44 protein-coding genes, 1 tRNA gene, 1 pseudogene and 1 other annotated feature (1 of these 47 running past the window's edge) are annotated in these 57671 nt (G+C 42.2%); of the genes and pseudogenes, 39 read left to right on the top strand and 7 right to left on the bottom strand.

Annotation, left to right across the window (positions count from 1 at the left end; genetic code table 11):
- Together DXB54_RS00235 and DXB54_RS00230 are read left to right on the top strand one after the other, a co-directional pair.
- Positions 1-333: the 3' end of a LysR family transcriptional regulator gene (locus tag DXB54_RS00235; RefSeq protein ID WP_118693911.1), read on the top strand. The gene continues 567 nt to the left of window position 1, outside the view; 333 of the gene's 900 nt are visible here — the last part of the coding sequence; its start codon lies beyond the left edge, outside the window; its stop codon occupies positions 331-333.
- A 30-nt stretch (positions 334-363) separates the two neighbouring features.
- Positions 364-1293 carry an MATE family efflux transporter gene (locus tag DXB54_RS00230; protein ID WP_118693910.1) on the top strand — a complete coding sequence of 310 codons (930 nt, stop codon included), beginning with the start codon at positions 364-366 and terminating at the stop codon, positions 1291-1293.
- On the opposite strand, the gene DXB54_RS00225 is transcribed toward DXB54_RS00230, so the two are convergent.
- Positions 1240-2559 carry an MATE family efflux transporter gene (locus tag DXB54_RS00225; protein ID WP_118693909.1) on the bottom strand — a complete coding sequence of 440 codons (1320 nt, stop codon included), beginning with the start codon at positions 2557-2559 and terminating at the stop codon, positions 1240-1242. The genes DXB54_RS00230 and DXB54_RS00225 overlap by 54 nt on opposite strands.
- Before the next feature lie 518 nt (positions 2560-3077).
- Between DXB54_RS00225 and DXB54_RS00220 the strand changes: the two genes are divergently transcribed.
- The 15 genes and pseudogenes from DXB54_RS00220 to DXB54_RS00150 all read left to right on the top strand — a co-directional run bounded on the left by DXB54_RS00220 (position 3078) and on the right by DXB54_RS00150 (position 22789).
- On the top strand, positions 3078-3962 hold the full coding sequence (locus DXB54_RS00220) for a ribokinase (RefSeq protein ID WP_118694469.1): 885 nt from the start codon (positions 3078-3080) through the stop codon (positions 3960-3962).
- A 167-nt stretch (positions 3963-4129) separates the two neighbouring features.
- The gene (gene fsa / locus DXB54_RS00215) at positions 4130-4783 is read left to right on the top strand and encodes a fructose-6-phosphate aldolase (RefSeq protein WP_118694468.1); all 654 of its coding nucleotides are present in this window, start codon (positions 4130-4132) and stop codon (positions 4781-4783) included.
- 36 nt (positions 4784-4819) lie between these two features.
- Positions 4820-5125 (top strand): annotated as a pseudogene (locus DXB54_RS00210) (transketolase C-terminal domain-containing protein); the annotation flags it as partial.
- 235 nt (positions 5126-5360) lie between these two features.
- Positions 5361-5615 carry a type II toxin-antitoxin system Phd/YefM family antitoxin gene (locus tag DXB54_RS00205; RefSeq protein ID WP_118693908.1) on the top strand — a complete coding sequence of 85 codons (255 nt, stop codon included), beginning with the start codon at positions 5361-5363 and terminating at the stop codon, positions 5613-5615.
- Positions 5615-5875: a Txe/YoeB family addiction module toxin gene (locus tag DXB54_RS00200; protein ID WP_118693907.1), complete on the top strand. Its 261-nt coding sequence runs from the start codon at positions 5615-5617 to the stop codon at positions 5873-5875. Before DXB54_RS00205 ends, DXB54_RS00200 begins: the two co-directional genes overlap by 1 nt.
- Positions 5876-6183: 308 nt before the next feature.
- Positions 6184-6391, top strand: a binding site (T-box leader).
- Positions 6392-6540: 149 nt separating this feature from the next.
- On the top strand, positions 6541-8316 hold the full coding sequence (thrS, locus tag DXB54_RS00195; protein ID WP_021938077.1) for a threonine--tRNA ligase: 1776 nt from the start codon (positions 6541-6543) through the stop codon (positions 8314-8316).
- A gap of 57 nt (positions 8317-8373) precedes the next feature.
- Entirely contained in the window at positions 8374-9414 is a 1041-nt protein-coding gene (locus DXB54_RS00190) for a TAXI family TRAP transporter solute-binding subunit (protein WP_118693906.1), read from the top strand.
- An 11-nt stretch (positions 9415-9425) separates the two neighbouring features.
- Positions 9426-11465: a TRAP transporter permease gene (locus DXB54_RS00185; RefSeq protein WP_021938075.1), complete on the top strand. Its 2040-nt coding sequence runs from the start codon at positions 9426-9428 to the stop codon at positions 11463-11465.
- Positions 11466-11915: 450 nt separating this feature from the next.
- A complete protein-coding gene (locus DXB54_RS00180) occupies positions 11916-12566 on the top strand; it encodes a response regulator transcription factor (protein ID WP_021938704.1) in 651 nt (216 codons plus the stop codon).
- Between the two features lie 248 nt (positions 12567-12814).
- Positions 12815-14251, top strand: a complete 1437-nt coding sequence (locus DXB54_RS00175; protein ID WP_118693905.1) for a sensor histidine kinase — start codon at positions 12815-12817, stop codon at positions 14249-14251.
- The gene (locus DXB54_RS00170) at positions 14244-15266 is read left to right on the top strand and encodes a hypothetical protein (protein ID WP_118693904.1); all 1023 of its coding nucleotides are present in this window, start codon (positions 14244-14246) and stop codon (positions 15264-15266) included. Before DXB54_RS00175 ends, DXB54_RS00170 begins: the two co-directional genes overlap by 8 nt.
- Positions 15267-15511: 245 nt before the next feature.
- Positions 15512-16798, top strand: a complete 1287-nt coding sequence (locus tag DXB54_RS00165; RefSeq protein WP_118693903.1) for a C39 family peptidase — start codon at positions 15512-15514, stop codon at positions 16796-16798.
- Between the two features lie 61 nt (positions 16799-16859).
- On the top strand, positions 16860-17447 hold the full coding sequence (locus DXB54_RS00160; RefSeq protein ID WP_118693902.1) for an HD domain-containing protein: 588 nt from the start codon (positions 16860-16862) through the stop codon (positions 17445-17447).
- A 116-nt stretch (positions 17448-17563) separates the two neighbouring features.
- Complete coding sequence (locus DXB54_RS00155) at positions 17564-20272, top strand: GH36-type glycosyl hydrolase domain-containing protein (protein ID WP_118693901.1); 2709 nt, start codon at positions 17564-17566, stop codon at positions 20270-20272.
- Positions 20273-20374: 102 nt separating this feature from the next.
- Positions 20375-22789, top strand: a complete 2415-nt coding sequence (locus tag DXB54_RS00150; RefSeq protein ID WP_118693900.1) for a GH36-type glycosyl hydrolase domain-containing protein — start codon at positions 20375-20377, stop codon at positions 22787-22789.
- Between the two features lie 206 nt (positions 22790-22995).
- Here the strand turns inward: DXB54_RS00150 and DXB54_RS00145 are convergent, their stop codons facing one another.
- On the bottom strand, positions 22996-24339 hold the full coding sequence (locus DXB54_RS00145; protein WP_118693899.1) for an MATE family efflux transporter: 1344 nt from the start codon (positions 24337-24339) through the stop codon (positions 22996-22998).
- A 174-nt stretch (positions 24340-24513) separates the two neighbouring features.
- On the opposite strand from DXB54_RS00145, the gene DXB54_RS00140 reads away from it, so the two are divergent.
- The 14 genes from DXB54_RS00140 to DXB54_RS00070 all read left to right on the top strand — a co-directional run bounded on the left by DXB54_RS00140 (position 24514) and on the right by DXB54_RS00070 (position 45172).
- On the top strand, positions 24514-25158 hold the full coding sequence (locus DXB54_RS00140) for an HAD family hydrolase (protein WP_118693898.1): 645 nt from the start codon (positions 24514-24516) through the stop codon (positions 25156-25158).
- A 405-nt stretch (positions 25159-25563) separates the two neighbouring features.
- On the top strand, positions 25564-26838 hold the full coding sequence (locus DXB54_RS00135) for a substrate-binding domain-containing protein (RefSeq protein ID WP_118693897.1): 1275 nt from the start codon (positions 25564-25566) through the stop codon (positions 26836-26838).
- A 90-nt stretch (positions 26839-26928) separates the two neighbouring features.
- Positions 26929-28437, top strand: coding sequence for a sugar ABC transporter ATP-binding protein (locus tag DXB54_RS00130; protein ID WP_021938694.1), 1509 nt, complete (start codon positions 26929-26931; stop codon positions 28435-28437).
- Positions 28438-28455: 18 nt separating this feature from the next.
- Positions 28456-30108, top strand: coding sequence for a galactose/methyl galactoside ABC transporter permease MglC (locus DXB54_RS00125; RefSeq protein ID WP_118693896.1), 1653 nt, complete (start codon positions 28456-28458; stop codon positions 30106-30108).
- Between the two features lie 640 nt (positions 30109-30748).
- Positions 30749-32353, top strand: coding sequence for a response regulator (locus DXB54_RS00120; RefSeq protein ID WP_118693895.1), 1605 nt, complete (start codon positions 30749-30751; stop codon positions 32351-32353).
- A gap of 81 nt (positions 32354-32434) precedes the next feature.
- Positions 32435-34276 (top strand): sensor histidine kinase, encoded by a 1842-nt coding sequence (locus tag DXB54_RS00115; RefSeq protein ID WP_118694466.1) that lies wholly within the window; start codon positions 32435-32437, stop codon positions 34274-34276.
- Positions 34263-35261, top strand: a complete 999-nt coding sequence (locus tag DXB54_RS00110; RefSeq protein WP_118693894.1) for a sugar ABC transporter substrate-binding protein — start codon at positions 34263-34265, stop codon at positions 35259-35261. Before DXB54_RS00115 ends, DXB54_RS00110 begins: the two co-directional genes overlap by 14 nt.
- Complete coding sequence (locus DXB54_RS00105; RefSeq protein ID WP_118693893.1) at positions 35254-36300, top strand: galactose ABC transporter substrate-binding protein; 1047 nt, start codon at positions 35254-35256, stop codon at positions 36298-36300. The genes DXB54_RS00110 and DXB54_RS00105 overlap by 8 nt, the downstream gene beginning before the upstream one ends.
- A gap of 59 nt (positions 36301-36359) precedes the next feature.
- A complete protein-coding gene (locus tag DXB54_RS00100; RefSeq protein WP_021938688.1) occupies positions 36360-36929 on the top strand; it encodes a DUF6553 family protein in 570 nt (189 codons plus the stop codon).
- A 379-nt stretch (positions 36930-37308) separates the two neighbouring features.
- Positions 37309-38013 carry an ABC transporter ATP-binding protein gene (locus tag DXB54_RS00090; protein WP_021938687.1) on the top strand — a complete coding sequence of 235 codons (705 nt, stop codon included), beginning with the start codon at positions 37309-37311 and terminating at the stop codon, positions 38011-38013.
- A 7-nt stretch (positions 38014-38020) separates the two neighbouring features.
- Positions 38021-40507 carry an ABC transporter permease gene (locus DXB54_RS00085; protein ID WP_199708714.1) on the top strand — a complete coding sequence of 829 codons (2487 nt, stop codon included), beginning with the start codon at positions 38021-38023 and terminating at the stop codon, positions 40505-40507.
- 176 nt (positions 40508-40683) lie between these two features.
- Positions 40684-41265, top strand: coding sequence for a xanthine phosphoribosyltransferase (locus tag DXB54_RS00080; RefSeq protein ID WP_118693890.1), 582 nt, complete (start codon positions 40684-40686; stop codon positions 41263-41265).
- 108 nt (positions 41266-41373) lie between these two features.
- Complete coding sequence (feoB, locus tag DXB54_RS00075) at positions 41374-43722, top strand: ferrous iron transport protein B (RefSeq protein ID WP_118693889.1); 2349 nt, start codon at positions 41374-41376, stop codon at positions 43720-43722.
- A 94-nt stretch (positions 43723-43816) separates the two neighbouring features.
- Positions 43817-45172: a uracil-xanthine permease family protein gene (locus tag DXB54_RS00070; RefSeq protein WP_243104715.1), complete on the top strand. Its 1356-nt coding sequence runs from the start codon at positions 43817-43819 to the stop codon at positions 45170-45172.
- Positions 45173-45346: 174 nt separating this feature from the next.
- Here DXB54_RS00070 and DXB54_RS00065 read toward each other — a convergent pair.
- Positions 45347-45420, bottom strand: a tRNA-Pro gene (locus DXB54_RS00065).
- A 98-nt stretch (positions 45421-45518) separates the two neighbouring features.
- Positions 45519-46145: a PH domain-containing protein gene (locus DXB54_RS00060; RefSeq protein WP_118693887.1), complete on the bottom strand. Its 627-nt coding sequence runs from the start codon at positions 46143-46145 to the stop codon at positions 45519-45521.
- 356 nt (positions 46146-46501) lie between these two features.
- Between DXB54_RS00060 and DXB54_RS00055 the strand changes: the two genes are divergently transcribed.
- Positions 46502-46810, top strand: coding sequence for a hypothetical protein (locus DXB54_RS00055; protein ID WP_199708713.1), 309 nt, complete (start codon positions 46502-46504; stop codon positions 46808-46810).
- Between the two features lie 170 nt (positions 46811-46980).
- Here DXB54_RS00055 and DXB54_RS00050 read toward each other — a convergent pair whose 3' ends face one another.
- From DXB54_RS00050 to DXB54_RS00040, 3 genes are all read right to left on the bottom strand, one after another.
- The gene (locus DXB54_RS00050) at positions 46981-47979 is read right to left on the bottom strand and encodes a hypothetical protein (RefSeq protein WP_118693885.1); all 999 of its coding nucleotides are present in this window, start codon (positions 47977-47979) and stop codon (positions 46981-46983) included.
- A gap of 657 nt (positions 47980-48636) precedes the next feature.
- Entirely contained in the window at positions 48637-49515 is an 879-nt protein-coding gene (locus DXB54_RS00045) for a YitT family protein (RefSeq protein ID WP_118693884.1), read from the bottom strand.
- A gap of 167 nt (positions 49516-49682) precedes the next feature.
- Positions 49683-50714 (bottom strand): glycoside hydrolase family 5 protein, encoded by a 1032-nt coding sequence (locus DXB54_RS00040; protein ID WP_118693883.1) that lies wholly within the window; start codon positions 50712-50714, stop codon positions 49683-49685.
- Positions 50715-50977: 263 nt separating this feature from the next.
- Here DXB54_RS00040 and DXB54_RS00035 point away from each other — a divergent pair, with 263 nt between their 5' ends.
- From DXB54_RS00035 to rlmD, 7 genes are all read left to right on the top strand, one after another.
- The gene (locus tag DXB54_RS00035) at positions 50978-51739 is read left to right on the top strand and encodes a helix-turn-helix transcriptional regulator (protein WP_118693882.1); all 762 of its coding nucleotides are present in this window, start codon (positions 50978-50980) and stop codon (positions 51737-51739) included.
- A gap of 109 nt (positions 51740-51848) precedes the next feature.
- Positions 51849-52958: a DUF6688 domain-containing protein gene (locus DXB54_RS00030; protein WP_118693881.1), complete on the top strand. Its 1110-nt coding sequence runs from the start codon at positions 51849-51851 to the stop codon at positions 52956-52958.
- A gap of 48 nt (positions 52959-53006) precedes the next feature.
- Positions 53007-53495 carry a low molecular weight protein-tyrosine-phosphatase gene (locus tag DXB54_RS00025; protein WP_118693880.1) on the top strand — a complete coding sequence of 163 codons (489 nt, stop codon included), beginning with the start codon at positions 53007-53009 and terminating at the stop codon, positions 53493-53495.
- A gap of 199 nt (positions 53496-53694) precedes the next feature.
- The gene (locus DXB54_RS00020; RefSeq protein ID WP_158578127.1) at positions 53695-54687 is read left to right on the top strand and encodes an SGNH/GDSL hydrolase family protein; all 993 of its coding nucleotides are present in this window, start codon (positions 53695-53697) and stop codon (positions 54685-54687) included.
- 289 nt (positions 54688-54976) lie between these two features.
- Entirely contained in the window at positions 54977-55522 is a 546-nt protein-coding gene (locus DXB54_RS00015) for a prolyl-tRNA synthetase associated domain-containing protein (protein WP_021938673.1), read from the top strand.
- A 15-nt stretch (positions 55523-55537) separates the two neighbouring features.
- Positions 55538-56101, top strand: a complete 564-nt coding sequence (locus tag DXB54_RS00010; RefSeq protein WP_118693878.1) for a S24/S26 family peptidase — start codon at positions 55538-55540, stop codon at positions 56099-56101.
- 245 nt (positions 56102-56346) lie between these two features.
- The gene (rlmD, locus tag DXB54_RS00005) at positions 56347-57654 is read left to right on the top strand and encodes a 23S rRNA (uracil(1939)-C(5))-methyltransferase RlmD (protein WP_118693877.1); all 1308 of its coding nucleotides are present in this window, start codon (positions 56347-56349) and stop codon (positions 57652-57654) included.
- Positions 57655-57671 lie beyond the last annotated feature (17 nt).

Here is a 57671-nt window from a genome sequence, read left to right as displayed (position 1 = left end):
GAGAAATATCCGTTTATAAGTCTTGGAGAGCAGACCACCACGTATAAGTTCTATCATCAGCTATTTTCAGCTCAGGGTGTTACCATGAGACCGGATATGGAGGTTGCCACCACAGGGCAGATCCTTTCACTGGTGAAGAGCGAGCTGGGACTGGCATTTGTCCCCGGGGAGATGGCAGAGGCGGCACTAAGGCAGCAGGAGATAGTTCAGATACACCTTGCAGATGAGATACCGGAGCGGTATGTGTGCATGATATATGACGCAAGAAGACCTATGAGCGTGGCAGCCCAGAAGCTTAAGAAGATACTTCAGGAGACTGTAAATTATATATAACCCACAGAAAGGGCAGGCACCATATTCGTTATGCTGGCACAGGGACTTAACCCATTTATCCAGACCCAGGGATATTCCTTTATAGCCATGGGTTCGGTGCTTCTTGGAGCAGTGATAAATATAGTTCTTGACCCAATATTCATATTCACCCTTAATATGGGAGTAAGCGGTTCAAGCCTTGCAACAGTTATCTCACAGTTCTGTTCCTGTGTATGTATAATATTGTTCTTCTTCACGGAAAAGAGTCTGTTCCACTTCCGGGTGGAGGACATGAGATTGAAGATCGAAAGAATAATTGACATAGTGTCCCTTGGATTTACACCCTTTGTAATGACCATCACCGAATGTGCCATACAGATAGTGTTCAACATCAACCTTAATCGTGCCACAGGGGGAAATAAAGATTACACGGCGGCTCTCACGGTTATGCTCAGTGCCCTGCAGCTTATCTCACTGCCCTTAAACGGACTGGGAAACGGTATGCAGCCATTTGTCAGTTATAATTATGGAAGGGGAAATGCCGAGAGACTTACAAAGGGTATAAGATATGTGACTATAATCGCGTTCATATTCGCATTGTCTGTGTGGTCCTTATCATTGGCAGTGCCGGAGATGTATGCCCATCTGTTCTCCGCCAGTGAAAGCGTGACCGCTATTGTGAAGCATTACTGCCCTATGTTCCTTATGGGGTCTATTATGTTCTTCGTGCAGATGACTCTGCAGAATATAAATGTTGCCCTGGGGCAGGCAAGATCAGCTCTGATACTGGCTGTTACAAGAAAGGTTATAATCCTCATCCCTCTGTGCTTCGCCCTCACCCATTTCCTGGGCTTTAAGGGCGTGTATCTCTCAGAGGGCATTGCGGATCTTGTGGCGGGAGTCATTACCACCATAGTGATATTTACATCATTTCCGAGGATCTTCAAGCGGCGTGCGGAGGAAGTACAGGCAAAGGCATAATACAATGACCTCGACCACCGGCATTACGAACCACAGGCTGTTCGCCCCTGCAAATAACGGAAATATCAGGATACACACACTGCTTAATATGATATTCCTGAGCAGTGATATGCAAAGGCTCTTTCCTGAGCTTAATATTGCCTGGAGATAGTAGGAGGTAAGCAGGTTAATGCCAAATGGCAGGAACGTGAAGAAATATCCTCTTACGCCATATCCGGCAATGGCTGAAAGGGTTGGATCCATCTTTATGAATATCCTACATACAGTAACCGGGAAGAGTATACCGCTTAAGGAGAATACAGCTCCCATTATGATCACCGTGATATAAGCCATCCTTTTGATGGCTTTTATTCGTTCTGTATTTCCTGCCCCGTAGTTAGTGGAGATTATAGGCTGCACCGACTGCCCTACACCAGTGAACAGAGAGTTGAACAGTATTACACAGTTGGAAATGACACTGTATATGGACAGGGCATTTTCTCCACAGTACTTAAGTAGCTGTATGTTAAAGAGCATGACTATAAATCCATTTGCAAATTCATTAAAGAAGCTTGGGATACCGCTTATCATAATATTCTTAATGCCGGTAAGCCACTTTTCCGGTCTGGCAGGCTTAAGGCCGTTCTTCTTTGAGAGGAAATGAGTTCCGCCCACAATAACCTGTATGGCCATACCGATAACCGAAGCGAGAGCTGCACCACCTATACCCATCTGAAGAGGGAATACCATGACTATATCCAGAACGATATTAACAACTCCACCGGCAAGAACCCCTGCCATGGCACGATTCGGATCGCCGTCTGCCCTGATGAAGATGGCTATGAAGTTGGAGAATACAGCCACCGGAAGGAATATATTGATGTAGTGCATGTAGGACATGGCATATGGGAACAGGGTTTCATTTGCACCCATTAAATGTAACAGTCCTGACATACCGGTTCCGTACAGAAGCCACAATATCAATGTAATGCAGGAGATGAGTATCAGGGACAGGGTGAAGCTCTGATTTGCCCTAACGTTGTTGCCACTTCCCCTGTGGACACTCATCTGCACCGATCCGCCCACGCCAAACAGGATACCTGTTGACATGAGGATACACAGCAGCGGCGTTGTTATGCTGAGTGCCGCCAGTGCGTCAGATCCTACGCCTTTTCCTATGACTATGGCGTCCGTCAGTGTATATATAGACATGACCATAGCGCTTCCCAATGATGGAATAAGAAAACGGAAATATAGTTTTTTCAGGTTGTCTTTTAGTAAATCCATAAGTATGTCTCCTTTAAAATAAAAAAGAGCCGGATAAGAAACATCTTATCTGGCTCATGAATATTCACGTCCATCCGGGAATCCTGAGATCCCTCAGAACACCTTGCAAGGTATACAAATATTGGTATACCGTCCGACTTTCGACATTATACCAATACTGTCTGAAATGTCAATAGGAGGATAGGAAAAACCGTCTGTGGAACATAAATCTACGGGTGGTTTTGTGTATAATGCCTAAAGAAACTTATAGTTTATGCTGAAAAAGTATCAAAAAAACCGAAAAGCAACGAAAAAGAAATTAACATATATTAGTTAAATGTTATAATGAATACATAAATGAAATGGGTTTCACACCAAATGAAGTTGCACGATCCTTATTCAGGAAATCAGCACTTTCAATGTTGGCGTCAATGAACGTAACACTTATAACAATCGACAACGCTGAATAAAAAGGGTATAGTGAAATAGGGCATAGGCCGGGAGACCGGCTTATGGACCCGAAGGAGGTAAGCAAAGGTATGAAGGTTTTAAATATAGGTTCTATGAATTTAGACTATGTATACAATGTAGATCATATCATAAAACCCGGTGAGACCCAGGCAACCACAGGAATGAACATATTCCTCGGAGGAAAGGGCATGAACCAGTCAATAGCTCTTGCCAAGGCAGGTGCAGAAGTTTATCACGGTGGTATGATCGGCAAGGACGGACAGCCATTTATTGAGGCTTGTAAGGAGTATGGCGTAAACTACGACCATATAAAGAAGGTAGAAGGTAAGACAGGACACACCATAATACAGATCGACAAGAACGCCCAGAACTGCATACTTTTATTTGCAGGGGCAAATGACAAGCTTACGGAGGCGTATGTTGACGAGGTGCTTGAAAATTTTGAAGCCGGAGATATCCTGCTTCTCCAGAATGAGGTGAATATGATTCCTTACATTGTGGACAAGGCTTATGAGAAGGGTATGCAGATAGCATTAAATCCATCACCTTTTAACGAGAAGCTTGACGCAGTGGACATGAGCAAGATCAGCTATTTCCTGATGAATGAGGTTGAAGGCGAGCAGATAACAGGCTACACAGATCCGGGGCAAATAATAGATAAGGTGGTTGAGATTTATCCGGAAGCTAAGATCGTGCTTACCCTGGGCGGTGACGGTGCTATATATGCAGACAAGGATGAGAGATATCATCAGCCGATCTTCAAGGTTAAGGCAGTAGATACAACCGCAGCGGGAGATACATTTACAGGTTATTTCCTTGCAGGTATCATAGACGGAATGAAAATTCCAGACATCTTAAGGATGAGTGCCAAGGCTTCGTCCATTGCAGTAACAAGAGAGGGTGCAGTTCCATCTATTCCATACAGAAAAGAAGTTGAGGAAGCCCTCGCATAAAAGACAAATGATCAAAGACAATAAGATAGGGACAAGAGATCATAGATAACCGATCAAAGGTAAATGAATAGAAGCAAATAATAATTATGGTCAGATATGAGCCTTATACAAGGCCATTCAAATATAGATACAAAAATACAAATACAGTAGAAAGGAAGGGAAGTACTATGAAGTTTTTTATTGATACAGCTAATGTAGAGGATATCAGAAAGGCAAATGACATGGGAGTTATATGTGGAGTGACCACAAATCCATCCCTTATTGCCAAGGAAGGAAGAGATTTCAACGAGGTTATCAAGGAGATAACAACTATCGTTGACGGACCTATAAGCGGCGAGGTTAAGGCTACAACTGTTGACGCAGAGGGCATGATCAGGGAAGGAAGAGAGATCGCAGCGATCCATCCTAACATGGTAGTTAAGATCCCTATGACAGTTGAAGGACTTAAGGCTGTCAAGGTACTTTCATCAGAGGGTATCAAGACAAATGTAACTCTTATCTTCACAGCTAACCAGGCTCTTCTTGCAGCAAGAGCAGGTGCAACATATGTTTCACCATTCCTTGGAAGACTTGACGATATCAGCACAACAGGTGTGAACCTTATCCGGGATATCGTAACAATATTTAAAAATTATGCACTTGATACAGAGATCATCTGTGCGTCAGTTCGTAACCCTATTCATGTTACAGATTGTGCTCTTGCAGGTGCAGACATTGCAACAGTTCCATACTCAGTTATTGAACAGATGACAAAACATCCTTTAACTGATCAGGGTATTGAGAAGTTCCAGAGGGATTACAAGGCAGTATTCGGTGAGTGATCGGTGATTACTGAACAATCATAAAAATGGGGCGGAGAACAGAAAGCAGCAGATGGAATAGATGCGAAGCTCATCAACATTCATACCATTAAGCCAATAGATGAGGAGCTGGTCATCAAGGCAGCATCAGCTACAGGAAGAGTATTCACCGTTGAGGAACATTCCATTATCGGAGGCCTCGGCAGTGCAGTAGCAGAAGTCCTTGCAGAAAAATGCCCTACCAGGATGACAAAGATCGGCGTAAGAGATACCTTCGGCGAGTCAGGTCCTGCAAAGGAGCTTCTCAAGAAGTATAAGCTTGACGCTGACGGAATATATGAGCAGATAAAGGCAGCTCTTTAAACACGCAAATGCATTTTATATACTTAATCTAAAGAGTGATCACTTCGGTGGTCACTCTTTTTCTCTTTTATAGAAAATTTCTCAAACAGTAAATATAATTAAACCTGTTTATAATTGTTAAAAATACACTTTTAATATTTTCCAGTATAAGATCAGTTGACAAGGAAATAATAATGACATATAATAAAAGTACGAAAAAACATACGATTTTTTGCACGGAAATGAGGTGTTAAATATGTTAGTAGTAAAGAGCATGGATGTAAGAGAAAATTTTAAAGCGTTATGTGATAAGGTTTTCAGAGGGGAAACATTGATTGTTTCAAGACCAAAGAATGAAAACATAGTGATGATGTCGGAAGCTGAATACAATGAGATTATGAAAGCTAAGAGAAATGCCGAATATCTTGCTATGCTGGATAAATCTATGGCTGAAGCTGAAGCCGGTGGATTTATCACAAAGACGATAGATGAATTAGGAGAATACGAATAATGAATGTAGTATTTACTCCGACTGCATGGCAGCAGTACACGGACTGGCAGAAGGAAGATAAAAAGATTGTAAAGCGGATCAACGAGCTTATAAAGAGCATAGACCGTGATGGACTATTAGAGGGAATTGGTAAGCCTGAACCGTTAAAGCATAGGAAAGTATGTAGTAGACGGATAACGGACGAACACAGACTTACATATAACTTTGATAGTAACCAAAATCTCATAATATATTCTTGTAAATTTCACTATGAAGATTAGCACCATATTAGGTGCTTTTCTTTTGCACGTGGATGATTTTACAAATGTTGTTATAGGAATGGAACCAACCGGACATTAACAGTCAAACAAAATCAGATATAAAGAATACGATTATTGCTGTTTTGGATGAATATTTTCCTGAGTTTGAAAGCGTATTGAAATGCATTTTACGGGCAAGACAACAAATAGGGGGGAGCGTGTGGCTTGCACATGCTCTCCCTATTATGTTATGGCACAGGTGCTCAAAATAGACGGATTTTTTACAAAATTTTCTTCTTGACACAGTAAGTTTTTTGAAATAAACTTTAGACAATGCGTTGAAGAGAAAAGTACCTGTCACAGGCTTCTCCAGAGAGGGACACATATGCTGGAAGTGCCCCAGAAGCAAGGCAAGGGAAGACCATCTCCGAGCGGTCCCAATCAGACCCGGTGATACCGTTATAATCGTAAAGAAAGTGTTTCCATTTGGAAGAAAAAGGGTGGAACCGCGGATAGTTAAGTATATTCGTCCCTTATACATACTTTGTTGTATGTATAGGGGATTTTTTATTGTAAGGATGTCATTGATATCGTTACATAGCAGCAGCCTTGCCAAAGGTAACTTTTAATAGCTGCTGTTCCCGTATTTTTTTCAGTAGATAAAACATAAAAAAGGAGATAAAGAAATGGTAGATTTTAAAGCAGATGAGAGACTGAATACTCTTAATCATTCATGTGCCCATGTTATGGCACAGGCAGTAAAGCATTTATATCCAAATGCTAAGTTCTGGGTAGGCCCTGTAGTAAAGGAAGGCTTTTACTATGACATTGACCTCGGTGATGCGGTTATAAATGATGACGCTATTGCAGCCATCGAGAAGGAAATGAAGAAGGTCTGCAAGGAAGGCAAGAAGATATACAGAAGAGAGATCTCAAAGGCCGAGGCTCTTGAATTATTTGCTGATGATGAATATAAGCTTGACCTTATAAGCGGTCTTGAGGATGGAAATATAACAGTTTACGATCAGGGTGATTTCACAGATCTCTGTCGTGGACCACATGTAGACAATACAAAGCTCTGTAAGAATTTCAAGCTTGTTAAGTATTCAGGCGTTTATTGGAAGGGCGATGCAAATAACCATATAATGCAGAGAATATATGGTGTGTGCTTCCCAACAGCAGAGGAGCTTGAAGAGCACCTTAAGCTTCTTGAGGAGGCTAAGGAGCGTGACCACAGAAAGATCGGCAAGGAGATGAAGCTCTTCATGTCAGATGATCTTGTAGGACGTGGACTTCCTATGTTCCTTCCAAAGGGATATACAATCTGGCAGGAGCTTGAGAACTATATTAAGGCAAAGGAGAGAAAACTTGGCTACCTCCATGTAATGACACCTTGCGTAGGCACAGTTAATCTCTACAAGACATCAGGTCACTGGGATCACTACAAGGATAACATGTTCCCTGCAATGGATGTTGAGGGTGAGTCATTCGTACTTCGCCCTATGAACTGCCCACACCACATGATGATATATGCTAACAGAATGCATTCATATAAGGATCTTCCTATCCGTATAGGTGAGATCGCCCACGACTTCAGATTTGAGGCAAGTGGTACACTTAAGGGAATAGAGCGAGGCAGACATTTCTGCCAGAACGACGCCCACATATTCGTAACACCTGAGCAGATCGAGGATGAATTTGCAAAGGTTGTATCACTTATATTTGACACCTACAAGGACTTCAATATTACAGATTACCGTTGCGTACTGTCACTTAGAGATCCTGAGGACAAGGTTAAGTATCACCAGGATGATGAGATGTGGAACAAAGCAGAGGACGCTTTAAGAAAGGTTCTTAACGATATCGGAATCGAGTACACAGAGGAAATCGGTGAGGCCGCATTCTACGGACCTAAGCTTGATGTAAATGTTAAGCCGGCTATCGGAAATGAATATACACTTTCAACATGCCAGCTTGACTTCTGTCTCCCTGCCAAATTCAACCTTACTTACATTGATAAGGACGGAACAAAGAAGACACCTGTAGTTCTTCACAGAGCTATCCTTGGTTCATTAGACAGATTTATGGCATACATCCTTGAAGAGACAAAGGGAAATCTTCCTCTTTGGCTTTCACCTGTACAGGCTAAGATATTACCTGTCAAGAACGAGGACGAGGAGTTAAATGCATACGCACACGGTCTCTATGATTACCTTGATGACAATGGCATCAGAGTTGAGATCGACGAGCGTGCAGAGAAGCTTGGCTATCGTATAAGAGAGGCTCAGATGGAGAAGGTTCCTTACCTTGTTGTTCTTGGTAAGAACGAGGCGGCAGACGGAACAGTTTCATACAGACTTCACGGTGAGCAGAAGTCAACAACAGTTTCCAAGGAAGAGTTTGTTGAGATGTTAAAGAATGACATTGCTACCAAGAAGATCAATCCTGCCAGCTTAAAGTAGTATGGCGGACAACATACATTTGCAAATGTATGGTTTGGAAGCTTATAGGAGGAATAGATGAAGAAATCGGTTCTTAAGAAGATCACTGTATTTGTTGCAGTGATGACCATGGTTGTAACCTGTCTGTCAGGTTGTGGCGGTGGAAAGAAAAGAATGATGTTTGGAACCGGTGGAACAGCAGGAACTTACTATGCTTACGGCGGCGTACTTGCTCAATATATGAGGAATTACGCCGGTGTTCGCGTAACCGCTGTATCTACAGGTGGTTCCAAGGTTAATATACAGAGTGTGCAGGATGGAGATTACCAGCTTGGGTTTGCCCAATCTGACGTAATGACATATGCATGGAACGGAACAAGATCCTTTGAGGAAGATGGTGCCACTCATGATTTCAGGGTGCTTGGTTCTCTGTACAATGAGACAGTGCAGCTATTCACAATGGATCCCGATATCAAGACGGTAAGTGATCTTAAGGGTAAGGATGTATCTATCGGTGCCAGTGGCTCCGGTGTATATTTTAATGCTCTTGATGTTTTAGAGGGAGCGGGGCTTGGTATAAATGATATCAATCCACAGTACCAGTCATTTGAAGATTCAAAGGAAGCTCTTAAGGATGGAAGGATAGATGCGGCATTCATAGTTGCCGGAGCACCTACCTCTGCCATAACAGAGCTTGCAACTACAAACGGAGTATATCTGGTAAATATAAACGGCGAGGTCAGAGACAGGATAATGGAGGAGTGTTCATACTATGAACCTCTTACTATACCTGCGGGAACCTATCCGGGACAGGATGAGGATGTAGAGACTATCACCGTAAAAGCTGTGCTTATCGTGTCGGCAGATGCAGATGAGGATACAGTATACAGGCTTACAGCTGCTTTATTTGATCACGCAGACGAGATTACCCAGGAAAATGCCAAGGGCTCAGAGCTTTCTGTGGAGAATGCCACCAGCGTACAGACATTGCCATTCCATAAGGGGGCAGCAAGATACTATGCAGAGCATGGTATAACTGTGAATACTGATGAGAGTTCTGCCAAAACAGAGCCGGGAAATACTTTTAGTGAAGCTTCTGACAGCTCAGAGAATAATTAGGAGGTGAAGCTGTGGGCGGCAAGACAAGAAAAGAATTAGAAAAAGACCTTCAAAATCAGGAGCTCCAGTTTGATCTTGAAGAAGAAAGTAAATTAAATGACTACGATGCATTTGTGGATGAGAAGGACAATTCCATCCATGAGAATATCGACACAGTCATGAGAAAGTACGACAGAGAGTCCAACACCAGAGTATGGGTGGGCAAGCCTAAGACGGTTATATCTGTTATACTTGCAGCATTTTCTCTGTGGTGTATATATGTAACATTATTTGCAACCTTTCTTGAGGAGATAAGACTTACATCTTTTATGGGAATGATAATCCTTATGGGATTTCTTATCTACCCGGCGAAGAAGGGAACTCAGAAGGTAAATTATATGCCATGGTACGACATAGTTATGATGGTGGTTGGATCAGCGGCATTCTTTTACTTCACATTTAACGCAGAAACAATCGTAAATCAGGGTACAAGATTTGAGTGGTATCAGATCGCCATAGGTGTTGTGGGAATACTTGCTCTTATAGAGGTTACAAGACGTTGCGTTGGTATGCCTATCCTTATTGTGGCAGGCTTCTTCATACTTTACGCAATGATATACGGACTTACCAATCCGGACTTTTTCTTAAGGCTCAGATACTTTATCCGTAACCTGTTCTATACCAAGGAGGGTATATTCTCCACACCGGTAAACGTGTGCTCCAAGTATATAGTGGTGTTCATAATATTCGGTGCGTTCCTTGAGAGAACAGGAATATCAAACTTCTTCATAGAACTTGCCAACTGCGTTGCAGGAAGATTTGCAGGCGGACCTGCCAAGGTTGCCGTAATATCATCAGCTCTCTGCGGTATGGTTTCAGGCTCATCTGTTGGAAATACGGTTACAACAGGATCTGTTACTATCCCAATGATGAAGAAGACCGGCTACGATCCTGAATTTGCCGGAGCAGTTGAGGCCGCCTCATCAACCGGTGGACAGATAATGCCGCCTATCATGGGTGCAGCAGCATTCCTTATGGCAGACTTTGTGGGTGTGCCCTATTCAAGCATAATCGGAAGGGCGATACTTCCTGCCATACTTTATTTCACAGGAATTTTTATATCGGTACATCTTGAGGCCAAGAGACTTAACTTAAGTGGTATTCCAAAGGAGAAGCTGCCTAAGATGAGTCACCTTCTTAAGAAGATATATCTTCTTCTGCCGCTTGTTATGCTGGTCGTATGGGTATCAGGAAATTATATGACAATGCAGAAGGCTGCCAGCTATGCCATTGTATTGTCTATCGTGGTGAGTTTATTCGACAAGGAGAACAGGATCACACCACACAAGGTATTGGATGCACTGGTTGCAGGTGGTAAGAGTACCATTACTGTAGGTGCTGCCTGCGGTGTTGCCGGTATAATCGCCGGAACCATCACCATGACAGGTCTTGCGAATGATCTTATCAATGCCATTGTGGGAATTGCAGGTGACAAGCTTATAATTGCCCTTATTCTTACAATGCTTTGCTGCATAGTTCTTGGTATGGGTGTTCCTACAACCGCAAATTACTGTATCATGGCTGCTACAACAGCTCCTATCCTTATCAGAATGGGTGTTCCTACAATGGCAGCACATTTCTTCGTATTTTACTTTGGTATTGTGGCAGATATTACTCCACCGGTTGCCCTTGCAGCTTATGCAGGCTCTGCTATTGCCAAGAGTAAGCCTATGAAGACAGCATTCAATGCATCTAAGCTTGCTATTGCTGTATTTATAGTTCCTTATATGTTCTGCTACACACCGGCAATGCTGCTGATAGATACAACACCGCTTCGGGTTGTGCAGATTGCCATAACAGCTTTCATAGGTGTATTTGCTGTAGCATCAGCTCTTGAGGGCTACTGCTTCGCAAGAATGCACATGATTACCCGTATTGTTATTGCGGCAGGCGGACTTATGCTTATTCATCCTGCACTTCTCACTGATGTAATAGGAATTGCAGTAGTTGTGGCAATTCTTGTATTCAACAGGGTTGTGGAGAAGAAGAAGTACGCAGCAACGGCGGTATAAGGTAAAAGATTTGGTTGGACTTTTGCTCCGGCTGACGAAATAGATAAATAGAAATCCCCGACCTGGACATTTGATTTTGTCTTCGCTGGGGATTTTTATATAGTTTTCTTTTTTTGAGATTGCCACATTCACATAACATATATAGTCCGATTACGCTTATTTTTCTATTCGTTTTGATCGCTTATTAACCAGCAGTCGCCCAATGTAAACATATTGCATTTGTTCTGTTGCAATAACAATAAAAAACGCACCGATCCCATGGGAGTCTATGCGTCATTGTACATTTGCTATTTAGATGGGGTCAGTATATTACAGAGGTGAGGATTTTACAACTTTGACACAAAACTGTGATATAATAAACCTCAAATTGGAGTGCTATGCCATCAGATAAAGGGATGGTGCCATCGGATTTCAAATGGGCTGATGTTCTGAGATTGTAAGGAGAATTTTATGAAAAAGATATTGATAGTTGAGGATGATGAGGCTATTAATAATTTAATTGCAAATACCTTAAGGCAGGAAATGTATGACTGTTACTCTGCCTCCACCGGCAAGGAAGGAGCGGACATGTTCGAGCAGAGACAGTATGATCTGGTGCTTCTTGATCTTATGCTTCCGGAGATAAACGGATATGAGCTTCTGGAATTTATCAAGCCTACGGATACGCCGGTCATTATTATCTCTGCCATGGGGCAGGTGCAGGACAGAATAAAGGGACTTCGTATGGGAGCCGACGATTACCTGGCAAAGCCCTTCCAGATCGGTGAGCTTCTTGCCAGAGTGGAGAGTGTGTTGAGACGTGCCGGAAGACAGACTGACGAGTACACATATAAGGATATCGTAGTAAATACTTCATCAAGGACAGTTCTTCTTAAGGGCGTGCCGGTGGAACTGACCATGAAGGAATTTGATCTTCTGGTGGTGCTGCTGCAGCATAAGAATGTGGCTCTTTCCCGGTGTTATCTGTATGAGTCCGTATGGGAGGAGGAGTACACCGGCGAGACCAGAACCTTGGACAATCACATTCAGAGACTTAGGAGGAAACTGGATCTGAACGACAACATACAGACAGTATTCAGAATCGGATACAGGCTAAAATAAGACAAAACATTTTTGAATGTGGAATGTATTGAGATCAATATTGATTGTGTCAAGTTTTATATGAAAACTTGACATGCAGCGTCAGCCCTTTGCCAGAGATTGTGCCCATGCGTTGAAAACGCATATTTGAATGGCACAATCGACTTGCCGCCGAGTGTAAACGAGGGGGCGTTACCCATAATGGGAGGGGGCGTTACCCATAAAGGCAAATTTTAAATGGGCTGATGTTCAATTGAAGGATAAAAAAGATGAGATTTTTCACCAAATTGTTTCTGTGGATCGTGCTGATTTTGACGATTTCCCTTTCGGCAGCACAGTATTACACAGTATCAAGGACATTTGACAACAGCATAAAGAGGCAGATAGATGAGTCCCTAAAGAACCACCAGACTGTTAAGTATGCGGTGCAGTCCAACATTATCTCATCCGGCGAGGACGCCAGCCTCACTCCACGGGACATTGAAAATGTAGCCAGAAAGACCGGCAGCAGCCTTAATGTGGACATAGATATTAAGGAGGCTGAGCAGGCTGTTGACACCAGAGATATCCAGTATGTCATCGAAAAAAATGATAGTGGTAAAAGTATCGTGAGAGTGTGGAGTAACTTTACTACAGGGGATTACACCTGGGTCATGACCACCAGATATGATGTTAGCCAGGTGTTTGGCGAGGTGGACGATCTCCAGAAGACCAGTAGGAATATATTTGTCATTGTGCTGGTTTTTGGAGCGGTATTCAGTCTGGTGCTTGCCTTTGGCATAACACGACCTATAAAGAAGCTTAACGAGACCAGTATTAGATTTGCTGACGGAGATTACGATGCAAGGCTTGAACCCGGCACGAAGGATGAGATTGGTGAGCTTACAGCTAATTATAATGATATGGCAGACTCTATCAAGAATAAGATATATGAGCTCGAGCTTGCCGTAACCCAGAGAGAAGATTTCAATGCCAGCTTCGCCCATGAGCTTAAGACTCCAATGACCAGTATAATAGGCTATGCGGATATGCTGTATCAGAAGGATATGCCTACAGAACAGGTGCACGAGGCGGCAGGATATATACTTAACGAGGGCTTAAGACTTGAGGCTCTTTCCTTTAAGCTTATGGAGCTTATCACCCTGAACAAGAACGATTTTATACTTGAGGAGACTGATATTTCAGAACTTCTGGATGATGTATATAAGACAAGCTGTAAGAAAGCTGAAGACAGGGGGATTGGGCTTACGCTGGAGAATGCAGCATGTGGCGTCTATGTGAGAGTTGAAAATGACCTCTTTAAGACCCTTATGTTAAATCTCGTGGATAATGCAGTTAAGTCCGGGGGAGATAAAGTCACCATCCAGGCAGAGGAAGTTTCAGATAGTGATGAAAGCAGAGGAAAAGACAGAGCCTATGGAACTGACAGAGATCATGAAAATGACGAAGTTAATGAAGTCTCGGGAAAACTGAGGATCAGTGTGAGGGATAATGGAAGAGGAATACCTGAAAATGAGCTTGACAGGATAACCGAAGCCTTTTACATGGTAGACAAGTCCAGATCCAGAAAGGAACACGGAGCAGGTCTTGGCCTGGCATTGTGCGACAAGATCGCCAAGCTTCACGGAACCGAATTGACATTTGCCTCTACGATGGGACTTGGAACCGAAGTATCATTTGAATTAGAGTATACAAGCTATGAATGATTTGAAGAAAAATTTAAAGAAAAGTAAGATTGAAAAAAAATCAATAACAGAGAAGACCGGTAAAGAAAAAAAAGGCAAAGATAAAACTGGGCATGGCAGGAAAGATAACTCTGTAAATGTCTTAAAGCCAGACAGGTCAGATACAACAAGACACTGGGGACACTGGCTGCGGTTTGCCGGATGTATGCTTGTGACAGCAGCTATCGTGGCAGCAGGTATGATCATTCCGGACAGGCTGCTGTCGGTGAAAAGGGCAATGCTGTATAACAATCAGGAGGCGGTTGCAGCCGGTGACATTGAACCCTTTGGAGAAGCCTATAACAGCACCAAGAACAGGCTGCTGTCGGTGATTCGTTTTCAGAATGAGAGGGACAGTCATGACATTGATGTTGTGTGTGTGGACAGGAACTACAAAAGCAATGGAATAGATGGGACGGCACTTTATCAGAATGGCATAGAAAAGCTGTCCAGGTTCTTTGATAAGATAGACGGGGTGAGCTTCAATGAGGACAATATAGAATTTGTTACTGTGATCAAGGCTGACAATAGGGATATTTATGAGATGGAGATCGATATGTACGGAGGCAGTGATGAGCGTGGAGATGATGTCAGCATATATGATGGCATGTATGCTGCCTCCGACATGTACATTGCCTCTGATGTGGATTCCGGATTACCTATTACATGTACAATATTTTTTACCCAGTATATGGATCTTGCAGAACTGTGGAAAGCGGTGCTTTCCGCATACCGGGATACCATGGGGATAGACTGGACGGATGTTACGGATTACACGGCAGCAGGATATGATGACGGTTTTATAGGATATAAGGGGAATGACTCCGGAGGATATTATGGCAATGTAGGCGGAATGACCTCAGCCGGATATGACAGCAAAGAATTTTATTCATTTAAGGCAATAAGCACAGATGGTGTATTTATGTTAATGGGGCAGATAGAAGGCCCGGGGGATGGAAGCTATAGCTTCGCCTTCCGGTTGACGGAGAGGTATTAATATAAAAAGACATTGATACCCATAGATGCCGATATATGAAATATTGATATTTAAAGAAGGTATAATCTGAAGAATGTAACGGAATTTGCAACTTAGACACATCTGGAAAACAAGTAGTTTACTTCATACTGATATCATCTGTATAGGAAAATACAGAAAGGATGTCAGCACCTTGACCGAGGAAGCAGCAAGTGGCGGAGACGCATTTTTAATGGCTGATGTTCAAAGACGAGGAGTGAAGAAATATGGATTACCAACAGAGAAATACCAACACAGGCACATACATACAAAGAAACACAGAGATGGGGGTGCTTAGGGTTCCGGATATAAGAAGTGCAAATGACAGAAGAACTTCATATACAAGCAGAAGTGGGAATGAAAAAAGAGTTTCAAACGTAAAAAGGATTGCAAATGAAAAGAGAGCTTCGAACATGAACAGAAGAGTAAATGCAGATAAAAGTGTAAAAAGAAATCCCAATATGAATAGAGGCACAGACTCAGGCAGAAAAGCAAATGTGGACAGAAACAGGCAGGATAACAGATATGGCGGCGCAGGCAGACATACAGAGCAGGACAGGGCAGGAAGACCGGAAGTAAGCGGCAGGGCTGCATATTATATGAGAAGGCTTGGGATAAATTCCGGGGTGATTATTGCCATAGTAGTACTTACATGTATTATCATCGGCTGCAGCATAGGAATATTCTATAAGAATAAAGATAATGCCGCAGGGACAGATGGTACTTATGGAACATTTGCAGGTACACCGGCAGGAGCCGAGGCAACCAATGTTCCTACGGAAGCAGACTATGAGGCTGTGGATGAGACTGTTTATGAGACTCTGGAGGACTATGACCTCTGGAAGAACTATACAGCGGAGGATAAGGAGAAGGTCAGATATGTGCTTCTTAATAAGAGCAAATACAATGATGACCTTATAGAGAAGATAAAGACAAATGAGGAATTGGTTGACTATGTGTACAATTATCCCGAGGAGTACGGCAAGACTCATGCCATAGATGTATCCGGTGAGGTTAAGGAAGGACAGGTGCCGCTGTTTCTTCAGTGGGACAAGAGATGGGGTTACATACCTTATGGCTCAGGCCTTATAGGCTACACTGCCTGTGGACCTACATGTATATCAATGGTTTCCGTATACTATACCGGTAATACTGAAAACACTCCCGACGTGGTGGCCGCATATGCTGAGAATAGCGGGTACTATGTAGACGGAAAGGGAACCGCCTGGTCCTTTATGACCCAGGGCTGTGAGAACTTTGGTATAAAAGGCAGGGAAATCAGCCTCAATGAGGATGTGATGAAGTCTGAGCTTGAGCAGGGAAGACCAATCATCTGCATAATGGACAAGGGTATATTCACCACTTCAGGACATTTCATTGTCCTTACCGGTTACAAGGATGGTGGATTTGTGGTAAATGACCCTAACAGCCCGGAGAAGAGTGCCAGAACCTGGACCTATGATGAGATACATGACCAGATAAGCAATCTCTGGAGCTATGAGAAGTTAGATTAGAATTGGAGTGACCCAGTCATGTGTGATATGATATATATTACAGTATAAGGGAGAGCGTGACATGGACGACAGATTAAAGAAGCAGTTAGAATTTGTTCTTGAGATAGACAAGGAAAAGAATATATTCAGACAGACCCACATAAGCGGCCACGGAAGGAATGAAAATGACGCGGAGCATGCCTGGCATATGGCTATAATGGCATATCTTCTCAGAGAATATTCCAACGAACACATTGATATAACCAGGGTAATGCTTATGTGTCTGGTCCACGATGTGGTAGAGATAGATGCAGGCGATACATACGCTTACGATACGGAGGGGAAGAAAACCCAGAAAGCCCGTGAGGAGGCGGCAAAGGAGCGATTGTATTCCATGCTGCCCGATGATCAGAAGGAAGAGCTTATGGCAATATTCGAGGAGTTCGAGGCGGGGGAGACACCGGAAGCGAAATTTGCCAGAGCCATGGACAACCTCCAGCCCTTATTGCTTAACAACAGCAATGGCGGAGGCGACTGGAGGAGCCATGAAGTATCAGCTGATCAGGTATACGGTAGACAGATTGGCACGAAGGCAGGCTCTGAGAAATTATATGAAGTGACTGATAATATAATCAGAGAAAATATTAAAAACGGAAATATCAAAGAATAAAAGCATAAATGACAGGCAAGTATAAATTACCATAAAAATGTAAAAACCCCAACATAAATATTATCAGTAATCTGATATAAATGGATCATAAGAAATTCATGAGGAGGCAGATAATTATGGGTATGATCAATTTTTTAGACGAAGACGGAACATTTACATTGCATAGACCGGAAAACTACAGTGGACTTTATTTTCCCGTAGCACAGAATATGGGAATAAAGAGCGCGGTAACTCCTAATCTCGGAGGAGACGCAAAGGTGGATCAGAATACATTCCTTCTTGAGCCGGTAAGTATTGAAAATCTTAACAACAATCGTGGGGTCAGAAATTTCTGGTGTAAGATAGATAATGCAGGAGTATGGTCAGCAGTCGGTGCGTCAGCATTACAGGAATCAGTAAAATTCACATCTAAGCAGGATGACAGCAATATTGAAGCAGGTTTTATGTGGCACAAGATGACAAGAACATCCACAGAGCATGAGATCATGTCTGAGGTTATATCATTTGCCCCGGTAGATTGTCCTGTAGAGATAATGTATGTTACCATCACAAATAGATCAGATGTTGCAAAGGAAATAATTCCAACAGCGGCAATCCCTATATATGGAAGAAGTGCTGATAATATCAGAGATCACAGACATGTCACATCACTTCTTCACAGAATTAAAACAAATGATTTTGGCGTGTGCGTCAAGCCTACATTGTCATTTGATGAGCGTGGTCACAGAAAGAATAAGCTTACATATTTTGTATGTGGCGTAGACGAAGATGGAAATGCACCTGAGGACTTCTATCCCGTGCTTGATACTTTTATGGGTGAGGGCGGAAGTCTTACATCACCAAGAACAATAATAGATAATACACCGGGGGTTCCTTCCGGAACATCATTCGCAGGTAAGGAGGCAATGGGTGGGCTTCACTTTTCATCTAAGATTCTTGTACCCGGTGAGTCTATGGGATATACCATAATTATGGGTGTGTTGGAAGATGATACAAAGCTTCCACAGACAGTAGCTCTCTTTGACAGTGGGGATAAGGTTATGGCTCATCTTCAGAAGACAAAGGATTTCTGGAAGAGCCAGGTGAATGTAAGCTACAAAACAGGAAATGATGAGTTTGACGGCTTTATGAAATGGGTAAGCTTCCAGCCATTCTTAAGAAGGATATTCGGCTGTTCATTCCTCCCTCACCATGATTATGGCAGAGGCGGAAGAGGTTGGAGAGATCTGTGGCAGGATTGCCTTTCTCTGCTTATCATGGATCCGAGCGGTGTGAGACAGATGATACTTGATAATTACTGTGGTGTTCGTATTGATGGAACAAATGCTACGATAATCGGAGAGAAACAGGGAGAATTTGTTGCGGACAGAAATGGTATTGCCAGAGTATGGATGGATCACGGCATGTGGCCGTTTCTCACCACAAAGTTGTATATAAACCAGACCGGTGATGTAGATGTGTTAAAGGAAAAGGCAACATATTTCAAGGATGAACAGAAGGAACGTGGAACAGCTCTTGACCGGGAATGGACTCCTGAATATGGAGTAAGGCTCAGAAAGGCAGATGGGGAGATATACGAAGGCACAATACTTGAACATATTCTTCTTGAACAGCTTTGCTCTTTTTATGAGGTTGGTGCCCATAACCATATGAGACTTCGCGGTGCTGACTGGAATGATGCCCTTGATATGGCAGCGGAAAATGGTGAGAGTGTAGCATTTACAGCAGCATATGCAGGAAATCTTGAGGAAATTTCGAGGCTTCTCATAACACTGGCTGACAAGTATGGCTGGGAGGATATCGAACTTCTTGAGGAGATAAATGATCTCTTAAATTCCGATAGCCGGATGTATGATAGTATTGATGAGAAGAAGGCGGTACTGGCAGGATACCTTTCAAAGTGTGGACATGTGGTAAGTGGTAACATGGTAAGAGTCGATATCCGTGAGCTTGCAGACAATCTTAAGCATAAGGCTGACTGGATAAAGAACCATATCAGAAGCACAGAGTGGATTGACAGCGAAGGTGCTGATGATAATAAGGGATGGTACAACAGCTACTATGATGACAACTGTGACAGAGTTGAAGGTTACTTCCCGGCAGGAGTCAGAATGATGCTTACAGGTCAGGTGTTTACGATCATGAGTAACACTGCCACAGATGAGCAGGTGAAGGCAATCTGTGAAAGCGCGGATAAATACCTTTACAAGAGAGAGGCAGGAGGGTATCGTCTTAATACAGACTTCAATGAGGTTAAGTTAAATCTTGGCAGAATGTTTGGATTTGCATATGGAGAAAAGGAAAATGGTGCGGTATTCTCACATATGACGGTGATGTATGCAAATGCACTGTATCAGAGGGGATTCGTAAGAGAGGGCTACAAGGCATTAAGTACATTAAGCGAACATGCCATGGATTTTAACACAAGCAAGATATATCCTGGTATTCCCGAGTATTTTGACGCTGACGGAAGAGGACTATACCATTATCTTACAGGTGCAGCCAGCTGGTATATGCTTACATTTATTACAGAGGTGTTTGGTGTAAAGGGTGTATATGGTGATCTTGCAGTGTCACCTAAGCTTGTGGTTGAACAGTTTGATGAGTCAGGCAATTCAACAATGACCCTTAAATTCGCAGGTAAGGAGTTCAAGGTCGTTGTAAGTAATCCTGAAATGCTTGACTATGGTCAGTACAGGATAGTGGGTGCGGAGTGTGATGGCAGACCGCTTGATATTACCGATGGAGCCGCAATGCTCAGGAGAAGTGACATAGAGACTTTTAACAATAGGAAGCACACTGTAAAGGTTATCCTTGGCAGGTAAATATATTGGAGTTAGATGACAGAATGTGTAGTGTCAGCGATGAACAATACCAAATAGGTAAATGTTCAATGGGCAGATTTAAATAATATGAGGTGAATAGATATGAAATATGGTTATTTTGATGATACAAACAGAGAATATGTAATTACAAACCCATGTACACCGGCACCGTGGGCCAACTATCTTGGCTCCCCTGAGTATGGCGCAGTTATTTCAAATAATGCAGGGGGATACAGCTTCGCCCAGTCAGGTGCAAACGGAAGAATTTTAAGATATGTGTTCAATAATTTTGATCAACCGGGAAGGTATATATACTTAAGAGATAATGACAGTAAGGATTTCTGGTCAGCGTCATGGCAGCCGGTGGCAAAGCCACTTGATGTTTATAAGAATGAATGCCATCACGGAACAGGATATACAAGAATTGTTGCTGATTACAGTAATATCCATTCAGAGGCACTTTACTATGTACCCATTAATAAGGCATATGAGGTATGGAATTTTAAGGTTACAAACAATGATCTGGTGACAAGAAATCTTACAGTTACGGGATATGCAGAATTTACAAATAACAGCAATTATGAGCAGGATCAGGTAAATCTCCAGTATTCATTGTTCATCGGAAGAACAAAATTTGAAGATAATAAGATACGCCATATTGTTCACGGAAATCTTGATACTCTTCCTGAAGGAGAGTATGTAGACCACAAGCGAGCAACAGAAAGATTTTTTGGACTTGCGGGAGCTTCCGTTTCATCATACTGTGGTGATAAGAAGGAATTCCTTGGGGCTTTTAATACATACAATAATCCTAAGGGCGTGTCAGAAGGTAATCTGGGAAATGTAGACAGTTACAATGAGAATTCATGTGGTGCTCTTTCAACGATCATAACACTTACTCCCGGAGAGACAAAGGAAATCGCTTTTATCCTTGGTATGAAGGAAAAGGATGAATCAAAGGCAATACTTGCGTCCTACGCAGATGTTACAAGTGTATGTAAGGCTGAGTATGAAGAGGTTGTTGCCGACTGGCATGGAAGATTTGAGAACTTCCAGGTTAAGACACCGTCAGAGGAGTTCAATACCATGATCAATACATGGAATGCATATAACTGTTTCATGACATTTATCTGGTCGAGGGCAGCGTCATTTATCTATTGCGGACTGAGGAACGGATACGGATACAGAGATACGGTTCAGGATATTCAGGGTGTGATCCACCTGGCACCGGAAATGGCTGTAGAGAAGATAAGGTTCATGCTTTCAGCCCAGGTGGATAACGGTGGCGGACTTCCACTGGTATTATTTGATTTTGTACCGGGGGATTCAGGCACACCTGATGATCCTGAGTGGGTTAAGGAAACAGGACATCCTGCATACAGGGCAGACGACGCCTTGTGGCTGTTCCCAACAGTATATAAATATATTTCAGAATCGGGAAATCTTGCATTTATAGATGAAGTGATCCCATTTGCAAATAATCATGCAGAGGGAACTGTATATGAGCATTTAAAGAGGGCTATTGATTTTTCAATGAATCATCTTGGAATCCATAACATGCCTGCCGGTCTTTATGCTGACTGGAATGACTGCCTTAGACTTGGAGCACAGGGTGAGTCATCATTCGTTGCTCTTCAGTTCTACTATGCTATGACAATATTAAGAAAATTTGCTGAGTACAAAAAGGATAAAGAGTATATCAAGTATCTTGATGAGAAGCAGAAGGAACTTGGCGAAACGATAGAGAAACTTTGCTGGAATGAAGACAGATTTATCCGTGGCTTCACTGAGAAGGGGGAAGTGATCGGACACAGAGACGACCCGGAGGCAAATATGTGGTTAAACCCACAGAGTTGGGCTGTTATTTCGGGCTATGCCTCAGATGAGCAGGCTGATCTGGCACTTGATAATGTATATAAGCAGCTTAACACTGAGTATGGCGCGATACTTATGGATCCTCCATATCATGAACATGCATTTGACGGAGCTCTTGCAGTTATCTACAATCAGGGTGTTAAAGAAAATGCAGGTATATTCTCCCAGTCACAGGGCTGGATAATCCTTGCCGAGGCACTTCGCGGACATGGAGAAAGAGCATTTACATATTTCAAGGAGAATGCTCCTGCAGCACAGAATGACAGAGCAGAGATCCGTGAGCTCGAGCCATACTGTTATGGACAGTTCACCGAGGGAAAGGCAAGCCCGCATTTTGGGCGTTCCCATGTGCATTGGCTTACAGGTACAGCTTCAACAGTGATGGTTGGATGTGTTGAGGGAATACTTGGTATGAGACCTGACTTATATGGGCTTAAGGTTGCTCCTTCAATTCCTGCAGAATGGGATGGCCTTGAGATCCATAAGGTATTCCGTGGAAAGAGGCTTCACATTGTAGTGAAAAATCCTGATCACAAAGAGAGTGGATGTGCTGAGCTTACAGTAAATGGCAGGAAGATGGAAGATAATTACATTCCTGAGAGTGTAATGGTCGAGGAGAATGAGGTAGTGCTTGTAATGTGATCAACCAGGTGGGTATGTAATGGTAGACAATATATTTATTAATTGTATATAAAAATATATAAAATGAGGAAGACATGTCATCGTGGTGGTGGCATGTCTTTACTTCTATATGAAGAACCGTTAGAAGAATATCACACACTTGCATATGGCGAAGCCGTTTAACCGCGAAACATTAAAGAAGATGTTGGTGGAACATATAAGATAAGTCAATATCCCTGTTCAAAAATTTCCCTGTTCAAAAGCCTTGCCGTGAAGAACACGGAGATACAGGTGGATACACACCAGCCCACAGGCCATGCACACCATATTCCCGTGTAGCCAAGGAATGTGGCAGACAACAATGCTGCCAGCACAACTCTGAGGATCAGGTCAGTGAAGGTCGATACCATGAACTGCTTCATTTGTCCCATACCACGAAGTATTCCGTCAGCCACCAGCTTCATTGACACAATAAAGTAGAATGGTGATACGATACGCATGAACAGTCTTCCTGAGTTAAGAGCGTCTGCTGACGGAGCGTCGATAAAGAAGCGGAGCAGAGGCTCAGGGAATATAACGTACAGGAGAAAGAGAGGCAGTGACAGGCACCACACCATCTTTATTCCTGCCTTGAAGCCTGCCTTTATACGATCTAAAGCTTTTGCCCCAAGGTTCTGTGAGGCGAAGTTTGATATTCCGTTTCCAAGGGTTGTAAATGAGGTGACTACAAGGTTGTTAAGCTTGATGGCAGCAGAATAGCCTGCCATGACACCTTCACCGAAGCTGTTGATGATACTCTGGATTATGATATTTCCCACAGAGATGAAGCTCTGCTGCAGGATACTTGGGACAGCGATCACCACGAACTGCTTAAAGATCTTGCCGGAGAACAGCTTAGGTCTTTCCGTGAGTTTTATCTTCCTAAGTCTTACTGTTACTACTATAAGGCTTAGTATGCAGCTTACGCCCTGACATATAAAGGTTGCCCAGGCAACGCCCGCAACACCCATGTTAAGTGAATGTACGAAGAATATATCTACGGCTATGTTGGAGAGGGACGAAGCCACCAGGAAGTTGAAGGGTGTCTTGGAGTCTCCCAGTGCCGAGAATATTCCGGTTGTAATATTATAGAAGAAAACAAACGGAAGTCCCAGTATGTAGATATCCAGATACAGCTTGGAATCTGAGAAAAGCTTTGCCGGAGTATTTATCATATTTAACAGGGCACCTCCTGCCAGAAGCCCGAAGAGCATAAGGACCATGCAGGTTACGGCACTGGCTATCATGGCTGTGGATATGGATGACTTCATATCCGTGTAATTCTTTGCTCCGAAATATCTTGAGGTGATGACGGAACAGCCTATGTTGCAGCCAAAGGCAAATGCAATGAATATAAGGGTTATCTCGTAGCTGTTGCCCACCGCCGCCAGGGCATTTTCTCCTATGTATTTTCCTGCCACCCACGAGTCGGCAATATTGTATAGCTGTTGAAATATAATGCTTCCGAATAACGGAAGGCAAAAACGCCATAATACCTTCTGGGGATTTCCCACAGTCAGATCTTTGTTCATTTCTCTTTCACTTCCTAATGAATTTTAAAAATAGTCATAGCGTGGCATTTGTACATTTAAAGTTAAAAACACCACGTCAACATATGAAATTATAGTTACTGCATATGCAAATGTAAATATTGTAAAAAATAAAAATGTGAGGTAATATACCAGTGACGTAAGGAGATGAAGATTATGAAATATAAACTTGCAGTATTTGACATGGACGGAACCATACTTAACACTCTGGAGGATCTTACAGACAGCACTAATTACGCACTGGGACAGTATGACATGCCTGAGCGTACTATAGATGAGGTGAGACACTTTGTGGGAAACGGTATCAGAAAGCTTATAGAGCGTGCGGTTCCTAAGGGAACCCCTGTAGAGGTTGTGGATGAAGTGTTCAAGACCTTCCATGGTTATTACAAGGATCACTGTGCCATCAAGACCAGACCTTATGATGGAATAAAAGAAGTAATATTAAAGCTTAAGGACATGGGAGTGCATACTGCCGTAGTTTCCAATAAAGCCGACTACGCAGTGAAGGAGCTGTGCGACGATTATTTCCCGGGACTTTTTGAGTTCTCAGTGGGAGATAAGGAAGGACAGAGGAGAAAGCCGTATCCTGACAGTGTTATAGCGGTCCTTGACAGATTTGGAACAGACAAAAAGGACGCAGTATATATAGGAGACTCAGAGGTGGACCTCCAGACCGCGAGAAATTCAGAGATGGATGTGATCATGGTAGGCTGGGGCTTCCGTAAGGAAGAGTACATCATGAGCCTTGGAGCACCGTTTGTGATACATTCCCCTGAGGAAATACTGGAGCACTTCTGATATCAGAAGCCTTATAATGATGTAAGCATGTATAAAAATATTCAATATACTGTGTGCAGAAGATAGCAGAGTAGATCCTGCTGAAATACAGTGTATGTATGAAATGTCCAATATATAGGCAAAAAAGCCCATATATTGGACATTTTTGCACATATAATAACTATTGTAGTGTAAAAATCTTGAAAAAACATTGAAAAAATACATATAAAATTCTTAATAAATAGTAAAATTTCGATAATCTATCCAAAAATATTCTATTTTTTTTCGCCCCCTTAGAAACTATAATGAATTTAGTCGTTGAGGCAAAACAAAAAAACCTAAACAAAACGGGAACGGTCGAAAGAATCCCGAAACTCACAAAAAAAACAAAACCGACAATTTTTTAGAAACAGGAGGAAATGTCAAATGAGAAAAAAGAGAGCATTAGCTGTTATAGCAGCAGCAACACTTGCAATGTCAATGGTAGGATGTGGATCAACCGGTAATGGTGGAAGCGGAAGCGGAAGCAGCAGCAGTTCAAAGAACAGTGAGAAGCCACTTTGCTGGTTCAACCGTCAGCCATCAAACAGTTCAACAGGAGAGCTTGATAAGGACGCTCTTAACTACAACAAGGATACCTATTATGTAGGTTTCGATGCTAATCAGGGTGCTGAGCTCCAGGGCGAGATGGTTCTTGATTACATCAAGGCAAATGCAGCAACAATGGATCGTAACGGTGATGGCGTAATCGGTTATGTACTTGCAATCGGTGATATCGGACACAACGATTCAATCGCTCGTACAAGAGGTGTTCGTTCAGCACTGGGCACAGGCGTTGAGACAGATGGAAATGTAGATTCATCACCAGCAGGAACAAATGTTGATGGTGCATCAAAGGTTGTTCAGGACTCAACAATCGAGGTTGGTGGTAAGACTTACACAATCCGTGAGCTTGCTTCACAGGAGATGAAGAATTCGGCAGGAGCTACATGGGATGCAGCTACAGCCGGTAACGCTATTGGAACATGGACAGCTTCATTCGGTGATCAGATCGATGTAGTTGTTTCAAATAATGATGGTATGGGAATGTCAATGTTCAATGCTTGGGCAAAGGACGCTAAGGTTCCTACATTCGGATACGATGCAAACAGTGATGCAGTTGCAGCTATAGCAGAAGGCTACGGCGGAACAATTTCACAGCATGCAGACGTACAGGCATATCTTACACTCAGAGTACTTCGTAACGCACTTGACGGTGTAGATGTTGATACAGGTATCGGTACACCTGATGAAGCAGGTAACTGCTTAACAGAGGGTGAAGATTACAGATACAGCGAGGAAGAGAGATCATACTACGCATTAAATGTAGCTGTAACAGCTGATAATTACCAGGATTTCACAGATTCAACAAAGGTTTATGACAAGGTTTCAAAGCAGCTTGACTCAAGCAAGAGCCCTAAGAAGAAGGTATGGCTTGATATCTACAATGCTTCAGATAACTTCTTAAGCTCAACATACCAGCCACTTCTTCAGAACTACGATGATCTTCTTAACCTTGACGTAGATTACATCGGTGGTGATGGTCAGACAGAGTCAAATATCACAAACCGTCTTGGAAATCCAAGCGAGTATGACGCATTCGCAATTAACATGGTTAAGACAGACAATGCTGCTTCATACACATCAATTCTTAATCAGTAAGATATTGATCTAAAGGCAAAATGATTTAACTCAGAAGGGTGTCAGAAAAAAATTGATACCCTTCTTTTACTAAGAAAAGGAAGTAGAACTATGGCAGATGATAAGAATAAATACATCTTATCGATTAACGGCATGAGCAAATCATTCGGTAGAAACAAGGTTCTTAATCATATCAATTTGAATGTTAAGCCTGGATCAATAATGGGTCTTATGGGTGAGAATGGTGCCGGAAAATCGACAATGATGAAATGTCTCTTCGGAACCTATCAGAAGGACGAAGGAACTATAATATTAGATGGTAAAGAAGTAAACTTTACAGGTCCCAAGGATGCACTTGAAAATGGTGTCGCAATGGTTCATCAGGAGCTTAACCAGTGTCTTGAGAGAAGCGTTGTAGATAACCTCTTCCTTGGACGATACCCTAGGAACTCAATGGGTATAATTGATGAAGGCAGAATGAGAAAGGAAGCTTCTGATCTGTTCAGAAAGCTTGGAATAACTGTTAACCTCACACAGCCTATGAAGAGAATGTCCGTATCACAGAGACAGATGTGCGAGATTGCCAAGGCTATATCATACAACTCAAAGGTTATCGTACTTGATGAGCCTACATCATCACTTACAGCACCTGAGGTTGCCAAGTTGTTCAAGATGATGAGACAGTTAAAGGAGCAGGGTATTTCCCTTATCTATATTTCACATAAGATGGATGAGATCTTCGAGATCTGTGACCAGGTTTCAGTACTTCGAGACGGTAGTCTTGTTATGACAAAGGACAGCAAGGATACAGATATGAATGAGCTTATATCAGCGATGGTTGGCCGTTCTCTGGACAACAGATTCCCACCGGTTGACAATAAGCCGGGTGAAACCGTTCTCTCAATACAGGGACTTTCTACAAAATATGCTCCGAAGTTACAGAACATCACCTTCGATGTAAAGAAGGGTGAGATCTTCGGACTTTATGGTTTGGTTGGTGCCGGCCGTACAGAGCTTCTTGAAACCATATTTGGTATTCGAACAAGAGCAGCAGGAAATGTAGTATACAATGGAAAAATGATGAACTTCTCCTCACCAAGGGATGCTATGGATCATGGATTTGCCCTTATAACAGAGGAAAGAAAGGCAAACGGTCTCTTCCTTAAAGGAGATCTTACATTTAACACAACCATTGCAAATATGAACCACTACAAGAGAGGTCTTGCATTATCAAATGACGACATGGTACGTGCAACAGCAGAGGAGATCAAGGTCATGCATACAAAGTGTATGGGACCTGATGATATGATCTCAAGCCTGTCAGGTGGTAATCAGCAGAAGGTCATCTTCGGCAGATGGCTTGAGCGTTCACCTAACGTATTCATGATGGACGATCCTACAAGAGGTATCGATGTAGGTGCCAAGTATGAGATCTACGAATTGATCATCAACATGGCAAAGCAGGGCAAGACAATTATAGTTGTTTCCTCAGAGATGCCTGAGATACTTGGTATCACAAACCGTATAGGCGTTATGTCTAACGGACATCTTGCAGGTATCGTAAACACAAAGGAAACAAACCAGGAAGAATTATTAAGACTCAGTGCTAAATATTTGTAAAAGAGAGGAGTATTGGATATGGCAGACAATAGTAAGATACTTTCGGCTGAGGACGAGGCAAAACTCTTAAAGCCGATTGATGAATATGTTGGAAAAATACAGAGTCAGATCGACGCACTTCGTGTTGACGGAGCTGACAAGGTTCAGAGCTTAAAGAACCATATAGCCCTCACAAAGGAGGACAAGAACTTATCAAAGGACGAGATCCAGAGGATTGTTGCTAAGGATAAGGTGGATTTAGAGAAGGCTAAGGCTGTTGAGGCAGCAAATAAGTCAAAGGTTTCAGCTCTCATCGCAGACGCTGAAGGATACCTTAAGAAGCATTACAAGACAGAGTATTACCAGAAGGTAGAAGCAAGCTGCGAATTAGAAAAGGCAGCAGAGAATGAAGCTTACGACAAGAAGAAAGCAACATTAAAGGTTGAGCATGAGCAGGCACTTAAGCAGATTACAGACTCAGGCGAGATCAAGGATGAGAAGTATGTATATAAGAACAGACTCTTCGATATCCAGATGGCTCACGACTCAAAACTCCAGGAGATCAAGGACAGAAAGCATGACGCATTCTTACATCAGTATCACTTAATCGATCTTCTCCGTATGTCAAAGTACACATTCGGACAGAAGAGAGCACAGGGCTTTGAGAATTACAAATACAACTTCAATACATCACAGTTCCTTTACAAGAATGGTCTGTATATTGTAATCATCCTTATCTTCATAGCACTTTGTATTATTACACCTATCGTTAAGAATACACAGCTGCTTACACTTACAAACATACTTAATATCTTACAGCAGGCTTCACCTCGAATGTTCCTTGCACTTGGTGTTGCCGGATTGATCCTCTTAACAGGTACCGATCTTTCCGTAGGACGTATGGTAGGTATGGGTATGGTTACTGCCACAATCATTATGCACAATGGTATTAATACAGGTGGTGTATTCGGACATATATTTGACTTTACAAATATTCCTGTAGCAGGCAGAGCTATCTTCGCTCTTGTTGCATGTATCATTCTTACAACAGTATTTGCAATGATAGCAGGTTTCTTCATGGCGAAGTTTAAGATGCATCCATTCATTTCAACAATGGCTAACATGCTTATTATCTTCGGTCTCGTAACATACGCAACAAAGGGTGTATCATTTGGTGCTATTGATTCAGCAATTCCAAATATGTTCATCCCTAGACTTGGTAACTTCCCAACAATTATTATTTGGGCAGTTGTAGCAATCATCGTAGTATGGTTCATCTGGAACAAGACTACATTTGGTAAGAATCTCTACGCTGTAGGTGGTAATCCTGAGGCAGCAGCAGTTTCAGGTATCTCAGTATTTAAAGTAACTCTTGGAGCATTCATCCTTGCAGGTATCCTTTACGGATTTGGTTCATGGCTTGAGTGTAACAGAATGGTTGGTTCAGGATCGGCAGCTTATGGACAGGGCTGGGATATGGACGCAATCGCAGCCTGCGTAGTTGGTGGTGTATCATTCACAGGTGGTATCGGTAAGATCTCAGGTGTTGTAACAGGTGTACTTATCTTCACATCACTTACATACTCTCTTACAATACTTGGTATTGATACAAACCTTCAGTTCATCTTCGAAGGTATCATCATTCTTGCAGCCGTAACACTTGACTGTCTCAAGTATGTACAGAAGAAGTAATCACAGACAGATAAATGTTGTGTGACTTGCAATATCACAGATAAATTTAATAAAACGACAGTGTCGTAGACGTAAAGCCGCCTTGGTTATCTAAAGGATGATCGGGCGGCTTTATGTGTATATCAAGATATAATCTTATAGGTCATATGTTTATTTTACAGAGTCGGATGCATATATCCACAATTCACATATAGTATAAATGTCCAGACCATAGCGCAGGTTTTCGTAATGAGGTTTGACCTTGCTACCGGCACAAAGCCCATGTTTGAGGAGGAGTAATGAAAATCACAAACAACGTGCGTGATTTTCATGGCTCCGACGAGTTTGGGCGACTGGCGGTTAATAAGCTGGTCGAACCGAATAGAAAAACAAGCGTGACTGGCATTATACTATATGTGAATGTGGATGATCACTCCCAATATATACGTATTTAGAAATGTGAAAAATTTAAAGATGTGCATATATGAAGTTTCAGTAAAATGATTTATGTAATCGACAATATCTGATATAATGAAAATAGTGTGAAAGAAAATGTGAAAGCAGATTTGCCGTGCTTTGTAAAAGAAATCGGCAGGAAATATCAACTCTCTGAGACCTATGGGGTTACATGGGATAATGTTTAGTATCGGAGGAAAAACTGATGGATAAATATAAAGTACTTCTTGTGGATGATGAAGAAGAGGTAATTGACGTAATAGAACATAAGATACACTGGGATATGCTGGGCTTCGAAGTGGTGGGCAGTGCCAACAACGGAGTAAAAGCCTTGGAGCTTTCAGAGAGGCTTCAGCCGGATGTGGTTATCACAGATATAAAAATGCCTTACATGGACGGACTTGAATTGTCCAGAAGGCTGAATAACGAATATCCCAATATACACATAATAATATTTACAGGCTTTGATGAGTTTGAATATGCCAAGGAGGCAGTACATCTCGAGATAGAAGAATACATGCTTAAGCCTATCAATGCACTGGAGCTGTCAGACTGTCTCAAGAGACTTAAGAATACACTGGACATTGAGAGAGAAGAGAAGCTTAACGTGAAGAAGCTAGAGAACTATTTCAATGATTCCCTTCCTATGCTTCAGATGAACTTGTTCATATCTCTTATTGAAGGACGTGTGAAGGAGTCGGACTATGAGAAATTCCTTTCCGCATACCAGATAAATATGAGGGGACCATATTATTGCTGTGCCATATTCCACACATCAGAACATCATGTGCCGGAGGGCATGAACCCCCTGCTGTTGTCCATGTCAGTGGAAAGAGAAATTAAGGACAGGATACTTTCAGAGTGGAACAGTCAGATATTTACTTATCTCGGCAACACGGTATTGATAGTAGAGCTTGCCTCAGAGGATACTGTAGCTCAGCTTACGGATACCTGCGACAGGTTCTGCAGATGGGCATACAGAGTTATGGGAGCCGTGGTTACAGCAGGTATCGGAAGATGCCTGGATAACCTTTTTAATATAAATAATTCCTATGATGGCGCCAGAGAGGCTTTGTCCTACAGAGTCCTCTACGGAACCGGGCGGGCTATAAATATCGGTGAGATAGCACCAAAAGAGCAGGAGATCGCCATCCAGTCAGAGGATACAAAAATGCATGATCTGTTTAAGAATATACATCTCGGCTCCGTTGATGCAATAAAGAAATCGGCAGCAAAGGAGATCGAAAAGCTTCACAGGAATGCCAAGACTGTAAGTCAGTACAACCTCGCCACCATGGAGATGGTGGGAGCTTTCTATAGATTTTGTGCAAATAATTTTATTGACTTTAACGAGTTCTGCTGTGGTGTGGAAAATCCATATGAAAAGGTACCGGAGATGGATGAGAGTACCTTGACCTCGTGGATAACAGAAACAGCCACAGCCATTGCCGAGGAACTTAAGAATGCCCGAAACAGCACTTCAAGAAGACTGGTTACAGATGCACAGAATATAGTAAGGGATAGATATATGGAGCCTAATCTGTCGTTGGATACGGTGTGTTCAGATCTGGGAGTATCTAACTCATACTTTTCTTCGGTATTTAAGAAGGAGACAGGAAAGTCATTTGTTTCCTATCTTACGGATTACAGAATGGAACATGCGGCGTCACTCATACTCGAGACAAATGAGAAGAGCTATAAGATTGCAGAAAAGGTGGGGTATCTTGATGCAAACTATTTCAGCTATGTGTTTAAGAAGAGCTTTGGGGTATCACCCTCAAAGTACAGAACAGAGCATCTGAACGGCTGATGATCAAACAGAAATGGAAGAACACTTATTATGGGTAAAAAAAAGGGATATGGACAGCAGAAGGATAAACATTCTCTTAAGATGAGAATAAGGGGCTGGTTTCACAGAGGAAGATTTATAGGATTTGATATACAATCCATAATCATGGCAGTACTTACTACACTCACGATAGTTACAACCGTCGTTATGGGGCTGCTTATCTATAACAGATTTACGCGGGCTATAAAGCAGACTGCTATATCTAATGCAGAGAGCCTTATAAACAGCACTGTTGAAAAGATAGATTCAGATCTTCTTAATGTGAGACAGATTTCCAATGCCTTGAATTATAACATAATCCAGGAAGGCGATGTAAATGATCAGGAATTTGCCAGACAGTTCAGTCTGCTTTATGAGGTAAATAATGACAAAGTCCAGAGCCTTGCGTTATTTGATAATGAGGGGAAACTGGTGGCGGCAGAGCCTGTCATGGAGCAGAAGGATAACGTGAATGTGAAATCCCAGAAATGGTATACAGATGCATTAAGGGACATTGAGAATATACATTTTTCTACACCGCACATACAGAATTTATTCGCAGATGAGTCGTATAAGTATTACTGGGTAATATCTTTAAGCCGATCGGTGGATATCAACAACGGAAAGACGCCCGTAAGTGGTGTGCTCCTTGTGGATATGAAGAGTTCAGTTATATCCGATACCATGAAAGCTATAAATGAGGATTCCAACGAAGTATACTACTACTTGTGCAACAGAGAAGGCAAGATAATCTATCATCCTAGGAGGACAGAGATAGACAGAGGTCTTATATCAGAGGATGTAGGAAAGGTTGCCATGCTGGAGGACGGAACCTATGAACTGAAATTAAACGGAAAAAGCGGAAATGTGGTTGTTGGAAGTATTGCATATACCGGTTGGAAGATAATTGGTGTGGTCCCGGATACGGTTCAGACTATAAATATTAAGAAATTCAGATATTATATAATCACAACAGCCATAGTTCTTCTCATGATGATCCTTGAGGTAAACAGGATAATCACAAAAAAAATCTCAAGACCTATACTTAAGCTTAATGAGTCAGTTAAGGCATATGAGGCAGGAGAGAAACCGGATATATACGTGGGCGGATCTTCGGAGATAAGACACCTGGGTTATTCCGTCCAGAAGTCCTATGAGCAGATCGAGGAACTGATGGAGGAGATAATAAGGCAGCAGAATCAGCGTAGGAAGAGCGAGATGGATGCGCTTCAGAGCCAGATAAATCCTCACTTTCTGTACAATACGCTTGAATCGATTACCTGGATGGTTGAGGCTCACAAGAATACTGATGCGGTATTTATGATATCTGAGCTTGCCAAGCTCTTAAGAATCAGTCTTTCAAAGGGCAGAACCATAATAAAGATATCAGATGAGATTCAGCACAGCAGAAGCTACATGAACATACAGAAGGTAAGATACAAAGAACGTTTTAAGACTGAGTTTATCATAGATGAAGAGGTAAATGATTACTGTATTGTAAAGCTAGTGGTTCAGCCTATACTTGAAAATGCTATTTATTACGGCGTTGGCAATATGGATGAGGATGATGGCGGCAAGATCACGGTTCGCGGTGAGAAGAAGGATGATGATATTTATATCACTGTTGAGGACAATGGAATGGGAATGTCAGAGGAGGTTGTTGACAACATCCTTTCAGATAATGAGAAGGTACCAAAGCATGGCTCCGGAGTGGGGCTTATCAATGTTCACAACAGGATACAGCTCATGTTCGGCAGTCAGTACGGACTTCAGGTGTATAGCGAGCCTGATGAGGGAACCAGAATAGTTATCCATATTCCTGCGATACCTTATAATGATCAGAATCGTGTGGAGCTTGAGAAACAGAAATACGGAAAGGCGAAGGTGACAGATGAAGAAAAGTAAGATTACCATTATTGTGGCAGAATTGATTCTTTTGGCTCTTGCCGTATTTTTTGTAAGAAAAATATTCGAAGAGGATGTTCCCCAGAAGAGGGTTGCGGTTATAGTTGAGAGATCCGGTGATAAGAGATGGGATGCTCTTTTCCAAGGACTGAAGCACTCAGCAGATTTGAATAATCTTCATCTTATTATCTGCAATACAGATGATATAAAAAATGCCGATGATGAAAAGACCCTTATATATGAGCAGCTTGACAATAATGTGGATGCATTTATCATATGTCCTGCACCGGGAAGCAATACTCTGCAGATGCTTCAGGAGCTAAACAATGAGGTGCCATTTGTGCTTATTACTGAGGACGTGTATATCGCAGGCGAAGGGAAAGACTCCGGGAATGACGCAGAGTATACAGCAAGTGGATTCCCTGTTATAAAGCCTGATAATTACCAGATGGGATATAAGCTTGGTGAGGAGCTTGTGAAAAATAACGGAGGCGCCCTTGATGGGAAGAAGATTGGAATATATGCGGGCAGAGAGAAAACAGAGGCAACCGTAAGTCAGGTAAAGGGTGTCATAGATGCCCTCTCAGGTACGGGATGTGAGATAATATGGGAGTATTATTATCTTGAAAATCAGAATGTGTGCAGTCTTGTTGATAATTCCCAAAGAGTTGATTATATATGTGCAATGGACACAGATGTACTTGATATCCTTGGGGAGGAAGCGGTTGACGGAAAGTATGATGGCGCAGAGATATATGGTATTGGAAGCAGTATGAAGTCAGTGACGCTTCTTGATTATGGGCAGATAAGGTGTCTGGTGGTGCCGGATGGATATGATATAGGGTATGAAAGTATTATGGAACTTGCGAAGAAGCTTGACAATTCATTTTATTCCCTTGAAAGCCATGAGGCAGATGCTAAGGTTATTTACAGAGAGGATATTTTCTCTGACGATGTAGAAAGGTTTTTATACTCATATGAATAGACTTATATTAAAAAAAATAACAGCCTTTGTACTGATTTGGGGTATGATGGTGAGTCTGGCGGGCTGTGGAAGCAGGAAACACAAGAGTTACACAACCCTGAGGGTAGGGGTTATAACTTATACGCAGAATGATGCATTTATCAACGCACTCACTGATTGTCTCAAAACTGAACTCAAATCCATGGAGACTGCCCATATGAAGATCATAGTCTCTATAAGGAGTGCAGATGACGATCAGGAAGACCAGGATGAGGTGGCAGCGGAAATGATAGATGCAGGATGCGATATTCTGTGTGTTAATCTGGTGGACAGAACTGCTCCTTCAAAGATAATAAGAAATGCCAGAGATAATGATATTCCTGTTATTTTTTTTAACAGGGAACCTGTTATGGATGATCTTATGCAGTGGGATAAGCTGTATTATGTGGGATGCGATGCGAAACAATCAGGAGAGATGCAGGGAGAGATTGCCGCAGATTATATAAATGAACATCCGGAGGTAGATCGTAATAGGGATGGAAAGATACAGTATATTCTCCTTGAGGGTGAGGCGGGACACCAGGATGCCATAAGCAGAACAGACAGCTCTGTCAAGACACTTATCAGTAAAGATATCACTCTTGAAAAGCTCAGCTATCAGTTTGCTGATTGGAACAGGGGTCAGGCAGAGAACAGGATGACACAGCTTATAAGCCAGTATGGAAACAGCATAGAAATGGTCATATCAAACAATGACGAGATGGCGCTGGGAGCTGTGGAAGCATATAAGAAGGCAGGATACCCTGAAGAGGAATGGCCTGTGATATTTGGTATAGATGGGCTTAAAGATGCTCTTGAAGCAGTGGAAGCCGGAACTATGCAGGGAACTGTATATAACGACAAGGAGGACCAGGCAAGGGAGATGGCAAAGCTGGCAGTGGATATATTCAAGGAAACTGACATTGAATCTCATGATTTAAGTCTGGGAAGATACTATGTATCACCATACCAGAAGGTTGATGAATCTTCTGTGGAGAAATTTCTTAAACCACGACAGTAGTATTCTTCCGGTAAGAAATATTTGGTACATAACATATAGGAAGGTGAAGAGAGAAAAATATGCAAGATGATTGGACAGAAGAGTTTTATAATGAGATAAATCCTGAAAAAAGGCTTGAGATATTAAAGAAAAATACGCCTGACCAAAAGACTGGAACAGATTTGTTCAGGGACAGACTCTGGGTTGCCAGATATGGGAAGAGGAAGCCTAAAAATGATGCATTTGTCAAGTGCCTTATGGAGATGAAATATGTTGCCGAGGGTGGTGCCATAGACATAGGCGGGGCCAGAAAAAAACAGGCAATAAATGTTATTACGGAACTGTGTCTTTTCGAAGCGGACAAGAGAAGCGTGGAAGAGCAGGATATTTTGGTAAATGAGATAAAAAATGCTTTTCTCAAGTTTATAGATGTAAGCAGAAATGGCAGAGGCTTTACCTCTATAGTATTTGGAATGGGACAGTTGTCGGATGAGAGTGTCACAAAAAAAATTGCAGAACAGATAAGTGCCATTGCTTTTACGGCACCTCATATGCTTCATATGGATAAAGAATTTGCGTTGTTACAGAAAGCTGCCCTTATTGCATTCCGACAGGAATATCCAAACAGGGAGCATTTTCTGAAAAAATAAAGCCGGAGGGATATATACCGGGGAAATCAGCTAAAAAACATTGGAATAATATATTCAGTTAAATGGATGGCGATAATCGGTGGATGTCGATATAAGTTGTGGGATGTATAAATATTTGCTATAATTGTGCAAATATGTTGATTGAAAGTGAGTCGCGGGTGAACAGAGATACTGAGCTGCTTGCATACCAATAATTGCGTTGTCGGCAAATGCCTTTAAGGACGACGTTGACAAGTGGCTTGAGGCGAGAATGAACGGGCATATGTCAAAGCCTATTGATATGGCAGAGCTGACTGCAGGTCTCGCGAAGATAAAGAAAAAAGCCTGACGTTCAGTCGGGCTTTTCCAGTTGTGTTTTTGGTTTCAGAAAGGAGATATTATGTGTGCGTATGTTGAATTTAAGGATGTAAAGAAGGTGTACAAAACCGGTGAGGTGGAGATACATGCTCTTCGTGACGTGAATTTTGAGATTGAAAAGGGGGAGTTCTGTGTGATCGTCGGTGCTTCCGGTGCCGGAAAGACCACTATACTGAATATCCTTGGCGGAATGGATACCTTGACCAGCGGAAGCGTAAAGCTTGCAGGTGAGGAGATATCCAGGCTTAACAAGAGACAGCTTACAGCCTACAGACGTTATGATGTGGGCTTTGTATTCCAGTTTTATAATCTGGTGCAGAACCTTACAGCCCTTGAGAATGTGGAGCTTGCGGGACAAATCTGTAGAGAGCCTCTCGATGCGGCTACTGTACTTAAGCAGGTGGGGCTAGAGGATCGTATGGCAAATTTCCCTGCCCAACTGTCGGGCGGAGAGCAGCAGAGAGTTGCCATAGCAAGGGCTCTGGCGAAGAATCCGAAGCTTCTCTTATGTGATGAGCCAACAGGAGCTCTTGACTACAATACAGGTAAGGCAGTACTCAAACTACTTCAGGATACCTGCCGTAACACCGGCACTACAGTTATAGTCATAACACATAATCAGGCTCTTACTGCCATGGCGGACAGGGTTATAACTGTGAAGAGTGGTACTGTTGAGAAGGTCATAAAAAACGAAAATATTATGAATGTTGAAGATCTTGAATGGTAGGTGTTTTATGAAATCAATGATGAGACGCACGACATTTCGTGAGATAAAAAATACATTTGGAAGATTTGCGGCTATAATGGCTATTATTGCTCTGGGCGTGGGTTTCTTCTCGGGACTTAAGATGACCAAGCCGGACATGGTAAATACTGTATCGGATTTCCTCAGCACATCGGATTTTTACGATCTGCACCTTATGTCCACACTGGGATTTACTGATGATGATGTGGAAGTATTTGCAGGGGAGGATGATGTGAAAGCTGCCGAGGGTGTGTATTCATTTGACCTGTTGTACTCGGGCTTTGACGAAAACGAGAAGGTCTTAAAGACCATGTCCCTGCCGGAGGATGTGAACAAGCTTCAGCTGGTTGACGGTCGTATGCCGGAGAGTAATGACGAGTGTGTTATGGACGCCAAGATATCGGACGTGTCCATAGGGGACACAATCAAAGTGTCTAAGGAGAACAGTGACACATACTACGACGCCATGAAGGAGAAGGAGCTTAAAGTAGTTGGAACCGTCAATACTCCGTTATATATTAACTTCGAGAGGGGAACCACATCTATCGGAAGCGGTAAGCTCTTAGGCTTCGTTTATGTTATGGCGGACAACATAGAGAGCGACTATTACACAGATGTATATGTGAGGTTTAATGAGGATTATGACCTGTACTCTGATGAGTACAAGGATTACATGGATGAGAAGAATGACGCATGGGATGAGATATGCAAGGATCAGGTGACTAAGAGGTACAGGGAGCTCATGGTTGCTGCCGGTATGCCGGCGGATGCGGTCGGGGACGTGACCATAGATGACGTTAACGATGTGGACTATTATGTTCTTGACAGGAATACCAATGTGGGCTATGTGTGCTTCGAGAGTGACTCAGGTATTGTGGATGGTGTATCAAGAGTATTTCCGGTGTTTTTCATACTTGTTGCGGTTCTTGTGTGCATGACCACCATGAACAGAATGGTGGAGGAGCAGCGATCCATGATAGGAATGTTCAAGGCTCTGGGTTATGGTGAGGCAACTATCATGGGCAAATACATGATTTATTCAGGAACTGCTGCGGTGATCGGCTGTGTTGGTGGATACCTCATAGGTACCTATGTGTTCCCTGAGGTTATCTGGTATGCCTACCACCTTATGTATATAAATATTCCGCTCATAAGAGTTGTTGACTGGAAGCTGATCTGTATTGTGCTGGCGGCGTCACTTCTCTGTACCATCGGAACCACCTGGCTGTCCTGCCGGTATGAGCTTGCCGAAACGGCAGCAGGACTTATGAGACCAAAGGCTCCGAAGCCGGGGAAGAGAGTTTTGTTGGAGCGTATTCCATTTATATGGAAGCGTATGAAGTTCCTTAAGAAGGTTTCTGTGAGAAATATCTTCAGATACAAGAAGCGTTTCTTCATGATGATAATAGGTATAAGCGGCTGTACGGCACTGCTCCTTACGGGCTTTGGTCTTAAGGACTCCATAACGGGATTTGCCGATACCCAGTTTGGGGAGATACAGGTGGCAGACGGTACCATAAGCTTTAATACAGGCAATATGACCGGAGGTGCAGATACTGCGAGACTGGATGAATTGCTTGGCGATTATGTTGAAGAATATGATATAGTCAGTGAAATGAGCTGGGATCTTGTTGAGGATTCAGGAATAAAATCCGTGAATATGATAATCATGGAGGATCCGGCACATATATCAAGATATGTGAAGTTTAAGGATCATAAGGGGAGAGAGATAGATTACCCGGGAAAAGGCGAGGCAGTCATAAACAATGCCCTGGCAGAACAGTATGGTATCAAGACCGGTGATGAGATAACTGTGAGAAACAGTGACATGAAGGAGATAAGGGTCAAGGTATCGGGGATATTTAACAATCACGTATACAACTATGTGTTCATTTCTCCGGATACCTACGAGGAGCAGATGGGAGGTGCTCCGGAATATAAGACGGTGTATTTCAATCTAAAGGACGGCATTGATGCCCATCAGGCGGCAGCAGACCTTATGGAGGACAGCAGTATCCTGTCTGTAACTGTAAATAATGACATGAAGGAAAGAATTTCAAATATGATGAAGAGTATGAATTATATCGTCATTGTGGTCATTCTTTCGGCTGGTGCCCTGGCATTTATCGTTCTCTATAACCTTACAAATATCAACATTACCGAAAGGATCAGAGAGATCGCGACCATTAAGGTGCTGGGCTTTTTCAAAAATGAAACCTCTGCATATGTATTCCGGGAAAATCGTGTCCTTACGGCATTTGGAATTGTCTTCGGACTTATACTTGGAGTGTTTCTCCACAGATTTGTTATGTCCCAGATAAAGGTTGACATGGTTTCCTTTGATGTGTATGTGGCACCACTTAGCTATGTATATAGCATCGTGCTGACATTTGTATTTAACTTCCTGGTAAATCTCATTATGTCGGCAAAGCTTGAAAATATAAATATGGCTGAGTCGTTGAAATCAGTGGAGTAAAGAACTGAGACTATAAACTCAAATAAAAATGTAGAACTTTGGGGAATTATGTTGTATTCTATCTTAGTTAAGAGTAAGCACGCTGACATTTTGTGAGCCGCGCTATGAGCTGTGTCAGCTATCACCAGATGGAAAAATTTTTGATGGCTGATGTTCAAGGAAAATGGAGGATAAAAATGAACTTTCTGGAAGAGAGAATTTTGAAGGACGGAATTGTTAAAGAGGGAAATGTACTTAAGGTTGACAGTTTTCTTAATCATCAGATGGACATTCGCCTTTTTGACCGGATCGGAGAAGAATTTAAGAAGAGATTTGAAGGAACCGAGATAAATAAGATCCTTACAATAGAGGCATCAGGAATAGGTATTGCCTGCGTTGCAGCGAGACATTTTGACGTGCCGGTTATATTTGCCAAGAAATCAAAGAGTATAAACATAGAGGGCGATGTGTATGTGGCAGAGGTTGAGTCATTTACCCATAAGTGCAAGAATCAGGTTATAGTATCCAAGAAATTCTTAAATCCCGGGGATAAGGTTCTTATAATAGATGATTTCCTTGCAAATGGCTGTGCCCTTCAGGGACTTATCTCTATCGTAAAGTCCGCAGGTGCCAGCGTTGAGGGAATTGGAATTGTCATAGAAAAAGGCTTCCAGACCGGCGGTCAGATAATCCGTAATCTTGGATATCATCTTGAATCACTTGCAATTGTTGACAGTATGAATTCTGAAACAGGCGAGATAGAGTTCCGTCCACAGTAGATAATTACAAGAGTGTGTCAAGATTTATATGAAACCTTGACACATAGCATCAGCCATTTGCCGAAGGCAAATTTTAATGGGCGATGTACATGCAGCGAGGATAAAATTATGACGATCAAGGATTTAAAAATAGGTGAGACAGCCACGATCATAGAGGTCGGTGGCAATGGAGCACTACGCCAGCACTTTCTGGACATGGGACTGATTCAGGGGACGGAAGTGACTGTAGTAAAATATGCTCCTATGGGAGATCCCGTTGAATTAAGAATTCATGGGTATGAGCTAACGATCAGATTAGAGGATGCAGGAAAGATACAGGTGGGAGCTGTTCACCAGACAGTTTTATCACCAAGACCTGCAATAGATAAGGCAGACATTCCTCATCCGGGTCTTGGTGAGGGCGGCAAGTATCATTCTAAGGATGATGAGAATCCGCTTCCCGATGATGTGACGCTGACATTTGCACTGGTGGGAAATCAGAATTGTGGCAAGACAACGTTATTTAACCAATTAACAGGTTCTAATCAACATGTGGGAAATTTCCCGGGCGTGACAGTGGATCGTAAAGATGGAGAGATAAAGGGATACAGCAATACATGTATTACGGATCTGCCGGGAATATACTCAATGTCGCCTTACAGCAGTGAGGAGATTGTGACCAGGGAGTTTCTCCTGCAGGATAAGCCCAAGGGAATTATTAACATAGTGGACGCTACTAATATAGAGCGTAACCTCTATCTGACTATGCAGCTTATGGAACTTAATATTCCTATGGTAGTTGCACTTAACATGATGGATGAAATGAGGGTGAACGGCGGCTCCGTATTGGTAAACGAATTGGAAGCTTTTCTTGGGGTTCCTGTTATTCCGATTTCTGCAGCAAAAGGAGAAGGAATTGAGGAGCTGGTGAGTCACGCCATCCATGTTGCCAAGTACCAGGAAGGCCCTCAGGTTGTGGATTTCTGTTCTGCGAATGGAACGAAGCAGGAGAGTGCGGTACACAGATGTATTCATGCGATAATGCATCTTATAGAAGATCATGCCAACGAGGCTGGGATACCGGTTCGATTTGCGGCGGGTAAACTTGCCGAGAATGATAAACTTGTTCTGGACAAGCTTTCTCTTAGTCAGAATGAGAAGGAGACTCTTGAACATATTAACCTCCAGATGGAAGAAGAAAGTGGGATGGACCGGGCAGCGGCCATTGCAAGTATGAGATTCTCATATATAAAAAGAGCATGCCAGCAGACGGTTATAAGACCACATGAGAGTAGAGAACGTGCCAGAAGCCGCAGAATAGATAAGATCTTAACGGGAAAATATACTGGAATACCGACGTTTATCGCTATAATGGGGCTGGTATTCTGGCTTACATTTAATGTCATAGGAGCTTTTTTACAATCTTTGCTGGAGCAGGGGATAGATGCACTTACAGAGCTTACAGATAAAGGTCTGACAGCTATAAAGGTAAACAGTGTGCTTCATTCCCTTATTATAGATGGAATATTCACAGGTGTGGGCAGTGTACTGAGCTTTCTGCCTATTATAGTTACCTTGTTTTTCTTTCTGTCCATGCTTGAAGATAGTGGATATATGGCAAGAGTGGCATTTATTATGGACAAGCTTCTCAGAAAGATTGGTTTGTCCGGAAGAAGTATAGTCCCTATGTTGATCGGGTTTGGCTGTACTGTTCCGGGAGTTATGGCATCCCGTACATTATCTTCTGAACGTGACAGAAAGATGACCATACTTCTTACACCATTTATGAGCTGCTCGGCAAAACTTCCGATATATGCCTTTTTTGCATCTGCCTTTTTTCCGGGTAGAGGAGCAATAGTTATGATTGCGTTGTATTTCTTCGGAATTATAATGGGGATTTTGATGGCTTTACTTATGAAAGGAACTATGTTCAAGGGTGAACCTGTGCCATTTGTAATGGAACTTCCTAATTATCGTATGCCGGGAGCGAAGAATGTGGCACAGCTGCTTTGGGAAAAAGCAAAAGACTTTCTTCAGAGAGCATTTACGGTGATATTTGTTGCAACTATTGTAATATGGTTCTTACAGAGTTTCAGCATCAGACTGGATCTTGTTACTGATTCACAGGACAGTATACTTGCAATGGTTGCCGGTTTTATTGCTCCAATATTCAAACCCCTTGGATTTGGAGACTGGAGAATATCAACTTCGCTTATAACAGGATTTATGGCTAAGGAAAGCGTTGTGTCCACACTTAACGTCCTGTTTGGTTCAACAGAAAAATTGCTTGCAGTGCTGACTCCTGTAGGTGCAGCATCTCTGCTGGTATTCTGTCTGTTATACACACCTTGCGTTGCTGCCGTGGCATCAGTAAAGCGTGAGCTGGGCGGCAGATTGGCAGCCGGTATGGTTGTATGGCAATGCCTGATAGCCTGGGTAGCGGCATTTGCTGTGTATATGATAGCCGGATTGTTTTAACGTAGTATAAATAAAAGTGTCAAAGGACATATAAAGGCAGGAAAGCACGCCGTCACTTCGTGATCTGTGTTAATAAATAATGAGGAGAAATATTATGAGTAAAGATAATACAAATAAAAAACAGGCCTCCATGGATAATATTTACAGATTAGACGGAAGAGTCCCTGTGGGAAAAGCCATACCTTTTGGCTTGCAGCATATACTTGCCATGTTCGTTGCCAATATCGCACCGATCATCATTGTGGCAGGTGCCTGCGGCATGAGTGCCCAGGAAAGTGCCAGGCTTATACAGAGTGCCATGATCATTGCGGGAATTGGTTCTCTTATACAGATGTTCCCATTATGGAGAGTAGGATCGGGACTTCCTATTGTAATGGGTATAAGCTTTACATTTGTGTCGGTGTTCTGTTATCTGGGACCGGTTTACGGATATAATGTCATAATGGGTGCTGTCCTTGTGGGTGGTATCATAGAGGGTGTACTGGGTCTGCTGGCAAAATATTGGGTTAAGCTTATTACCCCGGTTGTTGCGGCAAGTGTTGTTACCGCAATAGGATTTTCACTGTTGTCAGTTGGTGCGGCTTCCTTTGGCGGTGGCAGCGGCAGTGATAATTTCGGTTCAGTAGAGAACTGGATACTTGGTGTTGTGACACTTATGTGTTGTCTGGTGTTCCATATATTTGCGAAGTCATACTGGAAGCAGTTATCGGTTTTGTTTGGACTGATTGTCGGTTACATAGTTGCGGTGTGCATGGGAATTGTTGATTTCTCTGCGTTAAAGGATACCTCCATCATTGCACTTCCGCAGATCATGCCGTTTAAGCCGGAATTTAATGCAAATGCAATCCTCTCAGTTACCTTGATATTCCTGGTTTCTGCAACGGAGACCATCGGTGACACATCAGCGTTGGCGGTGTCAGGTCTTGGCAGGGATGTTACGGAAAAGGAGACATCGGGTTCTATTGCCTGTGATGGATTTGTCAGTGCATTGTCATCGGTGTTCGGATGTCTTCCTATAACATCCTTCAGCCAGAATGTAGGTCTTGTTGCTATGACCAAGGTTGTAAACAGATTTACTATCGCTACCGGGGCAATCATTATGATTCTTGCCGGAATATTCCCTGTATTTGGTGCGGTTCTTGCTACTCTTCCGGATGCGGTTCTTGGTGGATGTACCATCATGATGTTCGGTACTATCGTGGTGAGCGGAATACAAATGCTTGGAAGATGTGGATATACCCAGAGAAATATTACTATTACAGCGCTTTCGCTTAGTATAGGTCTTGGGTTTACTCAGGTGCCGGAGATATTCGCAATATTCCCTAAGATCATTCAGACAGTATTCGCTGAAAATTGCGTGGCAGTGGTATTCATAGTTGCTATCATATTAAACCTTGTACTTCCAAAGAACATGGAGGCAGACGGAGGAACGGCAGAAGCAGAAGGATAAGAATAAATATAGGAATAATAAATAGGCAGGCGGGGTACGAGAGCCGGAAGCTGGCTGTGCCCTGGAAAATTAAAAAGGAAAAAGGTGAGTAGAATTTCTACTCACCTTTTCTTTTTTCTACATAAATTCCTACATGGAATTAAGCTAAAAAATTCAGATATGGATTTTATTTAGTCGGCGCGACAGGATTCGAACTTGCGACCTCCACGTCCCGAACGTGGCGCTCTACCAAACTGAGCCACGCGCCGTAACCACACCTTGATAGTATATGATTTTTTAATAAAAATTTCAAGCTATTTATTAACAAAGAAAATAAATTATCAATATTCCGGTTCATGCATTGGCCTTATCTCATATATGTTGTTCTGTAGCCATGATTTTCACTTGGACGAAGGTCATTTGGATACATAGTATCAGAATAGATTGCTTCCTGATATTCCTTTACCAGGCGGAAGATCTTTTCGTAATCGGCAATATTCTCAATATTCATTCCATGGAAATGACCGTTTTCTGAGTGAGATGATGTAGTTGAAATATGGCTGCAGGTTGTAATTACGTCGCCGGTGCGGAACAGCTTGTCAAATATTCCCTGCCTTACAGAAACATGTGACAGATCTGTAAAAGGCTTCATCTCAGTTGTTGTGGTAAATATTCCTGACTTTATGTATATACCTCTGTCTGTAATAAGGTATTCGGTATGCTTTGCCTTGAGTCCGGCAGTTAATACGCCGGCAATGTAGATCCATACAGGAGCCAGATGGATAATGAAAAATACCAGTATGGATTTTGCTCCTGTTCCAAATGAACCGCCATAGCTTAAAAATGATGAAATAAATTGCATGTCGAAGGCAAACCAAATTAACGCAAAAATCAACAATGGATTAAATATCGCCTCAAATACAGAGACTCTTTTATCTTTCTTTCCCTGCCATACAATGGTTTCATTTACACCAATTTCATCTCTTAATGTCATAAAATAAATCCCCCTTTTATTTTGGTTTTGTACTGCTATACAATCCTTCGGTTACTTTTTACCTTTGCTCAAATGTCGGATAAATAGTTACTAAAATATTTAAATGACGGATGAACATTTGCCAAAGCGTCTATATTCCGGATAGATAGTCACTAAAACCTGAATATGCCTTAATTCTATCATATACAGTATATGACATTCAATGTTTTAATTGCTGTCATCAGATAATGTTTAATGAGCTGATCTGCAACCTTATATTAAGGCAATGTATCAATATAAAACTTTTAGACGTTTTTTCAACACCATGATTATTAGGGGAATTGCCTGCGACAGACCATTTCTTGAGTGGCGTGATAATGCGTTGTATAAATTCTCACCGAGACTTACAAAGGAGCATACATACAACGGAGCATACATACAACGGGGCGGTGTATGGCTTAAGGATTGATTGCAGTGAGATCGTAAACAGACAGCTTAACATTATAGGTGCAAATGTCTACCACAGAAGTGATATGGAGGAGGCAGCAGAGCTTTTATCAGACAGTGCCTATAATTTTGAAACAGTCATCACCAATGAGTTTTTGCCGGAGGAGTGCAAGGAAGCATTTGCCCTTTTAAATTCCGGAGACAAGAATGCAGAAAAGGTTGTGTTTATATTTGCATAGCCGACGCTAAGGAAAAGGATATAACAAAAAAACTGTGGAGCCGGAGGAAAGCCTGCAATAGAAGGATCGCTGTATGGAATGGAAATGAAAAAAGCATGAGAGTATGGAGGGAGGTCCATAGGCTCATGCTTTTTGATATTAGTGTTAAATGTGCAAATGCAGCTTGGTGGTTACTGTAATAAGCTTGGGTCAGGCTTTATAAATTCCACATCTCCGAATACCTTCTGCTTCTCTGCGATTACATCCTTCACAATGTTTTTGCTGTTGTAATCATTATTATGGTAGTATTCGGCAAGTGTTCCGTTTTCTATTGGAACATACACTAAATTTACATAACCTGAAATCTCAGAGCTTATTCCGGAAGGAGAGCTGCTGTCAACATTCGATGTATCGCAGAAACCTGCCGCTATACCGAAATCTTCAAACTGCCAGCCTATGTATACCAGTTCAAGTGAAATGCCATAATCGGTGCTTTCCGGGTGGATAAAGTCATTTACCAGAGTGTGAGCATCAAGTGTTTCGGAGAAATAAGTCACATAATTTGGAGAACCAAATTCCGCAGCCAACATATCTAACAGTAAGTATTCTTCACATATGTCACTGTGATCTTTTTCCAGAGCTGCAAAATCATCATCAGATATTCTGAAAGTGGTATTGCTGAGGTAACTATCTGCCAGGTACCATTTCATATTATCAAGAGCCTCGCTTACGGTTCCGTCATCAGCGTCTATCTCCAGGCTTGGATAATCAAGGCTGTCAGTAAAGAAAGAATATGCGTAGGCGTTATCGTTTAAACAGTCAGCAAGGGGAATGTTTCCCGAAGCATGATATGGGATATTGTTTAAAGTGTCTGTGGTAAATGGAAGTGCCTCTCCGTAAAGTGTAGCACCCTCTGGGAGCTCCAGATATTCTGCGTCTGACAGTTCGTGGGCTATGATCCATGGACAGTCCTTGAAATCAATATTTGCAGTATCATTGTCATCTGAGTTGTCGGAGCTTTCATCACTTCCCGAACCGGCATCGTCAGAACTGTTATTCTTTGTTGTGGTGTTGTCATCTCCGGAAGATTTGCTTCCCTCATCCTTTGATGATCCGCAGCCTGCCGCTGACATGAGAGCCATGGCAAGAGTAAGTCCAAGTGCTGTAGTTTTTAGTAAGTTTTTCTTCATATTCGTCCTCCTGTTATTGACACGGCTCACGAAGTGATGGCGTGTTTTCATTTTTCATGTGTCGTTCGACACTAATACTCTTATATTATACAGACGAAGCAGAAAAAGAAAATGTTGGGGTTGAACAAAAATTTTCGGGATTTTTTTGAAAGTTTTTGTTCGGGAGGGTATTAGGTCAATTTCGATTTGGAGTTCTATAGAGAAATTTGACATAAGTATAATAAGATGTTAGTATATATCAAAAGAGGTGCTACCGATAGGCGGTTAGCCCTGATATATCAAGTAAAGTAATCGCTCAGTCGGTCAGGACAGTGGGCGATTATTTTTTTGCCTTATCATTGCTCCGAGAACCAATGGTATAACCAAGAGCAAAGCAAGCAATGCACAAGCTGATAATGGCTATAAAAAGTTCCGTTGTGAGCATAAGCACGACCTCCTCTTTAGATTTCCATAAATGGATTTCTATGTAAACGCAAGCTAAGACTCTTGCGGAGAAGGACTAATCGCCTACCGCGTAGGGTAGCACCACACATATTATGTCAAACGCATGTTCGATAATCAAGCATAATGCGCATATTTATGCAATTTAATAATTTTTTTTATTTGTTTATGTTGACAGGACAATGTTGTCTTTGCAATACAAATAAAAACTCAGATTTAATCATGGGGAATATCATGAAAACGTCCGTCGAGCTCTTCAGTTTTCACTATATTTATAAATGCGTGCTCGTCTATCTGTCTGATTATAGGCACCAGTTCCCTCTTGGCGTCAGAATTTATAACTGAATAAATAAGGGTCTTTTCCTTTTTCTCGTAGCAGCCGGTGCCCTTGAACAGGGTGGCGTCGTGGTTGGTCAGATCCCTGATGGCATGGTAGATCTCATTTGACTTGTCCGAAATAATGAACAAGGTCTCCTTCTTGTACCGTTTGTACATGAGCTGTATTACCTGAGTGCTGCAGAACTGGTAAATGATGGAGTACAGGGCACTGGACCATCCAAACAGGGCTCCTGCGATCACAAGCATTACAACATTTCCCATGAGAATGTAGTTCCAGGCGTCAATCCCCTTTTGATGGGCTAAATATATGCTGATGAAATCCGTACCGCCGGTGCTGGTCCCCACATTTAAGCACAGGCTGATGGCAATTCCGTTGATAAGCCCGCCGAACAGACTTATGAGCATGATGTCATTTGTAAATACATATCCAGGCAGCACATCAACAAATATACTTGACAGCAATATGACTATTATGGAATAAATGGTGAAACGCTTGCCGATGTATTTGTAGGCAATGTATGTTGGGAACAGGTTCAAACCTATGTTGAACACTGCAAATGGTATGCTCACATGAAGAAACTCTGTGCCGATATTCTGTAACAGCAGGGAGGCACCTGAGAAACCGCTTGGAAATAATCCTGCATTTTTCGTGAAACACCGCAGGTTCCATGCATACAGGATAGATGCAAATATTACTATAAAAAGGCGGAAAAACTGATAAAACTTCGGATGCTTTGACTCTAAAGATCTAAACATATGCTATACCTCCTATAACTTGAAATCAGCCCATGGACGAGGTACGGCATAACACACATGATTATGCGGTACCCCGATCTAAAAGAGCTTGCCTGTATTATACCACAAGCAGAGGGAGGCGAAACAGGTGGAATGTTATTATTGTTTGATATCTATCTGATATTGTTCTATAAATATCTCACGAGCTCATTGATGATCGGTGCGTAGTGCTCACCCTGGAGACCATAGTCTTTTTCTTTATAATTCCATGCGGCACGACCGATACCGTACTTCTCGAATACAGAGTGGATATCCTTGTACCAGTTAAGAGTGCCGTTAAGAGGAGCTCTGTCGATGACTCCATACTCGCCACAGTACATAAAGCCGTTTCTTTCTTCAACTGCCTTGATTCCATCAAGAAACATTGCTTCAAAAAATTCCGGACCGAGAGTGTGAAGCCCAAGGCTTTCATCAGCAAATGCTCCGTTAATACATCCTGGTATTTTTTTGGATTCTGTAACATATTTGTTCCAGTCACCGGGATATTCAATGTGAAAATCTTCCGGCATTCCATCTACCCAGTAAGCAGATTGATGGGTGAACAGCATTGGCTCGTAGCAGTGAAAATTGTATACAATGTTCTCGTCATCTGTATGAGGGAGGTGCTTTATCGTGGTGACAGCATTGTAGCACACTCCGCCCAGAAGTATTTTTGCGTTCGGGGCTTTTGACCGGATAATATTTATACAGTTGGAAGAGATATCATTCCATTCGTTTATAACATCAGGGCTTACAACTTCATTTAATGGCTCAAACATGATGATGTCGGAGTCTTTTGCATATCGGGTTATTAACTTTTCCCATATTTTATAGAATCTTTTCTGGAGAGCTTCGTCATAGAAGAAATTAATAGATTCTGCAGGCTTGTCAAATACGTAGCCGTATGTCTTATGCAGGTCAAGAACCACATTGAGACCATGCTTTCTGCACCATTTGATGCATGAATCAATGTAGAAGTATCCATTTTCTTTGTCACTTCCATCTTCGTTTTCAAAATTATCATAATCAATTGGAAGACGAACGTGATCAAGACCCCAGGATGCTATCTTGATGATATCTTTTTCTGTGATAAATGTGTCAAGATGTTCCTTTTCGAGCGAACCCTGTGACAGCCAGCCGCCCAGGTTTATACCTTTTTTAAATCCGTATAATGTTTTCATAATTAATAACCTCCTGATTAATATATTATACTTATTTGCATGTTTGTTAGTAATTGACGGTAACATTTTCAGTGATTATATGATAGCATTTATGCCAAAATATTAATATCTCTAATGTGTCATTTATATAATAATTGTGATATACTAATATAATCGGTGCAATGTATGAAAAAATAAATAGAAAAAAATAAATATCAGAAGTGTTAAATGAGGTAGCATATGCAACGAAGAAACAAAGGTATTACAGGAAAAGGTGGCAGATCATGAATATATCGGACGAGATAGCAAAAAAACAGTTTATTCAGAGAGAATACGGTCTGGCGCATCCTACCTATGACAGAGAACTTGATTTTTACCGGCTTGTATGCAGTGGTGATGTGAAAACTCTGACCGGTATGCTGCTTGCGGGTGAAGAAGATGATGTAACTCTTAAATCGCGGGGGATATTGTCGGAGGACAAAGTTCGCAACAGAAGATATCATGAGATAGTCCTTGTAGCAATGATATCCAGATTCTGTATAGAAGAGGGTATGGAGGAGATGGAAAGCTACAATCTCAGTGATTTCTACATTAACAGACTTGACAAAGCACAAACCCAACAGCAGATAACAGATGTACATAATCAGGTGATTATGGATTATGCTAAACGTATGAGACATGTAAAAAATAAGAAGGTTATATCACTTCATTGTGTAAGGACGATGGATTATGTGTATGATCATCTCCATGAAAAAATAGAAATTTCTGAAATAGCAGAATATGTGGGTGTGGAAAGATCATATCTGAGCAGATTATTTCGCAAGGAAGTGGGACAGACTCTTTCTGATTATGTTATGGACAAAAAGCTTCAGGCGGCAAAGAACATGTTATTGTGTTCGGACTTTTCCTGTATGGAGATATCCCAGTATCTTGCATTTGCCTCCAACAGTTACTTTATAAAATGTTTCCGGGAGAAATTTGGAAGTACGCCGGGGGCATATAGAAAGGAAAATTACCGAAAGCACTGGAAGAAGTCATGGAGATAGCGGACGGCGAGACAAGGTTAAGTATGGATTAAATAGTCAAGAAATGCTGTCAATGGTAGCAGAATCTGAACATAGGTACAGGAAGTAGAAAGTAGGGAAAGAGGCATTAATGTTTTATATACATATGAATGGCACTATTACAGAGATACTATTGTATTTCGTTGCATTTGTAATGCCGGTGATCTTGACCATATGGAATATTTATAATTGCTGTTCTTCAAAGCCCAAAAAGGAAAAGACGGTATCGTGTCTGACAATTTTTATGGGTGGAATATTATATTTTTTTCTATATGCGATACAGTTTAATACAGCGGGAGACTGGTATGAACAGGTAAATACCATGGAGAACCACTATAGTATCTCATCCGAATATGCCTGGGCTGTTGGGGCGCTTATCCTGTTAAGTTTTGTGGGGTATTTTATACTCTTATTCATAGAAGCGTCAAAAATACCGCCACTAATTTCCGTAATGTCGGTTGCAATGTTGGCGCTGCTCAATATTTTCCAGATCGTGTATGCCATACAAATTGCCAGAAATGTCAGCGGATTGGACTTGTATTTGTATGTTTACTATGCAAATATTCTTATATTATCGGCTTCTGTGATACGAAAGCAGATAATTCAGCAGGTTGATATCGCTGCAAATAAAAAACTGGATGGAAATGAGCATAGGATATTTCAATGGATGTATTCCAGGATGACCAGTTTTTCTAAGTATTCAATGCTGGTCTTTATTTGCATGTTTTTTATTGTTGCTGTGTTTGAAATCATATTTGTATTGGTTGGACAGGGCATTGACGCACCCATAAAGGCATTTACAGATACAGCTGATTGGACATTTTCAAAGCAAGTGCCGCCACCACCGGTAGATTACGAGGGTCATTATCTTTGTACAGTTGCAGCAGGTGGCCACAGGAAAGTAGTCAGACCTTTGCGTCTGGGCACTCGCCGGGGAAAGACGATCATCGTGAACCGGCAGCTCTGCATTGCAAATGCATTTGAAGAGGTTATTCAGGAAAAATTCCCAAGATTCCATAAAAGTATTCGCTATTTTTATGATACATATGGATATCCTGTTTCAAGACATATCACCAGCCCGGTTAAAGCGGATATTGTTTACATATTGATGAAGCCCCTTGAATGGGCGTTTCTTATATTCTTATACTTGGTGGATCTGCACCCGGAGGAAAGGATAGGCAGGCAGTATAAGAGGGGATAGGTGAGACCAATAAATGGCATTCTGGGCAAAACAAGGAGAAATAGAACAATGATAAAAATCCTATTCATCTGCTATGGCAACATCTGTCGTTCCCCTATGGCGGAATACATATTAAAGGACATGATCGAGAAGCGTAATCTCATATCTCAATTCGAGATCGCCTCGGCGGCCACGTCAACGGAGGAAATCTGGGGCGGTAAGGGCAATCCTATATATCCGCCGGCGAAGGAAGAATTAAGGCGGCATGGCATTGGTAAGACAAGCTATACAGACTTCTCAGGGAAGAGGGCAAGGCAGGTGACTGCTGCAGATTATGAATATTACGATTATATTTTGTGCGCAGATGCAGATAATATAAGAAGCACCATCAGAATAACAGGTCCTGACCGGGCAGGTAAAATAAAGCTCTTGCTGGACTATGCCGGAAGACCTGGGCAGAGCATAGCAGATCCTTGGTATACCGGAGATTTCCGAACAACATATCAGGATATTGTTGAAGGTTGTGAGGGCTTGTTGCGACATCTTGGTATTGAGTAAAGCCTGAGATCAAAATGCTCACATGTAAAAAGAAAGTCTTACACCAGCAATAGAGCGTAAAAAGCCAAATAAAAGTGCAAGTAAAATGTAAGATGCAAAAACATAAGTCAGAGAACATAATCTGGAAAATATAAGATAGAAAAAACTCAATTTGTTAAACAAATAATCGAAAGGTGGCATAAAGAACAAGAAAATGCAGTTGAAGATAATATTGCTTCTGGCAGCATTCGCAATCTGCGTATTCCCGGTGGGGTGTGGCAGCAAGGAAAGCATCGACAGAGACAAAACAGCAGTGAGCCAGATAGAAGACAGCGAAACCGGGAATGATAAAAGCAACGGTGACTTAAGGGATAACGAAAACGCTGCTGACACAGACAATAATTCCGGTGCTGAACAATCGACCGGCAACTGGTCAGAAGAGGCAGACAATTCGCAGCAGGATACTACAGATAAAGAGAAAGGTGATACGGAAGAAACGATGATCTATGTGGCATTGGGGGATTCACTGACTCACGGGTATGGGTTGGCGGACAAGCAGAAGGACAGATTTTCGGCGGTTATAGCCCACAAGCTCAGGACGGATGGCTATATGTGTTCGGAGTTCAACTACGGTGTGGATGGGCTGACCAGTGATGGGCTTCTTGAGATGTTGAATGCGGGGCAGTGCTCCATGACCAGCAGGGCTGATCTCATTACCATTGATATCGGGGCAAATGATGTTCTTCACACGGCGGCCATGCTGGCGGCATACGCCCTGTATGATATGGCGGCACCGGAGGACGAGTACGAGAGCATACAGACTGAGTTGGATAACAGCCTGGACCAGTACCGGAGCAATTTCGAGACACTTATAGATAATATTAAAAGGGAAAATCCAGATGCCAGGATCATTTGCACCACAATATATAATCCCTACAAAAATCTTGACATGACAATACAGGTGCCGGACGGAGAGGTGTCGTTAAGCGAATACACCGACACGGTGGTCACAAGGCTCAATAATGTCATGAAGGAGGTTGCGGCAGATAAGGGGATAGAAGTGGCCGACAGCTACACGGCATTTGAACTGACAAATAAAACCGTGCTCAATGCCAAAAATGATGCCACAGGCACCAATATGGACATACATCCCAATAAGGATGGATATGCCCTCATGGCGGAGGCATTCTATCAGGTGATAAAAAGCAAATAGAATACAAGTTATGACCGATAAGATTAAAAATTGCAAATAATATGAATATATGGAATTTTCTCTAAAGTTGAAATAATTAAAAAAATATAGTATACTGTCACAGAAATGCATGGTATATAAAGGCTGTGCATAGAAAAATCCAACAGATAGGGTCATATTTGATAGTGCTTATTTTAGTATGGGTTGAGGTTCCACAGGATATGCCAAGTTTTCTATGAGAATCAGGCATGTGGCACCAGGTTCTGCCAACGGCATTTTTTATGATCTGACATAGTGGAGGTAGTAGTATATGGAATTGTTTTTAGGAAGACCTGAGAACACCGAGGGCAGACTGCCCAGAGAGGTCAGGGTCTATGACTTCCTTGACGAACATGGGATTGAATATATGAGAACAGACCATGCGCCGGCGGACACCATGGAGGTTTGCTACGAGATCGATTCGGTGCTCAATGCCACCATTTGCAAAAACCTGTTTTTATGCAACAGGCAGAAGACCCAGTTCTATCTTTTGATGATGCCCGGGGACAAGCCTTTTAAGACAAAGGAGATCACATCACAGATCGGCAGTGCAAGACTTTCATTTGCGTCACCTGAGGACATGGAGAAGTATCTGGATATTAAGCCGGGGGCCGTGAGTATCATGGGACTTATGAATGACAAGGACAATGTTGTGCAGCTTCTGGTGGATGAAGATGTGATGAAGGAGGAGTACCTGGGATGTCACCCTTGCGTAAGTACTTCGAGCCTTAAAATAAAGACCGCCGATGTGTTTGGACCATACCTGAAGGCAGTGGGACATGACATGATAAAGGTGAAATTAACAGGAGAGGCATAAGCCTATTGGAATAATATGGATTTAAGAGTGATTTTTGAGGGCGGACACACAAAGGAACGTAACCGTGCTGCATATAAAAAACTTGCAAATGTCGAGCTTGAGCTCACTGCAAATGACATGTATCGTGCCCTTATAACCGGTGACAGCATGAGACCTATTCTCAGGGAGAATCGTGACGTGGCGATAGTTGACAGCGTCAGGGGAGTACTTTCTCCAAATGATGTGGTGCTGTACAAGCGTCCGGATGGGCAGTATGTACTTCACAGGATACTTAATACCTATGGAAATTATTACGTTACCTGCGGTGACAATAGGTGGAAGCGGGAGAAGATACCATTTGACTGGGCGATAGGCGTCATGAAGGGGTTCTATAATGATGACGAGTACATAGATGTGACAGACAAAGCCTACCAGCGGTATTCAAAACTCTGGTGCAGGATATATCCCCTTAGAGCTGCCTGGCTGTGGCTGCGACATTTCTTCCAGTTCGTGAAAGAATTGGCAATATCACTTACTGTCAGATACGACAGATTTATAAGGAAAGTCCGCAGATGGTGGATCCGCCACAAGAGATTTTAGGCAGATAGCAAGTGCGGCAAATGTAATAATTTAATTGAATTATAATTTAAACAAGACAGCGTCATGCAAAGGAGATACCTAACCTTAGCATGACGCTTTTCATGTAACGATGTCTATGACATCAATAAAATCCTGTTTAAAAGACCTGATCTGTGTTATAGTTTTCATAGATGACAGAGAAAACCACTGATATTTCGTGGCTTTCTTGCGGCGTGACCGAAATAAACATAAAGAGAGAATTTGCAATGGGTGAAAATAAAAACAGAATTACTTCAAGTAAAGACAAGACCGGTTCAAAAAATAAATTCAATACTGAAAAAAAACAAGTTAAGGGCAATAAAATTTCCGGAAATAATGACCATAAACAGCAGGGCAGCAGACCGGCAAAAACCAAGGCACAAAAAAGCGACAAATGTCCGGTCTTCGGCAAATGTGGCGGTTGTCAGTACCTTGATATTCCATACGAGAAGCAGCTGGAAATGAAGCAGAAGAATATGGAGAAGCTGCTGTCTTCATTTGGCTATGTGGATCAAATCATAGGCATGGAACAGCCGTATTTCTACAGGAATAAGATAAATGTCTCTTTTAGGCGTTTAAAGAACGGGGAGATAATAGCCGGAATTTACGAGGAGGGTACCCACAACGTACTGCGTACCGACACCTGCATGATCCAGGACAAGCGGGCTGCAAATATAATACAGACAGCGGCGGCACTGATAAAATCCTTCAAACTGCAATTATATAATGAAGACACAGGAACAGGGCTTATCAGACATATGCAGATAAGAACAGGATTTGCCACGGGACAGATTTTGGTGATAATCGTCACCTCAAGACCGGAATTCCCATCAAAGAAAAACTTCTCGAAGGTGTTTGTGGAGAAATGTCCGGAGATAACCACTATAGTCCAGAACATTAACCCAAAGAAGACAACGATGGTTCTGGGAGACAGGAACCAGACTATATATGGAAAGGGCTTCATTGAGGATATATTGTGTGGCAACAGATTTCGCATATCTCCGGGAAGCTTCTATCAGATAAATCCGATCCAGACGGAGGTGCTCTACAATAAAGCCATCAAGTATGCGGATCTCAAGAAGAAGGAAACGGTGCTGGATGCTTACTGCGGCATAGGAACTATCGGAATATCCATGGCGTCAAGGGCTAAGAAGGTCATTGGCGTTGAGTTGTCAACGGCAGCCATCAGGGACGCAAATAAAAATGCCCAGATAAATAAAATAGACAATATTGACTTTTATAATAATGACGCCGGAGTGTTCATGGAGGAGCTGGCTGAAGCTGGTGAAACCATAGATGTTGTGTGCATGGATCCACCAAGGTCAGGCAGTAATGAGGTGTTCCTTTCATCCCTCGTTACCCTTTCTCCAAGAAAGGTTGTATATGTGTCCTGCGGTCCGGAGAGCCTTGCCAAAGATCTCAAGTATCTCACAACTCATGGCTACAAGGTGATAAAAATGACTCCGGTGGATTTATTCCCGATGACCGAGCATACAGAAATGGTCTGCTTACTGTCGCGTAAAGTCCTAGTTTAAGTGGACTAGAGGGCTTT

This window comes from Coprococcus sp. OM04-5BH (genome assembly GCF_003482105.1).
Lineage (GTDB): Bacteria > Bacillota > Clostridia > Lachnospirales > Lachnospiraceae > Coprococcus.
This window is presented reverse-complemented; position numbering and strand designations above follow the sequence as displayed.

Excerpts from the sequence above, each read along its gene's own strand:
- DXB54_RS00010 (WP_118693878.1), top strand. The coding sequence starts at position 55,538 with ATGGATTTAAGAGTGATTTTTGAGGGCGGACACACAAAGGAACGTAAC.
- DXB54_RS00140 (WP_118693898.1), top strand. The coding sequence starts at position 24,514 with ATGAAATATAAACTTGCAGTATTTGACATGGACGGAACCATACTTAAC.
- DXB54_RS00080 (WP_118693890.1), top strand. The coding sequence starts at position 40,684 with ATGAACTTTCTGGAAGAGAGAATTTTGAAGGACGGAATTGTTAAAGAG.
- DXB54_RS00205 (WP_118693908.1), top strand. The coding sequence starts at position 5,361 with ATGTTAGTAGTAAAGAGCATGGATGTAAGAGAAAATTTTAAAGCGTTA.
- DXB54_RS00100 (WP_021938688.1), top strand. The coding sequence starts at position 36,360 with ATGCAAGATGATTGGACAGAAGAGTTTTATAATGAGATAAATCCTGAA.
- DXB54_RS00030 (WP_118693881.1), top strand. The coding sequence starts at position 51,849 with ATGTTTTATATACATATGAATGGCACTATTACAGAGATACTATTGTAT.
- DXB54_RS00105 (WP_118693893.1), top strand. The coding sequence starts at position 35,254 with ATGAATAGACTTATATTAAAAAAAATAACAGCCTTTGTACTGATTTGG.
- DXB54_RS00040 (WP_118693883.1), bottom strand. The coding sequence starts at position 50,714 with ATGAAAACATTATACGGATTTAAAAAAGGTATAAACCTGGGCGGCTGG.
- DXB54_RS00190 (WP_118693906.1), top strand. The coding sequence starts at position 8,374 with ATGAAGAAATCGGTTCTTAAGAAGATCACTGTATTTGTTGCAGTGATG.
- DXB54_RS00230 (WP_118693910.1), top strand. The coding sequence starts at position 364 with ATGCTGGCACAGGGACTTAACCCATTTATCCAGACCCAGGGATATTCC.
- DXB54_RS00015 (WP_021938673.1), top strand. The coding sequence starts at position 54,977 with ATGGAATTGTTTTTAGGAAGACCTGAGAACACCGAGGGCAGACTGCCC.
- DXB54_RS00150 (WP_118693900.1), top strand. The coding sequence starts at position 20,375 with ATGAAATATGGTTATTTTGATGATACAAACAGAGAATATGTAATTACA.
- DXB54_RS00025 (WP_118693880.1), top strand. The coding sequence starts at position 53,007 with ATGATAAAAATCCTATTCATCTGCTATGGCAACATCTGTCGTTCCCCT.
- DXB54_RS00125 (WP_118693896.1), top strand. The coding sequence starts at position 28,456 with ATGGCAGACAATAGTAAGATACTTTCGGCTGAGGACGAGGCAAAACTC.
- DXB54_RS00175 (WP_118693905.1), top strand. The coding sequence starts at position 12,815 with ATGAGATTTTTCACCAAATTGTTTCTGTGGATCGTGCTGATTTTGACG.
- DXB54_RS00035 (WP_118693882.1), top strand. The coding sequence starts at position 50,978 with ATGAATATATCGGACGAGATAGCAAAAAAACAGTTTATTCAGAGAGAA.
- DXB54_RS00050 (WP_118693885.1), bottom strand. The coding sequence starts at position 47,979 with ATGAAGAAAAACTTACTAAAAACTACAGCACTTGGACTTACTCTTGCC.
- DXB54_RS00115 (WP_118694466.1), top strand. The coding sequence starts at position 32,435 with ATGAGAATAAGGGGCTGGTTTCACAGAGGAAGATTTATAGGATTTGAT.
- DXB54_RS00220 (WP_118694469.1), top strand. The coding sequence starts at position 3,078 with ATGAAGGTTTTAAATATAGGTTCTATGAATTTAGACTATGTATACAAT.
- DXB54_RS00225 (WP_118693909.1), bottom strand. The coding sequence starts at position 2,559 with ATGGATTTACTAAAAGACAACCTGAAAAAACTATATTTCCGTTTTCTT.
- DXB54_RS00145 (WP_118693899.1), bottom strand. The coding sequence starts at position 24,339 with ATGAACAAAGATCTGACTGTGGGAAATCCCCAGAAGGTATTATGGCGT.
- feoB (WP_118693889.1), top strand. The coding sequence starts at position 41,374 with ATGACGATCAAGGATTTAAAAATAGGTGAGACAGCCACGATCATAGAG.
- DXB54_RS00160 (WP_118693902.1), top strand. The coding sequence starts at position 16,860 with ATGGACGACAGATTAAAGAAGCAGTTAGAATTTGTTCTTGAGATAGAC.
- DXB54_RS00155 (WP_118693901.1), top strand. The coding sequence starts at position 17,564 with ATGGGTATGATCAATTTTTTAGACGAAGACGGAACATTTACATTGCAT.
- DXB54_RS00045 (WP_118693884.1), bottom strand. The coding sequence starts at position 49,515 with ATGTTTAGATCTTTAGAGTCAAAGCATCCGAAGTTTTATCAGTTTTTC.
- DXB54_RS00070 (WP_243104715.1), top strand. The coding sequence starts at position 43,817 with ATGAGTAAAGATAATACAAATAAAAAACAGGCCTCCATGGATAATATT.
- DXB54_RS00110 (WP_118693894.1), top strand. The coding sequence starts at position 34,263 with ATGAAGAAAAGTAAGATTACCATTATTGTGGCAGAATTGATTCTTTTG.
- DXB54_RS00180 (WP_021938704.1), top strand. The coding sequence starts at position 11,916 with ATGAAAAAGATATTGATAGTTGAGGATGATGAGGCTATTAATAATTTA.
- DXB54_RS00055 (WP_199708713.1), top strand. The coding sequence starts at position 46,502 with ATGCGTTGTATAAATTCTCACCGAGACTTACAAAGGAGCATACATACA.
- DXB54_RS00130 (WP_021938694.1), top strand. The coding sequence starts at position 26,929 with ATGGCAGATGATAAGAATAAATACATCTTATCGATTAACGGCATGAGC.
- thrS (WP_021938077.1), top strand. The coding sequence starts at position 6,541 with ATGGTAGATTTTAAAGCAGATGAGAGACTGAATACTCTTAATCATTCA.
- rlmD (WP_118693877.1), top strand. The coding sequence starts at position 56,347 with ATGGGTGAAAATAAAAACAGAATTACTTCAAGTAAAGACAAGACCGGT.
- fsa (WP_118694468.1), top strand. The coding sequence starts at position 4,130 with ATGAAGTTTTTTATTGATACAGCTAATGTAGAGGATATCAGAAAGGCA.
- DXB54_RS00085 (WP_199708714.1), top strand. The coding sequence starts at position 38,021 with ATGAAATCAATGATGAGACGCACGACATTTCGTGAGATAAAAAATACA.
- DXB54_RS00165 (WP_118693903.1), top strand. The coding sequence starts at position 15,512 with ATGGATTACCAACAGAGAAATACCAACACAGGCACATACATACAAAGA.
- DXB54_RS00170 (WP_118693904.1), top strand. The coding sequence starts at position 14,244 with ATGAATGATTTGAAGAAAAATTTAAAGAAAAGTAAGATTGAAAAAAAA.
- DXB54_RS00200 (WP_118693907.1), top strand. The coding sequence starts at position 5,615 with ATGAATGTAGTATTTACTCCGACTGCATGGCAGCAGTACACGGACTGG.
- DXB54_RS00060 (WP_118693887.1), bottom strand. The coding sequence starts at position 46,145 with ATGACATTAAGAGATGAAATTGGTGTAAATGAAACCATTGTATGGCAG.
- DXB54_RS00120 (WP_118693895.1), top strand. The coding sequence starts at position 30,749 with ATGGATAAATATAAAGTACTTCTTGTGGATGATGAAGAAGAGGTAATT.
- DXB54_RS00090 (WP_021938687.1), top strand. The coding sequence starts at position 37,309 with ATGTGTGCGTATGTTGAATTTAAGGATGTAAAGAAGGTGTACAAAACC.
- DXB54_RS00135 (WP_118693897.1), top strand. The coding sequence starts at position 25,564 with ATGAGAAAAAAGAGAGCATTAGCTGTTATAGCAGCAGCAACACTTGCA.